Here is a 51,363-nt window from a genome sequence, read left to right as displayed (position 1 = left end):
ATCACATCGAATACGTCTCGAGCCCATGAATGTATACAGAAGGCGCTTGATAACGGGAATGTCCGACTGGATACCCATGAAGTACAACCTATTCTCGATGCTTACGGTTTAAAATACTTTACCGACTTGGATCGCCCATACCAGTGATGATGCGGTCAATATTGCAGAAAAAATTGGCTATCCTGTGGCATTAAAGCTCCGCTCCCCTGATATTTCCACATAAATCAGAGGTTCAGGGAGTGATGCTTTATTTACGTAATGCTGATGAAGTTAAGGCCGCAACACAAGCGATTATTGAACGTGTCAAACAAAACTTCCCGCAAGCCAGGATTCATGGATTATTAGTACAAAGCATGGCTAATCGGGCTGGCACACAAGAGCTGAGAATTGCTATTGAGCAAGACGAGATATTTGGTCCCTTAATCATGCTAGGCGAGGGAGATATTGATTGGGTGCATGAAACACAGGCGGCTGTCGCTCTTCCTCCCCTTAATATGGCATTAGCCCGTTATCTGGTTATTCAGGCAATTAAGAGTGGCAAAATAAAATCTGGCGGTTCACTTTTGCCGCTGGATATTCTTGCCCTCAGCCAGTTATTGGTCAGAGTATCCAATCTTCTGATCGATTGCCCTCAAATTACTCGTATGAATATCCATCCACTGCTTGCATCAGGTAATGAATTCACGCTATTGGATGTGACAATGGAGTTGATGACAGTAACAGGCGATCCCCACAATAGACTGGCTATCCGGCCTTATCCTAATGAACTGGAAGAAAACTATCTACATCAAAGATGATCTTGAATGTTTGCTACGACCAATCCTGCCGGAAGATGAACCTTTGCTGAAAGCATTTATCGGTCAAGTAACAAAGGAAGATCTTTATTATCGCTATTTCAGTGAAATTAACGAGTTTACTCATGATGATCTTGCAAACATGACCCAAATTGATTACGACCGAGAAATGGCATTCGTAGCGATCCGACATCCAGCAACAACACCTGAAATTATTGGTGTCGCTCGTGCTATGGCTGATCCCGATAATATCGAAGCTGAATTTGCGATATTAGTCCGATCAGATCTGAAGGGGATTACGTTAGGTTATCAACTTATGACTAAACTGATTAACTATACAAGAGAACATGGTATTCAGGCACTAACGGCTATCACTATGCCTGAAAACCGTAATATGATCCAACTTGCGAAAAAACTTGGGTTTACCATTGATATACAGTTAGAAGACGGTATTGTTAATCTTATGTTGAAACTCTAGCAAAAAATAAATTCAATGTGCATCTCGTGATGAGTGATAAAAAATGCTCACTCCGTGATAGATCGCACAGTCTTAAAGCAATCAACTCAAGAGAGTTAATTCATACTCACAATGAACCAAACTAATGGTATCATCGCCAGATCATTTTGATTCATACACCTTATGATGGTATTAACTCCATCTAGACTAAGAGAAAAACGCACTGTGATGTTGTCCAAATTTAAACAAGCAAAACACCAACAACACCTTGCACAATTGCCTAAGCTACCGCAATCAGTTGCTGACATTGAGACACTTTATGAATCTAAAGTATTTCGCAGCACCGTATTGGAACGTATAGAAAATGCCCAAAAGCATATCTATATCGCCGCCTTATATTTAGAAAATGATGATGCAGGGCGGGATATTCTGACTGCATTATATGAAGCCAAACAAAAACGCCCTGAGCTGGATATAAAGATCCTAGTCGATTGGCATCGTGCCCAACGTGGTCGTATTGGTGTAGAAGCTGCGGCAACAAATGCAGATTGGTACTGCTCCATGGCTGAAAGCTACCCTGATGTCAACATTTCCATCCTGGGTGTTCCAGTGAATACTCGTGAAGCACTGGGAGTTTTACATCTGAAAGGCTTTATCTTTGATGATACGGTTATTTACAGCGGAGCCAGTATTAATGATGTCTATTTGCACCGCAATGAAAAATATCGTTACGATCGTTATCATTTACTGCATAACGCGAAACTTGCTGTGGTCATGAAGCAATTTATCGATGATAGTATTATTAGTGCAGAAGCCGTAAAAAATTTAGCCTGCCACAATCGTCCTCGTAGCCTTCAAATTAAAAATTTGATCCGCCAATTTCGTGCTTCATTGAGGAATGCCGAATATCACGTTGAAAATCAAGCATCCAATGAAGAATTGGCAGTAACTCCCCTTGTGGGATTGGGCAAAAAAAATCTGCTGAACAAAACAATTTGTCATCTCATGTCTTGCACTGAAAACAAGCTGGTTATTTGTACACCTTATTTCAATTTACCAGCAGTATTAGTACGTGCAATATCTCGGCTACTCCGCCAAGGAAAGCAAATTGAGATCATCATTGGAGATAAAACAGCTAATGATTTTTATATTCCACCAGAAGAGCCATTTAAAATTATTGGGGCATTGCCTTATCTGTATGAAATTAACTTACGTCGATTCACTAGTCGGCTGCAAAAGTTTATCGATAGCCAACAATTAACTATTCGGTTATGGAAAGATCAAGATAACACTTATCACTTAAAAGGGATCTGGGTTGATAATAAATGGCAATTAATTACGGGTAATAACCTTAATCCTCGCGCATGGGGATTAGATCTGGAAAATGCCATTCTTATTCACGATCCCCACCAAGAGATGAACAAGCAACGTACAATGGAATTGGATTGCATCCGTACTCATACAAAAATTATCCACAGTTATCAGGAAATAGAAAGTATTCAACTCTATCCTGTTAAGGTACGCAAACTGATACGACGCTTGCGCCGTATTCGGGTGGATCGATTAATCAGTAGAATACTGTAGAATAGATAAATAATTATTGTTTTTTTGAATCCCCTCTCGCTATTGCCAGAGGGGATTTTTGTATTTTATTTATCAAACGGCTATGATTTAGAAAAATAAATTATGGCGTGAATTGCGATGAAAAAAAACATCACCACTCTGATACGAAATATATTAATGATTTTTCCTATCCTATTGAATACTTCTTGTTCCAATATACGTCTGGCAAATGACAACTGGACAGGAAAAGATAAAGTACAACATTTTTTATTTTCTGCAATTGTAGCTGCCGCGGGCAATACTTATGGTGATCGTCAACATTGGGGGCATCGTGAAAGTGCACAATTTAGTGTATTACTATCCGTTAGTATTGGTGCAATAAAAGAGCTTTATGATAGCCGCCCATCAGGAACAGGCTGGAGTTGGCATGATATTGCTTATGATATAGCTGGAGCGATAGCAGGTTATAGTTTATATCAATCCGTGAAGTAATTTTTAATCTTCTATTTCTAAAGCACCCAAACGCAAAAAAGCCATCCGGTAACGGATGGCTTCTCTGACTGATTGAATGTCTGGCAGTGTCCTACTCTCACATGGGGAGACCCCACACTACCATCGGCGCTACGGCGTTTCACTGCTGAGTTCGGCATGGGATCAGGTGGGACCACCGCGCTGTTGCCGCCAGACAAATTCTGTTTTCAATCCCGAACAAGCCTGCTTTCTCTGAAACTTCTCTCTCTCAAACCCCAAAACACCTTCGGTGTTGTCAGGTTAAGCCGCACGGGTCATTAGTACCGGTTAGCTCAACGTCTCGCAACGCTTACACACCCGGCCTATCTACGTCCTCGTCTCGAACGTTCCTTCAGTGTCCTCTAGGGACAAGGGAAGACTCATCTTAAGGCAAGTTTCCCGCTTAGATGCTTTCAGCGGTTATCTCTTCCGCACTTAGCTACCGGGCAGTGCCATTGGCATGACAACCCGAACACCAGTGGTGCGTCCACTCCGGTCCTCTCGTACTAGGAGCAGCCCCTTGCAATCTTCCAACGCCCACGGCAGATAGGGACCGAACTGTCTCACGACGTTCTAAACCCAGCTCGCGTACCACTTTAAATGGCGAACAGCCATACCCTTGGGACCTACTTCAGCCCCAGGATGTGATGAGCCGACATCGAGGTGCCAAACACCGCCGTCGATATGAACTCTTGGGCGGTATCAGCCTGTTATCCCCGGAGTACCTTTTATCCGTTGAGCGATGGCCCTTCCATACAGAACCACCGGATCACTATGACCTGCTTTCGCACCTGCTCGAGCCGTCACTCTCGCAGTCAAGCTAGCTTATGCCATTGCACTAACCTCACGATGTCCGACCGTGATTAGCTAACCTTCGTGCTCCTCCGTTACGCTTTGGGAGGAGACCGCCCCAGTCAAACTACCCACCAGACACTGTCCGCAACCCGGATAACGGGCCGACGTTAGAACATCAAACATTCAAGGGTGGTATTTCAAGGATGGCTCCATGCAGACTGGCGTCCACATTTCACAGCCTCCCACCTATCCTACACATCAAGGCTCAAGGTTCAGTGTCAAGCTATAGTAAAGGTTCACGGGGTCTTTCCGTCTTGCCGCGGGTACACTGCATCTTCACAGCGAGTTCAATTTCACTGAGTCTCGGGTGGAGACAGCCTGGCCATCATTACGCCATTCGTGCAGGTCGGAACTTACCCGACAAGGAATTTCGCTACCTTAGGACCGTTATAGTTACGGCCGCCGTTTACTGGGGCTTCGATCAAGAGCGTCGCCTTGCGGCTAACCCCATCAATTAACCTTCCAGCACCGGGCAGGCGTCACACCGTATACGTCCACTTTCGTGTTTGCACAGTGCTGTGTTTTTATTAAACAGTTGCAGCCAGCTGGTATCTGCGACTGGCCTCGGCTCCGAAAGCGTGTTTCTTCACCTAACGCCAGCGTGCCTTCTCCCGAAGTTACGGCACCATTTTGCCTAGTTCCTTCACCCGAGTTCTCTCAAGCGCCTGAGTATTCTCTACCTGACCACCTGTGTCGGTTTGGGGTACGATTGACCATAATCTGACGCTTAGGGGCTTTTCCTGGAAGCGGGGCATCAGCAACTTCAGCACCGTAATGCCTCGTCATCGTGCCTCAGTGTCCTGGATAACCGGATTTGCCAAGTTATCCCACCTACACACTTAAACCGGGACGACCGTCGCCCGGCTTGCCTAGCCTTCTCCGTCCCCCCATCGCAATTATGGCCAGTACAGGAATATTAACCTGTTTCCCATCGACTACGCTTTTCAGCCTCGCCTTAGGGGTCGACTCACCCTGCCCCGATTAACGTTGGACAGGAACCCTTGGTCTTCCGGCGAGCGGGTTTTTCACCCGCTTTATCGTTACTTATGTCAGCATTCGCACTTCTGATACCTCCAGCAAACCTCACAGTTCACCTTCACCGGCTTACAGAACGCTCCCCTACCCAACAACACATTCGTGTCGCTGCCGCAGCTTCGGTGCATGGTTTAGCCCCGTTACATCTTCCGCGCAGGCCGACTCGACCAGTGAGCTATTACGCTTTCTTTAAATGATGGCTGCTTCTAAGCCAACATCCTGGCTGTCTGAGCCTTCCCACTTCGTTTCCCACTTAACCATGACTTCGGGACCTTAGCTGGCGGTCTGGGTTGTTTCCCTCTTCACGACGGACGTTAGCACCCGCCGTGTGTCTCCCGTGATAACATTCTTCGGTATTCGCAGTTTGCATCGGGTTGGTAAGTCGGGATGACCCCCTAGCCGAAACAGTGCTCTACCCCCGAAGATGACTTCACGAGGCGCTACCTAAATAGCTTTCGGGGAGAACCAGCTATCTCCCGGTTTGATTGGCCTTTCACCCCCAGCCACAAGTCATCCGCTAATTTTTCAACATTAGTCGGTTCGGTCCTCCAGTTAGTGTTACCCAACCTTCAACCTGCCCATGGCTAGATCACCGGGTTTCGGGTCTATACCCTGCAACTTAACGCCCAGTTAAGACTCGGTTTCCCTGCGGCTCCCCTATGCGGTTAACCTTGCTACAGAATATAAGTCGCTGACCCATTATACAAAAGGTACGCAGTCACCCTGATAAATCAAGGCTCCCACTGCTTGTACGTACACGGTTTCAGGTTCTCTTTCACTCCCCTCGCCGGGGTTCTTTTCGCCTTTCCCTCACGGTACTGGTTCACTATCGGTCAGTCAGGAGTATTTAGCCTTGGAGGATGGTCCCCCCATGTTCAGACAGGATACCACGTGTCCCGCCCTACTCGTTGAGCTCACAATACCAGTGTCTTCGGATACGGGGCTCTCACCCTTTACTGCCGGCCTTTCCAGACCGTTCTCCTGACACTCATATCGCTGATGGCTCTGGGCTCCTCCCCGTTCGCTCGCCGCTACTGGGGGAATCTCGGTTGATTTCTTTTCCTCGGGGTACTGAGATGTTTCAGTTCCCCCGGTTCGCCTCCTTACCCTATGGATTCAGGTAAGGATAGTGCAACGGATTGCACTGGGTTTCCCCATTCGGACATCGCCGGCTGATAGCGCTTCATATCAGCTCACCGGCGCTTTTCGCAGATTAGCACGTCCTTCATCGCCTCTGACTGCCTAGGCATCCACCGTGTACGCTTAGTCGCTTAACCTCACAACCCGAAGGTGTCTTCAGATTGGAGTTTTTGAGAGACTCATCAATGTTATCATTCAACAACATCGATTGTTTCAAATTTTCAGCTTGTTCCAGATTGTTAAAGAGCATAAATTTCACAACACACTGACTTCAATGTGTTCCGAAATAGTTTTTATTAAGAAGAGTCATGGTGGAGCTAAGCGGGATCGAACCGCTGACCTCCTGCGTGCAAGGCAGGCGCTCTCCCAGCTGAGCTATAGCCCCATTGAACCGGACAGAAAAGTTGGTAGGCCTGAGTGGACTTGAACCACCGACCTCACCCTTATCAGGGGTGCGCTCTAACCACCTGAGCTACAAGCCTATTCCGTTCCCGTCTCTTCTTCTATCAGACAATCTGTGTGAACACTCACATTTCACCATCTTCGGTTAAGGAGGTGATCCAACCGCAGGTTCCCCTACGGTTACCTTGTTACGACTTCACCCCAGTCATGAATCACAAAGTGGTCAGCGCCCTCCTACAGGTTAAGCTACCGACTTCTTTTGCAACCCACTCCCATGGTGTGACGGGCGGTGTGTACAAGGCCCGGGAACGTATTCACCGCAGCATTCTGATCTGCGATTACTAGCGATTCCGACTTCATGGAGTCGAGTTGCAGACTCCAATCCGGACTACGACAGACTTTATGAGGTCCGCTTGCTCTCGCGAGGTCGCTTCTCTTTGTATCCGCCATTGTAGCACGTGTGTAGCCCTACTCGTAAGGGCCATGATGACTTGACGTCATCCCCACCTTCCTCCGGTTTATCACCGGCAGTCTCCCTTGAGTTCCCACCATAACGTGCTGGCAACAAAGGATAAGGGTTGCGCTCGTTGCGGGACTTAACCCAACATTTCACAACACGAGCTGACGACAGCCATGCAGCACCTGTCTCAGCGTTCCCGAAGGCACGCCTCTATCTCTAAAGGCTTCGCTGGATGTCAAGAGTAGGTAAGGTTCTTCGCGTTGCATCGAATTAAACCACATGCTCCACCGCTTGTGCGGGCCCCCGTCAATTCATTTGAGTTTTAATCTTGCGACCGTACTCCCCAGGCGGTCGATTTAACGCGTTAGCTCCGGAAGCCACAGCTCAAGGCCACAACCTCCAAATCGACATCGTTTACAGCGTGGACTACCAGGGTATCTAATCCTGTTTGCTCCCCACGCTTTCGCACCTGAGCGTCAGTCTTCGTCCAGGGGGCCGCCTTCGCCACCGGTATTCCTCCACATCTCTACGCATTTCACCGCTACACGTGGAATTCTACCCCCCTCTACGAGACTCTAGTCAACCAGTCTTAGATGCCATTCCCAGGTTAAGCCCGGGGATTTCACATCTAACTTAATTGACCGCCTGCGTGCGCTTTACGCCCAGTAATTCCGATTAACGCTTGCACCCTCCGTATTACCGCGGCTGCTGGCACGGAGTTAGCCGGTGCTTCTTCTGCGGGTAACGTCAATCATAAAGCGTATTCGGCTCTATGCCTTCCTCCCCGCTGAAAGTACTTTACAACCCGAAGGCCTTCTTCATACACGCGGCATGGCTGCATCAGGCTTGCGCCCATTGTGCAATATTCCCCACTGCTGCCTCCCGTAGGAGTCTGGGCCGTGTCTCAGTCCCAGTGTGGCTGGTCATCCTCTCAGACCAGCTAGGGATCGTCGCCTAGGTGAGCCTTTACCCCACCTACTAGCTAATCCCATCTGGGTTCATCCGATGGCGTGAGGCCCGAAGGTCCCCCACTTTGCTCCTCAGAGGTTATGCGGTATTAGCCACCGTTTCCAGTGGTTATCCCCCTCCATCAGGCAGATCCCCAGACATTACTCACCCGTCCGCCGCTCGCCGGCAGGAAAGCACGCTTTCCCCCGCTGCCGCTCGACTTGCATGTGTTAGGCCTGCCGCCAGCGTTCAATCTGAGCCATGATCAAACTCTTCAATTAAAAGTTTGATGCTCAAAGAATCTTACTGTTAGTTCATCATGAATTAACTGTCAGGTCACTCTTTAAGACTTTAATCTTTTTTGCCTTTCGGCATATCGATAGTGTCTTGCGAGTGCCCACACAGATTGTCTGATTAATTTGTTAAAGAGCATTGACAACCGGAAGTGCCTTCCGGGTTGCGAGGCTGCGTATCTTACGCTTTTCGCCGCCAGAGTCAAGCGATTATTTTCGCTTTTCTCTCACCGTCCTGCGCGGCCTGTTTCAGCTCAGCGTCGGTCAGTGGTGGCGCATTATAGGGGGTTTTACGGCGCTGGCAATAGTTTTTTTTGAAATAATTATCGTTTGATGAATTACACAGCAAAATACCGCCTTATACCTATATATGCACAGATTTATCCACAAAGTGATATTTTGATAAAATTTATCGAGCATCACGCAAACGTTTTCGTTACAATCTGCGCAGGAAAAATCACCAAGTGTTTTTTCAGATTGTTTTGAAATGTTATTGCAGAAACCATTTTTTTCTCTCAATCAGTGGATTTTCCCAATAGCACATTCTTGTTTTATGAAATTCAAGGGATATCACACCAATGCAACAGCTTCGTCCAATCCGTCGTGCCCTGCTGAGTGTTTCTGACAAAGCGGGGATTGTTGAATTTGCCAAAGCTTTATCCAATCGCAGTGTCGAACTGCTTTCAACGGGAGGCACTGCTCGTCTGCTGGCCGAAGCAGGATTGAATGTCACCGAGGTTTCTGACTATACAGGCTTCCCCGAAATGATGGATGGGCGTGTCAAAACACTTCACCCTAAAATTCATGGCGGCATCTTGGGTCGACGTGGACAGGATGATGAAGTCATGGCACAACACCAGATTTCACAGATTGATATGGTGGTCGTTAACCTTTACCCCTTTGCTCAAACCGTAGCAAAACCAGATTGCTCTCTGGAAGACGCGGTAGAGAATATTGATATTGGCGGCCCAACAATGGTTCGCTCTGCTGCCAAAAACCACAAAGATGTGGCGATTGTTGTCAGTAGCCAGGATTACGACAAAATTATTGATGAGATGGATAACAACCAAAATTCGCTGACACATTCCACTCGCTTTAATTTAGCCATCAAGGCGTTTGAACATACCGCCGCTTATGACAGCATGATTGCCAATTATTTTGGCAAATTGGTTCCGCCATACTATGGCGAAACTGATCAGCCATCAGGACGTTTCCCCCGCACGCTGAATCTCAACTTCATTAAAAAGCAGGATATGCGTTATGGTGAAAACAGCCACCAAGATGCTGCTTTCTATATAGAAGACCAAATCACAGAAGCTTCAATTGCTACGGCAACCCAGTTACAAGGTAAGGCACTCTCTTATAATAATATCGCGGATACCGATGCCGCCCTGGAATGTGTAAAAAGCTTTTGCAAACCAGCCTGTGTCATTGTCAAACATGCCAATCCTTGTGGCGTTGCGATTGGATCTGATATCTATACCGCCTACGACCGCGCCTTTAAAACCGATCCTACTTCCGCATTCGGTGGCATTATTGCTTTTAACCGTGAGCTCGATACCAACACCGCTCAGGCCATTATTGAACGTCAATTTGTTGAAGTCATCATTGCGCCTTCTGTTAGTGAAGCAGCACTGTCAATTCTGGCGACAAAACAAAATGTCCGCGTTTTGGCGTGCGGCGAATGGCATTCTCCTGTTGCCAGCTTGGATTTCAAACGTGTTAACGGCGGTTTGCTGGTACAAGATCGCGATCTAGGTATGGTGACAAACGATGATCTGGTTGTTGTATCCCAACGTCAGCCAACGGAACAAGAGATGCAAGATGCCCTGTTCTGCTGGAAAGTCGCTAAGTTCGTCAAATCCAATGCGATTGTTTATGCCAAGGATAATATGACCGTTGGTATTGGAGCCGGACAAATGAGCCGTGTTTACTCTGCCAAAATCGCTGGTATTAAGGCAGCAGATGAAGGATTAAAAGTTCAGGGCTGTGCCATGGCTTCAGATGCATTTTTCCCATTCCGCGATGGTATTGATGCCGCAGCGGCTGTAGGTGTGAGCTGTATTATCCAACCCGGTGGCTCCATTCGTGATGATGAAGTGATTGCCGCTGCCAATGAACACGGTCTCGCCATGATTTTCACTGGCATGCGCCATTTTCGCCATTAACAGCTTATGTCTTATTAATAGGAAACCCAGATGAACATATTGGTTATTGGCAGTGGCGGAAGAGAACATGCATTAGCCTGGAAAACAGCGCAATCACCTCTGGCAAACAAGGTTTATGTCGCACCAGGTAATGCGGGCACCGCGTTGGAAGCTAACTTAGAAAATGTGAATATTGCCGCGACAGATATTGAAGGGTTGCTGGCATTTGCTCAAGATCATGATATTGGCCTGACCATTGTTGGTCCTGAAGCACCACTGGTTATCGGTGTCGTTGATGCTTTCCAACAGGCAGGGCTGACTATTTTCGGCCCGACAAAAGCGGCTGCTCAATTGGAGGGTTCCAAAGCCTTTACCAAAGATTTCCTTGCCCGTCATCATATACCTACAGCGGCCTACCAGAATTTCACAGAAATTGAACCCGCACTGGCTTATCTGGAAAAGGTAGGCGCTCCAATCGTTATCAAAGCTGATGGTTTGGCTGCCGGTAAAGGTGTAGTAGTTGCCACAACCCTGGAAGAAGCACAAAGCGCTGTCAAAGATATGCTGGCAGGTAATGCATTTGGTAATGCCGGGCATCGTATTGTCATTGAAGAATTCCTGGCAGGAGAAGAAGCCAGTTTTATTGTCATGGTGGATGGCAACAATGTAGTTCCTATGGCAACCAGTCAAGATCACAAGCGCGTAGGTGACGGTGATACAGGGCCGAACACCGGAGGAATGGGGGCTTACTCCCCCGCACCGGTAGTCACGGATGAGATCCACCAACGAGTGATGGAAAAAATCATTTACCCTACTGTGGAAGGAATGGCAGCTGAAGGCCATACCTATGTTGGTTTTCTTTATGCGGGATTGATGATTGATAAACAGGGTGAACCGAAAGTGATCGAATTTAACTGTCGATTTGGTGATCCCGAAACCCAACCTATCATGATGCGTCTACGTTCTGATTTGGTCGAACTGTGTCTTGCCGGAGCTAAAGGTCAGTTAGGTGAAAAAATCTCTGTATGGGACGATCGTCCTGCCTTAGGCGTCGTGCTGGCGGCGGGAGGTTATCCGGCCAGTTATACCAAAGGTGACGTTATCAGTGGGTTAGAGAAAAAATCAGATGTCAATGAATCTGATATCAATGAAAAAGTCTTCCACGCAGGGACAGCCTTTAAGGATGAAAATATTATCACCGCGGGCGGGCGTGTCTTATGTGTTACTGCCTTAGGTTACGATATTGCAGATGCCCAGAAAAAAGCTTATCTGAGAGCCGGACAAATTAACTGGGAAGGGTGCTTTTATCGTAAAGATATTGGCTACCGAGCTATTGCCCGTTTGAAGTAGACCAAGAAATAGCTCAACCTAAGCCGACGGAAGTACAGAATTACAGCTTATCTTTCGTCGGTTCCCAACGACAAAAATCATCATTGGCGACCAACAATAACTTTTTGCCTTCAGTCGAATCTAACCATGCAATAGTCAGTAAACCGGAGCTATTGCTTTGCCTTTCTTCGAGCCATTTTTGCGCGTGAGGCTCAAATTCAATGAATAATTGTTTTCCTGAACAGGTGGTAACTCGTCCATTCTGCCAATGCCCTTGTAACAACTTAACCTCATCTGCAATTAAAGCGTCGCTGATTTTTTCTATCTGCTTAGCATCAAATGTCAGACGAGCCACATCATCATCGGACAACGGTTCATTACGTTTTTGTAATTGCCGTAGTTTAAAAATGACAGAATTATCTTGGGAAATACGTAATGTCTCTGCAATTGGTGGATTATCAAACACATTGCGGCGGATTTGCCACAAACTGCCATGACGATATTCGTAGAAAGTAACAATGGTATCTTTATTATGGGGTGCTTTATTGTGGTAGGGGCTGTAAACACTCATGATAACCTGAGGTTTACTGTTTTGATCGTTTAAACGCCATAAACGAATAACGCCGCTGTCAGTTACAAAACCGCTGGCGCTGAAAAGAGGTGTTTTTGGCTGAATCGAACAGGCGCTGAGCAAAGAGATGAACCCTAATGCTAACAGCCCCTGTAGAATCAACAAAAGGGGTTTATTTCCCCCTCTTATTTTTTTTCGCAATTCGATTACTTAACTGCGTCTTTCAGTGCTTTACCAGCGGAGAAAGCAGGTACGTTTGCTGCTGCGATTTTAATTTCTTTACCAGTCTGTGGGTTACGACCAGTACGCTCTGCACGATGATTAACTTTGAAAGTACCAAAGCCTACCAGCTGCACTGCATCACCGTTTTTCAGAGATTCAGTGATTGCATTCAGAGTTGACTCCAGAGCAGCTTTAGCCTGAGTTTTGGTCAGGTCTGCGCCTGCTGCAATTGCATCAACTAATTCAGTCTTATTCATAGATTATCCTTACAGTGTGTTTATCGTTTGCAAAGCATCGAGTGCGACGGATATGCCGATTTGACAGCACCCCTGCATACACGCACCGATAGCCACTTCTTTTCGCCCCCCAATGTAGAACAGAGTGAGGGCAAATGTGAAGCCTTTAAATACGGCAAATCAAGCACTAAGTCACGTTTTATAAGTTATTGCGCCAAATTTATACCGATATTGCTAACCCCCGCTTCACGGAGATCAGCCTTTAATCCTTTAATCAATTCGATGTCCCGTTCTTCGCAATTTGCCAACAAACGGTAAATCTCCCATTGAATGTCCCATTCTTCCTCAATGGCTGGTAATACTTTTAACTCATCCTCAGTCAGTTCCCTACCGGCCTGCGTCATTTCCAGCATAGCAACAGTACGGATGGATGTTTCACTGACGGCTATTGCATGCTCTAACGTCGAGCCACTCAGACGAGAATGAATTACTTCACTCAATGCAATGCACGCATCAATCGCTGGATACACACCATAAATATCATAATCTTCTGATGATGGGATAATGGTTTCCAATTTTTCCAGCTGATTATCAAAATTCACTTTTACATCTTTAACGACCAAAATTTCCCACACAAGATCCAGAATGCGGCGATATTGTACAGGGTCTGCAAATCCGCTTTGGAGACAAAATGCCTGATAATTTGGATACATCCGCTCACATAGACTAGCCATAAAAGTCAAATGTTGCCAACTTTCGAGTTTCTCCAACCGCAGGTGGATCGGGTTTCTTAACATTGGTCGTTACTCATAATGCCTAATTTGCGTCGAAGTTTACCTGAAAATCAAGAATATCCACACTTTTCCGCCACAATTATAGATTTTTCTGTATTGTTTGCTCAAAAAACGGTCTATTTGAGGCAATCCCGTCCGCCCAACGGGTAGGTTCAGGCAGTTTATACCCCTTCATACACTGCTCAACCCAAAAGACCGCACTATCAATACTGATCCTATGTCCAAGGGAAATATAGAGCGGATTGCATCTTTTTTTACTTCTCAATACGACACCAATTTGTTCACCGTGATCCATCAATGGCTGACGGTCTCCCTGAACCTCGCCTACCAGCACATGTTCACCACACAAACGGCTTTTTGCCACCCCAATAGAGGGAACATCCACTAATACCCCAAAATGGCTGGCGATACCAAAACGCCGAGGATGGGCAATGCCCTGACCATCCACCATCACCAAATCAGGCCGCAAACTTAATTTTTGCCATGCAGCTATCAATGCAGGATATTCACGAAATGAGAGTAAACCGGGGATATAGGGAAGTACCGTATCAATTCTGGCAATTTGGTACTCGACCAATTCTAGTGAGGGATATTGCAATACCACAATGGCGGCACGCGTCACCGTACCGCTTTTTTCAAACCCAACATCAGCACCCGCAATGAACCTTGGCGTAAAAGACGCAGAAAAAGCATCATGGCGGATAACCAGCCGTGATTTTTCTATCTGTTCCTGACGTAATGCCTTTGTATCAATCATAAAATCATTGATGGTATTTTACTGAAAGTCTATGTACTGCTTCGACAAATGCGCCTGCGTGCTCTGGCGGAACATCCTGATGAATGCCATGCCCCAAATTGAAAACATGCCCACTGCCCACACCAAAATCTTGTAAAATTGTCGAAACTTCTTCTTCAATTCGTGCGGGTTGGGCATATAGCATGGATGGATCCATATTACCCTGCAAGGCGACCTTATCTCCAACGCGCCGACGTGCATCAGCAATATTCGTTGTCCAATCCAAACCCAGTGCATCACATCCTGTCGCCGCCATCGCCTCAAGCCACTGCCCTCCCCCTTTGGTGAACAGAGTAACAGGTACACGGCGTCCTTCATGTTCGCGGATCAAACCATCAACAATTTTATGCATATATTGCAGGGAAAACGCCAGATAATCGCGATGAGACAAAACCCCACCCCAAGTATCGAAAATCATGACAGATTGAGCGCCGGCTTTTATTTGCGCATTCAGATATAGAATAACGCTGTTTGCCAATTTATCCAGTAACATATGCAATGTAGCAGGCGCCGTATACATCATGGCTTTAATTTTGGTGAAAGCCTTGCTGCTTCCGCCTTCAACCATATATGTGGCCAATGTCCACGGGCTACCAGAAAAACCGATCAAAGGAACTTGCCCTGCCAATGCTTTACGGATAACCCGCACTGCATCCATAACATAGCCTAACTCCAGTTCGGGATCAGGCACAGGCAATTTTTCTACATCAGCATGATTCTGAATCGGAGAATGAAAACGTGGCCCTTCTCCCGTTTCAAAATACAGCCCTAATCCCATCGCATCAGGAATAGTCAAAATATCAGAAAACAGGATAGCTGCATCCAGTGGAAAGCGGCGTAAGGGCTGGAGAGTAACTTCACAAGCCAATTCGGTGTTTTTACATAACGAGATGAAATCTCCCGCCGCCTGACGCGTAGCTTTATATTCAGGTAAATATCGACCGGCCTGACGCATCATCCATACCGGTGTGATATCGACGGGCTGACGCAATAAGGCACGCAGATAGCGGTCGTTTTTCAACTCATTCATGGCAAGCTCCCTTGATTAATTTATGCACGACAAACAGACGAGAAAACTGGCGCAGTTTAACATGCCTGAATTTGAACTTCTGGCATAACCTCCAATAACGTGATGATTACTGATAACGGCATAACGCAACCGTATCTTCAATTAAACGGCGAGCAATCGTATCAGGGGGAGGAATCAAGGGAAGATTATCATAACGATACCAACCTGCACTGATAAGTTCGATGGGGTCAATATTGATTTCACCGCTCTCATAATCGGCCAGAAAACCCACCATCAATGAATTCGGGAAAGGCCACGGCTGAGAGGCGACATAGCGCAAGTTACGGATCTTAATCCCGCTCTCCTCCATCACTTCACGATGCACAGCCTCTTCCAGAGTTTCCCCCACTTCAACAAAACCGGCCAGCACTGTATGGACCCCATTGCGATGACGCTGATGTTGTGCCAGCAAGATATGGTCATCACGGCGAATACCGACAATGATGCTGGGTGCAATTTGTGGATAGTAATGTTCATGGCAATGGTTGCACAAACAGGCCCATTCACGCTGACTATGCTGCATCTCATGACCACAATAACCACAATAGTGATGTGACCGATAAAACTCAGCCAATTGCACCCCACGCCCGACCAACTGAAATAACTTAGCATCCCGATCAGCAAGTAAACGGGGAGAGGACATATCTGAAGCCATTTTCTGACGAACCAACCAAACCGTTTCCCCTAACCACTCACCGATGGGTTGTGCTATCTGACCTTGCAATGACCACTGATTGGCCGTACCTAAAGGTAACTCCCCTTGTGGTAGCCAAACCCGATTTTCAAGACTGACAATCCACCAGCCTTGTTCTCTACCTATCAGTTTTTGTTGCATAATATCTGTTCCATCATTGGTTATGTCATTATTCCCATGATACTTTGCCCAAAATCACTACAAACAAAGCATACGCCTTTTTATCTTATTTCGTCTTCAATCTTGTTATATTAACCCTGTTTCTGAATACCCTTCTTCAATTAGGAATCACAGTAATGTCAAAGAAAATCGCTGTATTTGATCTGGATGAAACACTGATTTGTGGGGATTCCGGCCGCCTTTGGACGGAATATCTATGGGAAAAAAGAATTATTACCGATCCTCGTTTTATCGAAGCAGATCAAAAAATGATATCTGATTACTGTGCGGGTAAGCTGGATATGCAGAAATATCTGGCTTTCAGTTTACAGGCACTCCAACAAATTCCTGCTGAACAAATAGATATCTGGTTGGCCGATTTTGTGGAAACCAAAATCAAACCCATTTTTTATCCTGCCGCCAAAAAACAATTGGCTATTTACCAACAGCAGAACATCCCAATCATTATTATTTCCGCTACCGTTTCTTTCATAGTTAAAAAAATCGCGGCTGCATTTGGCATCCAGACAGCAATGGGTATTGATATGGTAATGAAAGCGGGGTGCTATACTGGCGATATTCAGGGAATTGTAACCTTCCGTGAAGGCAAAGTTGCCCGCCTGCAACAATGGCTTGAAGAACAAAACTTATCCCCACAACATATCTCATTTTATACCGATTCCATAAATGACTTGCCAATGTGTTTATTTGCTGACGAAGTCTTTACTATTAACGCAGATAATAAATTGCAATCAGAAGCTGAAATACGCGGTTGGAAACAGTTGAAGTGGGTTTTATAAAATAATTTAGTGTGCTGTTCCCCAAAACGGGGGTTGTAGTTTTCACAATCCCCTTTATACTTTGGGGTGTTTTTTCTTGTCGGAGTGCCTAGCGTTCAACGTATATCACGATGGACACAGGCTGAGACCGTTAATTCGGGATCCGCAGAACCTGATCGGGCTAATACCCGCGAAGGGAACAAGAGTAATCACCCCGCTGCCAGTCATCGTACATCTATGCAAATACATGTACAGATACCAATCAGCACCAACCATTACTCCCTGCGAGCTCCAGACAAGCAATTTTCTCAACTTAAGTCTGCTCAACAATGAGACAGGCGATAACACAGTCAGGAATTTGCTATGTCTAAGTCCAACAATATCGTTATTTCGGATACTGTTATTCCAACGGCTGATATCTCGCCTAAAATCCAGCCAGCACGGCCCCGTAAGGCTCAAAGAGATGCGGCACAAACATTTATCCATTCCGTTCAAGGGATCACTTTTCCCAATTCAAATCGCATTTACCTTGAAGGCTCACGTCAAGATATTCAAGTACCTATGCGTGAGATCCAACTTTCTCCTACACTCATTGGTGGCACAAAAGAAAATCCCCAATTTGAGGAAAACGAACCCGTTCCCGTTTATGACACTTCTGGCGCTTACGGCGATCCGGCGGCCATACTGGATGTCGAGAAAGGCTTACCTAAACGCCGCCAACCGTGGATTGATGAACGCAATGATAGCGAGCCTGTTTCGGTTCTCAGCTCCGATTTCACGCAACAGCGCCTTACTGATGCCGGACTAGATCACCTGCGCTTTCATCATCGCCCGCATCCACTAAAAGCCAAATCGGGCAAACGGGTTACCCAGTTGCACTATGCACGCCAAGGGATCATCACACCAGAAATGGAATTTATCGCACTACGCGAAAATATGGGGCGTGAACGTATTCACAGTGAAATCTTGCACCAGCAACATGCAGGGCAAAATTTCGGTGCTAACTTACCGGAAAACATCACACCAGAATTTGTCCGCCAAGAAGTGGCTGCCGGCCGCGCGATTATTCCCGCCAACATTAATCATCCTGAATCTGAGCCGATGATTATTGGTCGTAATTTCTTAGTGAAAGTGAACGCCAATATCGGTAATTCCTCCGTCACATCATCCATTGAAGAAGAGGTGGAAAAACTGATTTGGTCTACCCGCTGGGGTGCAGATACAGTGATGGATCTCTCCACCGGACGCTACATCCACGAAACCCGCGAATGGATACTGCGCAATAGTCCGGTTCCCATTGGTACTGTCCCGATTTATCAGGCACTGGAAAAGGTTAACGGCATCGCAGAAAACCTGACATGGGAAATGTTCCGCGACACTTTACTGGAACAAGCCGAACAAGGCGTAGATTATTTTACTATTCATGCTGGTGTACTGCTGCGTTATGTACCAATGACCGCTAAGCGCCTGACAGGTATTGTTTCCCGTGGCGGCTCAATTATGGCGAAATGGTGCCTTTCCCATCATAAAGAAAATTTCCTCTATACCCACTTCCGCGAAATTTGTGAAATTTGTGCAGCCTATGACGTCTCCCTCTCTTTGGGGGATGGATTGCGTCCTGGCTCAATTCAGGATGCCAATGACGAAGCCCAATTTTCAGAACTGTATACCCTCGGTGAGCTGACTAAAATCGCATGGGAATACGATGTTCAGGTCATGATTGAAGGGCCAGGGCATATCCCAATGCAACTTATCCGCCGTAATATGACGGAAGAGCTGGAGCATTGTCACGAAGCCCCATTTTATACATTAGGGCCACTGACGACTGATATCGCCCCTGGTTATGACCATTTCACCTCTGGCATCGGCGCCGCCATGATTGGCTGGTTTGGCTGTGCCATGCTGTGTTATGTCACTCCCAAAGAGCACCTCGGTCTGCCCAACAAGGAAGATGTCAAACAAGGCCTGATTACTTACAAAATCGCGGCACATGCGGCTGATCTCGCCAAAGGCCATCCGGGTGCACAAATCCGTGACAATGCCATGTCGAAAGCGCGCTTTGAATTCCGTTGGGAAGATCAATTCAATCTGGCGCTTGATCCTGACACCGCTCGCGCTTATCACGATGAAACCTTACCACAGGAATCCGGCAAAGTTGCCCACTTCTGTTCCATGTGTGGACCAAAGTTCTGTTCAATGAAAATCACACAAGACGTGCGAGATTATGCAGCAAAACTAGAACAGAAAGCAGGTATGGAACAGATGTCAGAAGAATTCCGTTCCCGTGGCAGCGAACTCTATCACAGTGCGGAGGAGGTGGTGCATGAAAAATCAGCCTGATATTCCAACACTCCCACAAACCCCTTTTGCTCCAACAGTGCATAGGTTGGGACTCTATCCGGTTGTGGATTCCCTAATGTGGATTGAGCGATTACTGGAAGCCGGTGTCAGAACCCTGCAATTGCGCATCAAAGACCTGTCTGAAGAACAAGCAGAGAAGGATATTCAATCCGCCATCGCGCTTGGTCGCCAATATAACGCCCGTTTGTTCATTAATGATTATTGGCGTCTGGCAATCAAGCATCAGGCCTATGGCGTTCATTTGGGGCAGGAAGACCTCGATATCGCCGATCTCAATGCCATCCAGCAAGCCGGATTGCGTCTGGGCATTTCTACTCACGATCAACAAGAACTGGCGCGGGCAAAATCCCTGCGCCCCTCTTATATCGCGTTAGGGCATATTTTCCCCACCACCACCAAAGAGATGCCCTCATCACCACAGGGCCTTGCAGCATTAAAACATCAGGTGGAGATCACACCGGAATATCCTACTATCGCCATTGGTGGCATTTCGCTGGAACGAATACCGGACGTGGTAGCAACAGGAGTCGGTGGTGTAGCACTGGTCAGTGCCATTACAAAAGCGAAAGATTGGCGACAGGCAACGGCAAGATTGCTTCATCTGGTTGAAGGACAAGATCGGGGGCTTTTATGTTAAACGATCAAGAATTTATGCGTTACAGCCGCCAATTATTGCTGGAAGACATTGGCTCCGAAGGGCAAGAGAAACTAAAAGCCAGCAAAGTATTGATTGTCGGCTTGGGTGGATTAGGATCACCGGCTGCGCTCTATCTCGCGGCAGCAGGAGTAGGACACCTTTATTTGGCAGATGATGACAAGTTGCATATCTCAAACCTGCAACGCCAGATTATCTATCGCACAGCAGATATTCCTGCCAACAAAGCCCAATTAGCAGCAAAACAACTAGCTGAACTAAACCCGCAAATCAATATCACTGCACTCACTGAGCGGCAAGGTCGTGAATCTTTGGTTAATGCTGTCAGTAAAGTCGATCTGGTTTTGGATTGCTGTGACAACATGGCAACTCGCCATGCCATCAATGCCACCTGTATTGCAGAAAATAAACCACTCATCAGCGGTAGTGCCGTTGGCTTTAGTGGGCAATTAATGGTATTGACTCCCCCTTACCAGCACGGTTGCTATGCCTGCCTCTATCCTAACCAAGAAGAACCTCACCGAAATTGCCGGACAGCCGGTATCTTAGGCCCTATCGTTGGAGTCATCGGCACTTTGCAATCCTTGGAAGCCATAAAAATGCTGGCTGGCCTTTCTTCTTCCTTAGACGGAAAACTCCGGCTGTTTGATGGTAAACAGCAAAGCTGGAGCACATTACAGCTTACTCGCTCATCGCAGTGCCCAATTTGTGGCGCGACCAGACATGCCGATAAAAAACGGTTAGGAAAAGAAGTCGCATGAACATTATTGTCAACGATCAACCAATGACACTGAATGCACCCATGACAGTGCAACAATTGCTGGAACATATAGAACGCACGCAATCAGGGACCGCTTTGGCTATCAATCAAACCATTATTCCGCGTTCAGAGTGGCAAACCCATCAGATTAATGACGGGGACACTATCTTGCTGTTTCAGGCCATTGCTGGTGGCTGATATTGCCGGAGGTTATTTTATGTTAAAAATTGCAGATACTACCTTCCAATCCCGCTTATTTACCGGAACAGGCAAGTTTGCCAATGCAGGACTCATGATCGATGCAATCCGCGCTTCTGGCAGCCAACTGGTAACAATGGCAATGAAACGCATCGATCTTCACGGCAATAATGACGATGGCATTCTTGCACCACTGCAACAATTGGGTATCAAACTGCTACCCAATACCTCTGGAGCTAAAACCGCGGAAGAAGCCATCTTCGCCGCTCGCCTCGCACGGGAAGCGTTGGCAACTCACTGGATTAAATTGGAGATCCACCCCGATGTAAAATACCTGTTGCCCGATCCCGTTGAGACATTAAAGGGGGCAGAACAGCTAGTCAAAGAGGGATTTATCGTTTTACCCTATTGTGGCGCGGATCCTGTCCTGTGCCGCCGATTGGAAGAAGTCGGCTGTGCTGCCGTTATGCCATTAGGTGCCCCTATTGGCTCAAATAAAGGGTTACTGACCCGCGATTTTCTACAAATCATCATCGAACAGGCCAACGTACCCGTTGTTGTGGATGCAGGGATCGGAGCACCGAGCCATGCACTGACTGCCATCGAAATGGGTGCGGATGCTGTGCTGGTTAATACCGCCATCGCTGTTGCCCGCAATCCCGTTAAGATGGCCCAGGCATTCAAAACCGCCATTGAAGCCGGTGAACTTTCACATCAAGCAGGCGTAGCAAGCCAGAAATCCCATGCTGAGGCTTCCAGCCCGCTGACCGATTTTCTGGGGGTACTATGACAAACAGAACATTTAGCCAGCGCTGGCAACAACTGGATTGGGATGACATCACCCTACGCATCAACAGTAAAACATCACCGGACATTGAACATGCACTAAACAGTACTCGCTTGACGTTGGATGACTTTATGGCCCTGCTCTCCCCTGCTGCACTACCTTATCTTGAGCTACTCGCCCAACGCGCACAACAACTCACTCGCCAACGTTTTGGTAATACCGTGGGATTTTTTATCCCGCTCTATCTTTCCAATCTGTGTGCCAACGACTGCACTTATTGTGGTTTCTCCATGAGCAATCACATTAAGCGCAAGACACTCAATGAACAGGAAATTGAAGCAGAATGCCTCGCACTAAAAAAACTGGGATTTGAGCATATTCTGCTGGTGACAGGGGAACACCAAAACAAAGTTGGCATGGATTATTTTCGGCGCTATCTTCCCTTGATCCGCCGTCATTTCAGCTCTGTCTCAATGGAGGTTCAGCCATTGGCGCAAGAGGAATATACTGAACTGAAAACATTGGGATTGGATGGCGTGATGGTCTATCAGGAAACCTACCATCAGCCCAGTTATCAACTGCATCATTTGAAAGGTAAAAAGCAGGATTTCCACTGGCGATTGGAAACACCGGAACGCCTTGGTCGAGCGGGAATAGACAAGATTGGGCTGGGAGCCTTGATTGGGCTATCCCACAATTGGCGAACAGATTGTTATATGGTGGCTGAGCACCTCTTCTTTCTGCAAAAACAGTTCTGGAAAAGCCGTTATTCCATCTCTTTTCCACGCTTGCGCCCCTGTGCAGGCGGTATAGAACCCGCTTCTTTAATGAATGAAGCCGAACTGGTGCAACTGATTTGCGCTTTCCGCCTGCTGGCACCCGATGTCGAGCTTTCCCTTTCCACCCGTGAATCGCCCTTTTTCCGTGATCACGTTGTCCCTCTCGCGATCAACAATATCAGTGCAGGTTCAAAAACCCAGCCAGGCGGTTACGCCGATGAACACCACGAGCTGGAACAATTCGCCCCCCACGACAATCGTTCTGTTTTTCAGGTCGCCGAAGCCTTGGTCAAATCAGGTTTACAACCCGTCTGGAAAGATTGGGATAATTACTTAGGCCGATGATTTGCTAGAAAACCATTAATGTGCAGTAAAATGCACATTATGGTCATTAATGAAACGGGTGGTCAGAAATACGTTCCCTTGTTACCACGCTGCAACCCGCTCTCTCTTAATAGAGATCTAACTTAAATCATGCAGGTGCTTTTTCAACGATGACGTTAGGCTAAAGTCTGAAAACCTCACCTGCAATCCTTCACGTTCTGGTGAGCAACACATCGCCCCGACAAAAATCCGCTGATTGCTAACGGTAAAAGGAGACAATCTCAGTAACGGCCATGTCACACCATCGGTGGAATACTGCAACCTGATAGCACCACCATGGTAAGTCAGCCGTAACCAAAACTTCGCTGGATTACCAGGGAAAATTCCCATGGCCCAATCAGAACATCCATTTGTCAATACACTGCCGATGGTTGCCTGCCCATCAGAATGTTCAATCCCCGCTTTTAGCCAATGTTGCTCATCCACCAATAACATAACACCAGCCTGATCATATAATTGTTCAAACTGGCCTTCGATACAAAACTGGAAGGTAAAACCTTCTTCAAGTTTAAAATCATCAAGATAGCCACCAAACACATGACCACTATGACGCTGAAAACCATACCATGTATCACGCCAGAAATCGGTTTTATTGTCTGTCGTGACATGAAGTTCATTATCCTGATACCGCCATAAAGCAGGTTCATTCAACCAATGACATTGCTGCAAATTCATCAATATTTACCCTGTTATTTCTTGGTGGGATTAACCAAACCATATCCCGCTAACAATGAAAGGGAAAGCACAGCAATACAGGCAAAAGCACCATGTAATGTTACCTGATGTGCCAAACCGCCAATAATTGCCGGCCCAAGCAAAATCCCTGAATATCCCATCGTAGAAACGGCAGATACTGCCAACGCATCAGGCATCACTTTCTGTTGGCCCGAAGCAGTGAAAAACATCGGCGCCAAATTGGATAGTCCCGCTCCAATCATCAGGAAAGAAATTCCCAACTGAATCGTGCTGGTTGCCAGATAGATCAGGACAAAACCTGACGTCGCCAAAATCGCACTGCCTAAAAATACGCGCCGATATCCACATGTTGCAATGATCTTATCACCCAAAAATCGCCCCGCAGTCATGGTAATGGCAAATAGCGTATAACCAAAACCCGCCTGATGACTACTTATGTTATGCACACTACTTAATAAGATCCCGCTCCAATCCAGCATGGAGCCTTCCATCAAGTAAACCACAAAACAGAGAGAGCCAATCAGGATAACAATGCCACGCGGCAAGGCAAAAAATGGCGTATCCTCCGTTTCGGTGTTATCCAGCATTCCATTCCATGTTGGCAACAATAACAGGATAACAATTACCCCTACGGCAATGGTGACCTGAAATGGTGAGATCCCCAAAAACAACAATAGGCTGACAGTACCGGCTCCCGCAATTCCCCCTAAGCTGAATAATGCGTGAAAACCCGACATAATCGGTTGATGTACTCTTTTCTCAATATTGACCGCATGGATATTGATCACCACATCTGTCGCCCCAATTCCCATACCAAATACAAACAAAGCACAAGCCAATGTCAGCGGGGCTGAGAACACGCTTAGCCCCGGTAATATCAAAACAGCTAACAAGGCAAAAAAGGCAAAAACCTTCCGGCAGCCAAAGCGAGTTGCCAACATTCCCGCTATTGGCATCATAATGAAAGAACCAATACCAAACACCAGTATCAGAAGCCCCATTGAACCATCATCCAGACCCAGTCGTTCCTTCACCAATGGGATCAGCGGCGCCCAACTCGCAATACTGAATCCCGCAATAAAAAACGAAATTCGCGTTGCTATGATAGGCTGCTTTATTGAAGAGACTGCATATTCTTCAGACAATTTGACTCCTCCAAACTATATCCTTCAAACCATACCCTTTAAAACAATACCTTTTAAAACAATACCTTTTAAACAACGCTTTCCACCGTTCTGGCGGAAAGCGCCAAATAGTGGTCCTCAATAAAAAATCACTTTATATTTATTCCTGAAAACTGGAGAATATCCGTTAGCTTCTCAATGACACGGGAAGCCTGCTCATACTGCTCTGCTACCGACAATGCATGGGGCCAGGCATATATCCACGGAATACCGGCCTGCTTTGCCGCCGCAATCCCCAAATCAGTATCTTCAATCACCAACGTTTGCTGAACATCCATCTTCTTCAATTTCAGCATAGCCAAATAAGGATCAGGGAAGGGTTTAGTTCTTTCCACATCATCGCCAGAAATTAAGGCAGGTGGTTCATGTAGATCCAACAAACCAAGATTGGCCAAACACACATTACGCGGCGCAGTGGAAACAAACCCAAAGTTAGTGCCATCTTGTTGTAAGGCGGCAATCAAATCATTAATTCCCGGACGCAAGTAATGTACAGACAATTTCTCTTGATAACGCGAAATAATTTTTTCGGTAATATCTTGTTGCATCGATGGAGAAACACCAACCTTATCTAAGGTTTCCGCCAAACTTAACCCAATTAGTTGCTGCGGTTGGATATTACTTATTTGAATAGGTGCCTGTTCTCCTAATTCATTACCTAACTCATTACCTAATACATCAAGCAATACATCAAAATGCAGTTGTTCACTATCGACAATAACTCCGTCGATATCAAAAATAACATTGCATCTATTCATCGAAGTCGTCCTTCAAAATAATCCATTATTTTAGGTCAGAAATACGAATTAATACCTTGCAGTTTGGTGTACTGAGAGGAATTTGCGTTTTCGATGCAATATCACAGCCGACAGTAAGAAAAGCCTGTTGGTAATCTTTGAAATCAAAAATCTGACTGATAAAACGCTTAACAGGGATTACACCATCACGGATCATGGCATAGGCACGTTCAAAACTATTATTCAGGGAATCAATGGAACCTATTACTGAAAGACTTTTATCTGCAATTCTCATAATGTCCAAATTGGCATGTTTATCTTTCAGGGCAACATTTAATAATTTTCCACCCGGTGCCAGATGATCAAAAATATATTCAGTCAACTGCCCCGTTGTATCCACACATAAATCAATCAGGGCTGACGTATCACCATATTCCTGCATTAATGCTTCATTAAAGTCAGAATACAACTGGCATTCCGGTGGCAAATTATTTCTTGCAAACTGAATTCGGTTCTCATTCTTTTCGACCATAAATGCTTTTACGCCCCGCTCATGCAACGCCCAAATGTACAGCATCCCCATCGGGCCAGCACCTGCCACTGCCGCACGAATATTAGTGTGAGTGATCCCCAGCTTATCCACGCCGGTTATTGTGCAGCTTAGTGGTTCAGTCAGTGAGGCTTCCTCCATACTGACATGATCATCCAGCTTGATAAGCAAATTTTCTTTTGCCAAATATTGCTCTGCGAACGCGCCATCATAGGAAACCCCGGCTTCTGTGCCCAGTTTTCTCTCACAATGGTTAGGACTACCTGTCTGACACATCCGGCAATGCCCACAAAAGTAAGTTGGGTTAACAACAACACGATCACCCACCTGAAATTGAGTAACACCGCTGCCAATTTGGGATACCACGCCTGTGGTTTCATGCCCCAAAGTGGTTCCTGGGATGGCAACAGGGTAAGCACCAGTAATAATTCCCACATCCGTGCCACAAATACCACACACTGCAATGTCAACAACAACATCATCGGGTTCAATACAAGACAAAGGCTCAACTTGCTGGACTTCAACATCCCAAGTTTGATGATATTTAAGTACTAACATGATACAGCCTCCTTATGTACCTGTGTGATAGTCGTTAATTCTGAGAAAGTCAGCTCCAGTTTATGGAGAATTTCTGCCAAATGTTCCTGTGTGCAAATCAATGGTGGACGAACTTTGATTGCCCTTCCTTTGCCATAACGGGAGCCACGCAAGATCAAATGATGGCGGTTAGCAGTAGCAATCACCTGCGCTGCAAAATCTGGGTTTGGTGTGTCAAAGCCATACATATACCCCACACCTCTCACTCCCGTAATCTCTGGATATCGCTCCTGTAATTTCAACAAACCATCACGCAGATAATCTTCATTTTGTTGCACATTTTCCAAAACATGATCATCTTCAATAATATCGATAATTTCGTTGAGGGCGACCAAAGAGAGCGGATTAGCACCAGAGGTACTGGAATGTTCGAATGATTCCAGGATATCCAATGAATGACGCATCAATACACCACCCGTTGGAATACCGATACCCCCTGCTCCTTTGGCGAAAACGATGATATCTGGCTCCAGTTCTTTGGCATAACCCGTCGATGCGAAGAACGTACCTGTGCGACCAAAACCTGTTTGTACTTCATCCGCGATAATGATGATGCCATGCTGACGACAGATTTCTCTGAGCTTCCGGTAGAAAGCCACAGGGAAAACCATGTTGCCACCATTCCCCTGAATCGGTTCAATAATCAGACATGCAATATTGTCATTAGAGCCTAATTGAATAAACTGTTCTAAATCGACAAATTGTTCTTCACTCGGCTGTGATTGCCCTGCCAAGACACTGGCTGGCGTAGGAATTTTTATTGAACCATCAATACTTATATGGAAGTCTTTAATTCTGAATGCATTGCCAGAAATTTGAGCTGTCGCAAGAGATTGCCCATGATGAGCAAGGAAGAGTGAAATAACGCCTGAGCGTCCCGTTGATTTTTGCGCTATGCGAATAGCACATTCAACTGCCCCCGATCCAGAAACATCTCGCAGCCAGATGCGATCGACTCCTTCAGGTGTATATTTAATTAATTTACTTAAAATATATTGTGACATTTCACGTGTATAAGCCGAGCTCAAATGTGTACATCTGTCAATCTGTTGTTTGAGTTTTTCTGCAATCCGATGATTTGTATAGCCGAGCGGCAAATTAAAAGTTCCCGATGCCGCATCAATATATTTTTCACCATCAATGATCAAATAAGGGCCATGACCGATAAAACGAGAAAGCATGCTTTCAAGATGGTTTCTATTTTCCATAATGACTCACCACTATTAGTTACATTAAACGACTAGTTATATAAAACAACGAAAAACCATACCTACTGTGATGAGACTAGATTAAGCACATCCAAATTTTATTTCGATCACGAAAATACCATAAAAAATATTAAGCAAATTTAAAATTTAATTTAAACTTGAAAAATCATATATTTATTCATTAATATCTATTAATTATATTAAATACAAAACAAATCACATTTAGAAATTAATAACTAAACTCCCAATCCCATCATTTGCATTAATTTCTGGGCTTGTTGAATAGCCTCTTGTCGATGAGTAATTCCCATTTTTTGGTATAAATTACGTATATGGGTTTTTATCGTGGTCGCTGCCACATCCAGTTCCGTAGCAATTTGATCGTTACTGTAACCAGAATAAATTAACCCCAGCACCTGCCATTCACGCTGAGTTAGTGGACTATTACGGATAAGCTCAGGCACATCAGGATGAGTGAGCAATTGTTCTACAAACGTTTCGTCAAAATGGGCAAATTTATGCCGGTGCTGTCGATTGATTTCTCGGAGAATACGCTGAGCTCTATGCTGTTCCATTTCAGGCAAGATATTCAGTTGGATAAGCTGGCGCAGTTGCAATGCCATCAACTCACCTTCAATAACAAAATGGCTGATGAACCCTGTGCAGTTAGCCAAATTCAAGGCTTCTATCAAAACATCCTGAGCCTCAGCCTTGCGTCCAAGCTGCCAATAAAGCAAATTACACAACAGAAGATTACGATTCAAATCGCTGACCAGTGCCAATTTTCTGGCATATTCATTCAGTTTCACCAGAATAGATTCAGCTTCCTCATGCTGATCCAGTAAGATTTTAGCCCGTGCAATATTGCGCCATTGATTTTGATTGAAATGGTTACAAAAGCTCTCTGGTCGTTCTGCCTGTACCAACCATTGAGTCAAGGAATTGCTATCTTCCAAAGTCTGCCAAATAATGACACGCAACTCGTCAGTATTCGTTCGCCAATCGCGGTGATACTGCCCATTACTCAGTAAATTTTCGCAGCGAGTCAAGTAACGGCGAGCGTTATCAATATCACCCCTTACCAAAGAACATTTCGCCAGTTGGGTAAGACATTGTAATTGCTGCTGTGGCTGGTAATTGTCCAACACTTCCAACCCTTGACGCGCTGCCTCTTCTGAGTCATCAATACGGGCCCAACACCACAAAAGTTGTGAACGTATCCTCAATAGAAACTCATGCATCGGCAACTGCTCCAGATGCTGTTCACGGATTAAATCAAAAGCATGGGACTGGGTATCATAAGCCGCCTGCAAATAACCTTGTGCCAGTAAAATTTCACTTTGTTGCAATAACGCCCATAAAGCATAGTGATAAACATGACAAAGGCGGGCAAGCTGCTCCGTTTGCTTCATTAATGCCAATGCACTGACCAACTGACCATTGCAATGCAATACTTCCCCTTTTACTGACATCGCTACAATACGGCCATATTGATTACTTGGAAGTAAGTTAGCCAACGCTTTTTCGGCCAAAACATCAGCATCGACGGGTCGCCCATCATTCAACGCCACTTGCGCTCTCAGGGCATCAAACTCTGCCAGTAATTCCGGCTCAATGGCTATTTGCTTCTGCTTTAGTGATTGCTCTGCCTGATTCAATAATGCATTTACCTCATAGTAGCGATGCTGACTTTGTGCCAGCCACGCTTGCAACAGTACCAGGCGAGGACTTTCCAGTAACTGTTCATACGGCAGTGCATTCATACACTCTCCCAATAGGGAAAGTTTACTGTGGTTAAATAACTCCCAGGCATGTTGCAACAAAATATCCCGTAACAAGATAGTATCTCCCGCTGCCAGGGCGTGATGAATAGCCTCCCCGGGATATCCCTGCATCAGCCATCCTCGCACGGCTGCTCGATGTAACTCGGGCAATTTTGCTGCCATTTCCCATTGACAACGTTGACGCAAAAATGAAGCAAACAAAGGATGAAAACAGAACCACTCACCAGAATCATCCATTCGCTGAATAAACAACCCCTGTCGTTCAATATCTTCCAGACGTTGCTGACCGTTTTCCTCTCCCGTTAGGCAAGTAATCAGTCCATCATTCATGGAGCGCAGAATAGAACTATGCAACAAGAAATTCCGCGTCTTCTGATCCACTCGGTTTAAAACTTCATCTACAAGGTAATCAGCAAGATGGCTGGCATTAATCCCCGAAAGGCGCTTTGCTGAACTTTCAGTCGTATTACCGGATTGACGGGCAGAAAGGGCAATCAGTTGCAAGGCCGTTGCCCACCCAGCAACGTCATTACATAACTGTTCGCAGTGTTCAGGCGCCAATGGATTGGCTAACCGCTTAGCAAAAAATTGCTGGGTTTCCTGATAATCAAAAGCCAACTGCTGGCTATCAATCTCCAATAACTGTTCACGCACGCGTAAGTTGGCAATTCCCAACGATGGCAAATGGCGTGATAGCACCACTAATGTTAAATTTTCTGGTTGGTGGCGGAGAAAAAAGCGCATTGCTTCATGAATAATCCCATTCACTATCAGATGATAATCATCAATCACCAAAAAAATCGGTTGCTGCCATTCGCTAAGTTCAATAAATAATTGCGCAAACAGTGCAGATAAGCTGGCATATTGATGTTTCTGGGCCAGTACCTCACTTTTCACACAGTGTCCCTGCGTTGCCTGCTGAACGGCTGCAATCAGATAGCTAGCGAAACGTTCTGGCTGGTTATCACTATCATCGAGAGAATACCATCCCAGATGCTCCTGTCCGGCAGCCCATTGTGACATCAAGGTCGTTTTGCCATACCCTGCGGGACTGGTTATCAATACCAATCGATAATCCTGAATTTCATTGAACTTTTCCAACAGGCGCTCCCGCATAACCATATTATTGAGTCGAAGGGGGCGACTGAGTTTCGATGGGATAAGCATTAAATTTCTCCCCTCACACGCAATGAATAAAAGCAACGAATAAAACTGATACCTGAATTCTGTTTGACACTATTAAGTCACTTACACATTAACATTCCTTTACGACCAACAAATGTAGAGAAACGCCCATCTTTTGCAAACAAGTTGATTAATTTCATTGTGTTAAATTGCACCTTGTCACATTCTTTGGTTGCAACCTTGCTATTTCTCTATGAAATTGCGAAAAAGCTCGAAAGAAATAGCTACGCCCTTGCGCTCCTCCCCCGCGAATATTTTCACAGGATGATGTTTCCCAAGCCACTAACCTTCAGCATATCCCCGTAAATAATTCTCCAAACTTTCCTCAGTTAGTGACAGGATGCAACGCCATGCAATTATCTACATTAAAATCATCTACATTAGATAAAAATCTGAAACTCGATAAAGCCTTATTTCAAGCCGCACTGACACGCCAATGGCAATCTTTCGGTCTCAGTTCAGCCCAGGAAATGACTCCACATCAGTGGTGGCAGGCCATTAGTGCAGCGGTATCTGAATTACTCCCCCTAGCCACTCAGCAAAACCATGCCAATCCATCCTCTGACAGCCAACGCCACGTGAACTATATCTCGATGGAATTTCTGATAGGCCGACTGACAGCCAACAACTTGTTGAATCTTGGTTGGTATAACGATATTCAATCCTATCTGGCAGAAGATGGCATCATGTTGAGTGACGTACTGGAAGAAGAAACCGATCCCGCATTGGGCAATGGTGGGTTAGGGAGGCTAGCAGCCTGTTTTCTCGACTCAATGGCGACGATCAATCAACCTGCTACAGGGTATGGTCTCAATTATCAATATGGTCTTTTCCGCCAATCCTTTAAAAAGGGGCAACAAATTGAAACACCTGATAATTGGGAACGCGAGTCCTATCCGTGGTTTCGCCATAACACACAATTAAAAGTCAACGTCAGTTTTGGTGGCGAAATCGTGACAACTGCCGATGGCCATGAAAATTGGGCTCCCGCGTTTACTCTGATTGGTGAAGCATGGGATTTACCCGTGATTGGGTATAACAATGGTGTAACCCAACCACTTCGCCTATGGCAAGCAACATACGATAACCCCTTTGATTTGTCACTTTTCAATGATGGGGAGTTCCTGCACGCTGAACAACAAGGCATTGAAGCCGCCAGCCTGACTAAAGTTCTCTACCCGAATGATAATCATCAGGCAGGTAAACGACTACGCCTGATGCAACAATATTTTCAATGTGCTTGTGCCGTGGCAGATATTCTGCGCCGCCACCAACAAGCAGAGCGCAAAATAGAAGCGCTAGCACAATACGAAGTTATCCAGCTTAACGATACTCACCCAACTATCGCAATCCCTGAAATGATGCGTCTTCTGCTTGATGAATACCAGTTAAGTTGGGAAACCGCATGGGAAATCACAGGAAAAACTTTCGCCTATACCAACCATACCTTGCTGCCAGAGGGCCTAGAACGTTGGGATGAACAATTGATGAGTGAGCTTTTGCCACGCCATCACCGCATCATCCAGGAAATCAACCGACGTTTTAAAAAAACTGTGGAACAAATCTGGCCTGATAACCAACAAATCTGGGAAAAATTGGCAGTTATCCATGACAATCAGGTCAGAATGGCTAACCTGTGTGTTGTCGCCTGCTTTGCCATCAACGGAGTCGCTGCCCTACATTCATCCTTGATAGTGACAGATCTGTTCCCTGAGTATCACCAACTATGGCCAACTAAATTCCACAACGTGACTAATGGTGTAACTCCGCGTCGTTGGTTAAAACAATGTAACCCTGCACTCTCTTCGTTAATTGACCAAACATTAGGTCATGAGTGGGTGAATAATCTCGCTGCTTTGAAACAACTCGAACCTTATGCCGACGATTCTGCCTTCCGTGACACTTATCGAGCCGTTAAGCAAGACAATAAAATTCGCCTGTCCAACTATGTCAATAAAGTAATGGGACTGAAAATTGATCCCCATGCTATTTTCGATATACAGATAAAACGTCTGCATGAATACAAACGTCAACATCTGAACCTGCTCCATATCTTGTCACTTTATCGGCAGATTCAGGAAAATCCGGCCTTAGATATCCATCCCCGTGTTTTCCTGTTCGGTGCCAAAGCAGCTCCCGGCTACTATCTGGCGAAAAACATCATCTCGGCCATCAATCATGCCGCCGAAAAGATCAATCATGATCCGCTTGTCCGTGATCGCATCAAAATTGCTTTTATCCCCGATTACAATGTTTCCGCTGCGGAACTGATGATCCCAGCGGCCGATGTGTCAGAACAAATCTCTACAGCGGGCAAAGAAGCCTCTGGTACAGGCAATATGAAATTGGCCTTAAACGGCGCACTAACCATTGGGACACTAGACGGCGCGAATGTCGAAATTGCCGAACAAGTTGGAAACGACCATATCTTTATTTTCGGCAAGACCGTAGAAGAGGCCAAAGCTTTACTAAACAGTGACTACAATCCACAAGATGTACTTCAACAGAATCAGCATCTGAAAGATATCCTTGGTTCCCTTGCTAATGGTGAATTCAGCCACGGAGATACGCACGCATTTGATCTTATGATACATAGCCTGACTGACGGTGGTGACCCTTATTTAGTGCTGGCTGATTTTGCCTCTTATTGCCATGCCCACAAACAAATTGACACTCGATATCGCGATGCCCAAGGCTGGACGCGCAGTACTGTACTCAATACCGCCCGAATGGGTAACTTTAGTTCTGACCGTGCTATTCAGGATTATCAACAACGTATCTGGCAAACCAAATAAGGGTTTAGTATGGAAAACAACTGCCTCAATGAATTGGCAACTGAGGCCGGCATTGTCAGCGAATATATTAATGCCTATGGAAAACCCCAGGCGATCCCCGCTGAAATCAGGCATCGAATATTGGAAGCCATGAGTACAGATATACCGGTCGGGAGGCCGGTTTCTCATTTACACGCTTCCCCCTTACCTAATGTTAAGGTGGTTATTCAGGAACAAAGGATAACCCTGCCTCTGGAGGATATAGATAATTACCAGTGGCAGATACATACTGAACAAGGGCAGATATTCCAGGGTTACTGCCAACATCAGCTCATGTTGCCTGCAAATCTCCCCCTGGGATACCACACGCTGAACCTGATATCGGAGACGAAACCAGAAACTGACTCTCAGCAATACTCTATACAACTTATTGTTGCCCCTGAACGTTGTTATGAACCCGATGCCATAACACGTGGAGAAAAACTTTGGGGTGCTTGCGTCCAGCTTTACACCCTGCGATCAGAAAATAACTGGGGAATTGGTGATTTTGGCGATCTGAAATATATGCTGCAAGAACTGGCACAGCGTGGTGGTGCCTTTGTTGGCCTGAATCCTCTTCATACCATATATCCTGCAATGCCTGAAAATGCCAGCCCTTACAGTCCATCTTCCCGCCACTGGCTCAATATCATCTATATTGCCGTGCACCAGATAGAAGACTTTAGTTATAGCGTCGAAGCACAAGAGTGGTGGCATTCAGCGGAAACACAATCCAAACTCCAGCAAGCCCGCCAAGAAGAATGGGTTGATTACACCACAGTAATGTCTCTAAAAATGGCTGCATTGCGTCTGACTTATCCGCAATTTAAGCGCCGTTCTGACGATGACCCCCAACAGATCGCTTTCCAACAGTTTGTAATCAAAGGAGGCAAAAACCTTTATTATCAAGCTGTGTATGATGTTCTACACTATAAGCTATATGGGGAAAATAATGTTTATTGGGGCTGGCCTGTATGGCCGGAAGAATACCATGAACCAGAGAGTGATGCGGTTAAGGCATTCTGTCATGCACATCCACAGGAGATAGAGTTTTTCCTTTGGCTGCAATGGCTGGCTGATACCCAGCTTGCCGAGTGCTTCACTACCAGCCAAACTCATCACATGCCGATTGGCATTTACCGCGATCTTGCCGTCGGTGTCGCCCAAGGAGGTTCAGAAACCTGGTGTAACCGAAGCATCTATTGCACTAAGGCATCTGTCGGAGCACCCCCCGATATTCTGGGGCCACGGGGGCAAAACTGGGGGCTTCCGCCAATGAATCCCCATGTATTAAAAGCCCAAGCCTATCAACCTTTCATTGAATTACTGCGTAGCAATATGCGTCATTGCGGCGCATTGCGTATCGATCATGTGATGTCATTGCTCAGGCTCTGGTGGATACCACAAGGAGAAACTGCCGATAAAGGCGTTTATGTCCATTATCCAGTTGACGATCTGCTGGCAATATTGGCATTAGAAAGCCAACGCAATCATTGCCTGGTGATAGGCGAAGATTTGGGGATTGTACCGGAAGAAATTGTCGATAAGTTACGGGACAGAGGTGTTTATTCCTATAAGGTATTTTATTTCGAACGCAATGAGCAGGGTGAATACCGTTCTCCCGATGAATATCCCGTGCAGGCAATGGCAACCATTACTACCCATGACTTACCTACTTTGCGCGGATTCTGGCAAAATGAAGATCTCACCTTAGGTGAAGCCATCGGTTTATACCCTGATAAAGCTCTTCTTGCTGATTTATATTCAGAACGCAAACGCTGCAAGCAAGCGCTATTAACCAGTTTAAATCGTCACGGCTATTTACCAGAAGAATTGCCCAAGACAGATACCTTCTCCCCATTTCAGGGAGCGGTATCACTGGCACAAATAGAATATCCGATGTCACACGCTATAAATCAAAGCATACACCGCTATATAGCCCATAGCGCCTGTGCCTTATTAGGATTACAACCTGAAGATTGGCTGGATATGGAACGCCCCGTTAATATTCCTGGCACAACAGAGGAATATCCCAACTGGCGACGAAAACTTACTTCTACGTTGGAAACTATATTTGCAGATGCCCATATCAACCATCTGTTACAAACAATTGGAGAATGCCGAAAACAGGGTTAATAACTGACTGAACTAACAGCTATTTACCCAAATTACATCCCAGCGGCAATAAAACAAATCCCCAATCATATAGCTAAATATGATTGGGGAGAGGATCAGCCTTTCACGCCTCCCGATGTTAATCCACCTACTAACCAACGTTGGGCAAGTAAGAAAACCGCCGTGATAGGAATAGCAGACAGCACAGCCGCAGCGGCAAAATCTCCCCAGAGATAGTTCTGTGGATGAAGATATTGCTGCATTCCCACTGCCAGTGTGTAATTATCCACATCACGTAATAGCAGAGATGCAACTGGTACTTCGGTAATCACACCAATAAACGACAAAATAAATACTACAGCCAATATAGGCACAGACAGTGGCAACAGTATCAAACGGAAAATTTGCCACGATGTCGCGCCATCCAACATAGCTGCTTCTTCCAAAGAACGATCTATCGTTTCGAAATAACCTTTTATCGTCCATACATGCAAAGCAATTCCGCCTAGGTAGGCAAAAATCACACCACCGTGGGTATTGAGACCAAGGAAAGGAATATATTCTCCTAACCGATCAAACAAGGCATATAGTGCCACCAAAGAAAGTACCGCCGGAAACATTTGAAAAATTAACATCGCTTTAAGTAAGGTGCTTTTTCCACGAAAACGCATTCGAGCAAAGGCATAAGCACACGTCGTTGATAATGCCACAATGCCAGTGGCCGTAATCAAGGCAACCTTTACAGAGTTCCAAAGCCATTGCATAACCGGAAATGGGGGAAGCATGACGTGTCCATCAGCAGATTCCACCCTATAACCAAGTGCCAGCTTCCAGTGTTCCCATGAAACGGTGTCTGGAATCAGGTTACCCGTAGCAAAATTACCCGGACGCAAAGAAATAGCAATGACCATCAGCAGAGGAAACAAAATCATGGCAATAAAAGCCAGCATTAATACATGTGTTCCCCATACCCGCCATCGTTGCGATTTGGGTTGTACCATCGCCATCTTCTTTCCTCCTTAATCAAATTTCATGCGGGCAGTTTTCAAATTGATGATGGCTAATGCCCCCACCAATAAGAAGATCAATGTTGCAATTGCTGCGGCCAGACCAAAATCCTGTCCACCACCCCCTTCAAATGCGATACGGTAGGTATAATTTACCAAAAGATCGGTATAACCCGCTGGGGTCGATGTACCAATATGATCAGGTTTACCAGTGGTTAGCAATTGAATCAGGACAAAGTTATTAAAATTAAAAGCAAAGCTGGCAATCATCAACGGCGTCAATGGCTTAATCAATAATGGAAAAGTAATTTTGGTAAAATTCCGCCATGGCCCTGCACCATCAAGTGCTGATGCCTCATAAAGGTCATCAGGAATAGATTTCAGTAATCCCATGCAAAGAATCATCATATAGGGATAACCCAACCACGTATTTACAATAATCAACATGGTTCGAGCTAGTGTCGGATCTGTAAACCAATCCGGTTTAATACCAAACAACCCATTTAGCACCAGATTAATTTCACCAAAACTTTGGTTAAATAATCCTTTGAAAATCAGAATGGAAATAAACGAAGGAACAGCATAAGGTAAAATAAGCAGTACACGGTAAATCGCTCGTCCTTTAAGCGCCTCCCACTGTACAATACAAGCGAGAACCATTCCTAGGGTAACCGTCAATGCCACTGTCACTAGGGAGAAAACTACTGTCCAGACAAAAATGGACAGAAAAGGTTTTTGGATACCCTCATCCTGTATCACCCGTAGAAAATTTTTCCAACCAATAGAAACCGTAAACCCAGGACTTAACGTTTCCTTAGTCCATTCTCCTTCAGCATTAATGGATTGGTAGAACCCTGTATCCATATTCGGTTGGTATCGTATACCAGTTTGTCTATCGGTCAGTGTAATCCCATCTTCATCAAGGGAATAAAGCGGATTTATAGCAGAGAACTGACGTAAGGAACTCATTCTCAGTTTACTGCCATCAGGAAGAACGACTACCAATTGGCTCAATGCCTGCCGATACTGAGTAATAGTGCGCAATGTCGCAGCATTGCCTTCAAGTTTTTTCTCCTGTTCATGGAGAGACAGAATAATTTCTTCCGTTCCCGCCAGCGAAAAAGGCTCTGATGCCAATAAATGAGTGCTATCAGGAGCGCTCAAAGCCAAGACCCACTGTTCAGATACCGGATAGAGTTTGAAATTAAATGGTTCCCCTGTCTGATAGTGACGACTCATTAATACCACTTGAGCGCGTTCAAACGTTAATTGGTTGGTACTGCTATAATTTGTAAAAGCAATAGCAATCGTGCAGATAAGTGGAAACAGTATAAATATCCCTATTCCAGCAATTCCAGGGTAGGTATAGCGCCAAACAGATGCTTTCCTGTTGGAAAAAACATAGATACCGCTTCCCAGTAATACCAGTGTCACCATAGCAAACAGGTACTCTCCCTGTGCATACATCAGCACAACCAGATAACCTGTAAAAAGTAGGCAAATACCTACAGCAAACCATTTCAGGGCAGGATGCTGCCACCATACTGTTTTTTCTAATGTCGCTGACATCTTGCACTTCCTGTTACCAACAATTGTGATTATCCAACACCATCACAATAAGAGCTAAGGCTCCTTAAACTCAGGAGCCTGTCATTCGTTTATTTTGTCATTCTCGCTTCAGCATCATTAAGGGCAGCATCTATTGTCTGACGCCCACTGACCGTGTTAAGAACAGCGCTACGCATTGCGTACCAAAAACTACTCATTTGGGAAATATTCGGCATAATTTCTCCATTTTGAGCATTTGCCATCGTGGCAGCAATACGTGGATCTTTCGTCAAGATCTCCTGATAGGATTTCAAAGCCACCGCTCCCAGCGGTTTATCTTTGTCCATCGTTGCCAGCCCTTCATTGGTAAGCAGGTAATTTTCCAAAAATTCTTTCGCTAACTCTTTATTAGGACTGGCCGCATTAATTCCCGCAGTTAAAATGCCAACAAAAGGTTTAGAGGGTTTTCCTTTAAAGGTTGGTAATAGGGTAACGCCATAATTGATCTTACTTTTATCGACATTCGCCCATGACCAAGGACCATTAATCGTCATTGCTGCTTTGCCCTTATTAAAGGCAGCTTCGGCGATGGAGTAATCGATATCTGCATTGAGATGTTTATTTTTGACTAAATCAACCAGAAATTTCAGTCCCGCTTTAGAACCCGCATTATTCACTCCGCTGTCTTTAACATTATAAGTACCGTTCTCTGCCTTGAAGGCATATCCACCATCAGCAGCAATCAGTGGCCAAGTGAAATACGGTTCTTGCAAATTGAACATGATTGCGTTTTTATTTTGCTTTTTCAGCGCATTATCCAAGGCAGGGATTTCTTCCCATGTTTTAGGGGGAGATTTAATCAAGTCTTTATTGTAGATAAGAGAAAGGGCTTCAACTGCGACAGGGTATCCTACTAATTTACCATCGTAACGAACGGCATCCCACGTAAAGGGAAATAGCTTATCAATAAACGATTTATCAGGAGTAATTTCAGCAACTAACCCTGATTGGGCATAACCACCAAAGCGATCATGTGCCCAGAAAATAATATCCGGCCCATCTCCACTGGCTGCAATTTGGGTATATTTTTCTTCCAGTTTGGCTGGATGCTCGACAGTGACAGGAATTCCCGTTTCTTTTGCAAATTTTTCACCAACCTGTGCCAGTCCGTTATAACCTTTATCACCATTGATCCAAATGACCAACTTTCCTTCTTCCGGTTTCGCAAAAACCGAAGCAGACAATACACATGTTGTTAAAACGGAAAGCATCAGGGTACGAGTCCCCACTTTTAAAATTTTCTTGGTCATCATTCCGCCTTTTTCATTTGTTAGTTCAAGATAATTATCTTTGTTACATCGCGATAAAATGGCACCAGTGTGCAATCAATGTAAAAAAGACTCATCCTCCCCTGTTCTACGCCTCATACTGTATGAGTGTGAACTCGCTTACAAAAACAATTAAAATCAGAACGTTAACATCAATATAGCGTCCTTTTTTGCGATTTAAATCACATCTTACCTGACAATTTTCTTCTTTCTTTCTCAATCACATTAATCTCGTCCTCCTGGCTCCTCCACCATCAAAAATTCTGGGATGGAGGATTGTCGCGCCTGTTATTTTATACACAATCCAGCCATCAGTTTTTCACTAAGTTTCTCGTGGCGACAAATAGGAAACGAAGACGAATCGGAAACGAACAAAAAAACTGAGATGGCAAATCCGAGGGAGGGAACAAATGTCTAGCATCACATTCCGCAATGTATCTAAATCATATGGTGAAACTGTCATCTCCAAAGATCTTAATCTTGATATTCAGGAAGGAGAATTCGTCGTATTTGTCGGTCCGTCAGGATGTGGGAAATCGACGCTACTAAGGATGATCGCGGGATTGGAAGACATTACATCCGGTGATTTGCTGATAGACGGAAAACGAATGAATGATGTTCCACCAGCCAAGCGCAGTATCGGCATGGTTTTTCAATCTTATGCACTATATCCCCATCTCTCTGTTGCAGACAATATGTCGTTCGGCATGAAGCTGGCTGGAGTCAAAAAAAGCGATATCCACAAACGAGTGCAACAAGTTGCAGAAACCCTCCAGCTTGCCCATCTACTGGAACGCCGTCCTAAGGCACTGTCCGGTGGCCAACGCCAGCGAGTCGCCATTGGCAGAACACTCGTTGCTGAACCCAATATCTTTCTGCTGGATGAACCGCTTTCCAATCTGGATGCGGCTCTGCGTGTACAGATGAGAATTGAAATTTCACGTCTACACAAACGACTACAACGTACAATGGTCTATGTCACTCATGACCAAACCGAAGCCATGACTCTGGCAGATAAAATTGTGGTTCTGGATGGGGGCAATATTGCTCAGGTTGGTAAGCCACTTGAAATCTATCACTATCCTGCCAATCGCTTTGTTGCAGGTTTCATTGGTTCACCGAAAATGAATTTCCTGCCAGTCAAAGTCTCAGCAATTGCTGTTGATCAGGTACAGATCATCCTGCCTAACGGTCAGCCAGTTTGGTTGCCAGTTGAAAGCAAAGGGCTAACGGTCGGTAGTAATGTATCTTTGGGAATTCGCCCCGAACATCTTTTGCCTAATGATGTAGCCGATGTTACGTTAGAGGGGACAGTACAGATCGTTGAACAACTGGGGAACGAAACCCAGATTCACATCCGCATACCTGCCATTCATCAAAATTTGGTTTACCGCCAACCTGATATTGTTCTCGTTAAAGAAGGTGCAGATTTCTCTATCGGACTAGCTCCTCACCGATGTCATCTTTTCCGTGAAGATGGAACTGCATGTCAGCGTTTACATAAAGAACCCGGAATCTAGATCCGCGGCCATAAAAAATAACAGGAGAATCATTATGCGTATATTGTCTCTCTCATTGGCTATGCTAACTACTGGTTTATTATCCACGCAAGCTATTGCTGTTGACTTCCACGGCTATGCCCGTTCAGGCATTGGCTGGACTGGTAATGGTGGTGAGCAGAAATGTGCCAAAGTCACTGGAGCACCGAGTAAATACCGTCTCGGCAACGAATGTGAAACCTATGCTGAACTTAAGTTAGGGCAAGAGTTATGGAAAGAAGGTAATAAACGTTTCTATTTTGATACCAATTTAGCCTATTCCGTCAGTCAGCAAAAAGACTGGGAAGATACCAAACCTGGTTTTCGTGAAGTCAATGTGCAAGCAACCAATCTCATTGATTGGTTGCCTGGTTCAACACTGTGGGCCGGTAAACGTTTCTACCAGCGTCACGATGTACATATGATCGACTTCTATTATTGGGATATTTCTGGTCCAGGTGCAGGATTGGAAAATATTGACCTTGGTTTTGGCAAACTTTCCTTCGCTGTAACCCGTAATACAGAAGAAGGCGGTTCATATGGATGGATTGATGATAAATCCGATAAAAAAGGTCAATCAACCTCAAATGACATTTTTGATATACGGTTAGCCAACTTACCTGTTAATGCTGGCGGTACACTGGAGCTTGGTATTGATTATGGGCGGGCAAATACACGTAAGGGATATCACCTTAATAAACAAGCACCTAAAGACGGCGTAATGCTGACTGCCGAACATACCCAAAGCCTGTTAGGTGGTTTCAACAAATTTGTCTTACAGTACGCAACTGACGCTATGACTTCCAGCGGTAATGGGCGTGCCGAAGGTGCTAATGTGAATAATGACGGTCATATGCTGCGCGTTCTGAATCATGGTGCCATTAGTATCACCAAGAAATGGGATCTCATGTATGCCGCCATGTATCAAAACATTGACCTCGACAATAACAATGGCAACACATGGTACACCGTAGGTGTCCGCCCAATGTATAAGTGGACACCGATAATGAGTACCTTAATGGAAGTGGGTTATGACCATGTGAAGTCACAACGCACCAAAGCAAACAATGATCAGTTCAAAATCACGCTGGCCCAACAGTGGCAAGCAGGTGACAGCATGTGGTCACGCCCTGCTATCCGTTTATTCACCACTTACTCCAAATGGAATGAAAAATGGGGCTATGACAATGGCATTGCCTACCATGATACACCCGTACATCAATTCAGTCGTGGGAACAGCGATGAGTTTACATTTGGTGCCCAATTTGAGGCTTGGTGGTAATGAAAAAGCAATTACTCTCACTTTGCCTCAGTGCCCTATTCTGCAACATGATTCCGGCAGTGAGTTATGCCGCGTCAGATATCGCACTGTCTGATACAGCAACATCCGGTATCGCAATAACCAATAGGGCAAAACCTGGCATAGAAACAACCAGTGCTGCGCCAACTTTGCCTTTGTCAACCTTGCAGAAATTACAGTGGCAACCCATCAATACTCATGACACACAGACTATTATTCTTGAGAGCACATCACAGCAGCTTAATGATGATCATGTTCAAGGTGCGGTAGCCACATTTGCTTTACCGGCCAATCAAGGCTCATTGGCAATCACCCTGAACAGTCTGATAAAAGATAAGCAGGTATACTCACCAAATGTTTTAGTCTTTGATGAACAACTCCATCCTGCGGCCTTTTATCCAAGCCACTATTTCCGCTATCAACAACCAGGTATTATGTCCACCGATCGGCTTGAAGGAGTGTTAAAGCTGACACCAGCATTGGGACAACAGAGAATCTATTTACTGATTTATACCACTCGTTCTGATTTACAAGCTTCGACACAAATGGTCGATCCTGCTAAGGCTTATGCTAAAGGTGTCGGTAATTCTGTGCCGGATATTCCAGATCCGATCGCTCACCACACAGAAACAGGTACATTAACGTTAAAAGTGCAATCAGAAAGCAATGCAGGTAATATCCTGATAGGCCAGGTATTTTCTTCACCTACACCTAAACCAGTCACCATCGGTTCTACACAAGTATCTACATCTCCGTTAAGAACAACCCCGACTGATGCACCGCAATCTGCTGCCCCAGTAGTTAAACCTGTACTGAACGATACCGAACGGTATTTCAATGACGCTATCAAAAGAGCTATTAACAATGGTGATGTTGATAAGGCATTGAAACTGTTAGATGAAGCAGAACGACTTGGTTCCCCAACTGCACGGGAAACTTTTATCAAGATGATAAAAAACAAAAAATAAATTGATTCATCAAATAATTATAGAGATATATCTAACTTAAGAGCCTAAGGGAATAGGCTCTTAACATGATAAAAATTCATCATTCTTCTCAGATAAGTTTTCATTACATATCCATACTATTGCTACCATTATATTTACTTAAAATAATTCTTTCTTATTCAGATAGTTTATTATTTTTTCCTTCAATAACTTAATAAACCCAGCAAATAAACATTAGTAATAATAAAACACTTATAGAAACCAATAAAATAACAGTTTCTTTTATGGCAATATTAAACATCCATGCAAAGAACTTGATAATACACTTTATGAAACCGTAAAAAACTCCAATATTACCCCCAGGAAATCCATCACTTTTATCCTCAGTAAAAAATCATCACATTTGGAATGTTCTCTTATTATTTATCAACTAAATGATGTTACATCCTATATTCAATTATTAAGCGATCCTAAAGGCGTTAAATAGGGTTATTAGCAATCATTTTTGCCATTTTTTCAATCGGATCTGTGCGCAATATATATAACCGTTTTAAAGAAAAGGGATTATCTCCCAACTTAACTTTTCCTTTTACCGTAGTAACAGCCAAATGAAATCCAGCTTGCTTAGCCGCTTTCATTGCCTTTAAATTATATCTACCAAAAGGATAAGAGAGATAAAGCACATGGGGATTTAATTGTGATAATGCCCGTCTGGAACGCCTGAAATCATACAGGATATTGTGATATGATCGACTTAATAGTATGGGCTGTTGATTCTTGCTAAAACGATGCAAGAAATGGGTATGAGACTGAAAATCAAATACATCTTGTATGGCATATAATTCTGGGAGGCTCAAGAATTGCAGGGTATCAGGATCCCATTTTTGCGGATGACGTTTAACTCTGGATGAAATAATAAAGAGTGTCGCTTTCTGACCATTCTCTTTTAAAATTGGATAGGCATAACGATAAACGGATTTCAACCCATCATCAAAGGTTAAGCCAACCACTTTTGCTGGCAAGTTAATGGAACCATTTAAGTAGCCTTCTAATTCATATAATGAAATTGTGGTATAACCTGCTCGCTTCAAATAAGCCATCTGCTCACGAAAGGCAGCCAGGGATGTTGTTGTTGAGGTATGTAAAAAACGTTTAGTATCTTTAAGAACATGATGATAAGTTAACAAAGGAATGCCATTGTCCAATTCAGCATCCCGATCACTAATGTAGCCTAATCGATCACCCAAATTAATTTCGTACCAAGTATGGTGGAAAACATCTTGTAATTTGTCTAAAACCGGATAGCGGAGATTTTCCCTCAAAATTGCAATTGGTTGGCTATCCGTATCAGGCGTGCTATAGACTTGAGCCACCTTAGTTATCATCAAATTTTGGGCGGCTTTTTTGTGAAGAGGATTGGTGCTAAAGGGATCACTGGGGAACGCAGTTTTCTGAATTTCCTTTAGATTTCCTTTGGCTATATACCCTATCCCATTTCCGAAATGAAACGCATAGTTACCGCTTTCTTCCCCTTCTTCTTCAGCAACTTTAAGGACTTGTTCTTTCTTGAATAAACCAACCTTAATGATATGCTCACCTACCCAAGAATAGATTTCACTCTCTTTAGTCACTTCCATGTAATGATAATGTGGAAAATAGTGGTATTGCGATAAAACCGGATTAGAAAAAAATATCAAAAATACTAAGAAACCCATTGTAATAACATAAATAATTCGTCTCATTTTAATTTTCCATCCAATAAAAAATGCCCTCTACCAGGAGAGGGCATTTCACGATTAACTATCTATATAGAGTATCCTACGCATCACGATTACTCGTTATCGCTGCTGCTACCAAAACCTGCATTCAACAATTCAGCAAGGTTTGCAGTGGCTTCGTCAACGCTAAATTGTGGCGCTTCAACCACTTCGTTTTCTTGACGACGGCGGATACGATCCTGATGGTAAGCATAACCTGTACCCGCAGGGATCAGACGACCAACGATGACGTTCTCTTTCAGGCCACGCAGTTCATCACGTTTACCTGCAACAGCTGCCTCAGTCAGAACGCGGGTTGTTTCCTGGAACGACGCCGCAGAGATGAAGGATTCTGTTGCCAATGATGCTTTGGTGATACCCAACAGGTCACGCTGGAAGATAGCTGGTACTTTGCCATCCTGCTCCAGTTTGCGGTTCGAAACCTTAACGCGTGCGTATTCAACCTGCTCACCTTCAAGGAATTCGGAACTACCCGCATTCGCAATAGTTGCTTTACGCAGCATCTGACGAACGATAACTTCAATGTGTTTATCGTTAATCTTAACGCCTTGCAAACGGTAAACTTCCTGTACTTCGTTAGTGATGTAACGAGCAACCGCGTGAACACCACGCAGGCGCAGAATGTCATGTGGAGATTCTGGACCATCGGAGATCACGTCACCACGTTCAACAACTTCACCTTCGAACACGTTGAGCTGACGCCATTTAGGGATCATCTCTTCGTAAGGTTCACCACCATCCAGTGGAGTAATTACCAGACGGCGCTTGCCTTTGGTTTCTTTACCGAAGGAAACAATACCGCTGATTTCTGCCAGGATAGCAGGCTCTTTCGGACGACGAGCTTCGAACAGGTCCGCAACGCGTGGCAGACCACCGGTGATATCTTTAGTACCGCCAGACTCCTGAGGAATACGCGCCAATGTATCACCCGCAGAGATGGACATACCATCTTCCAACTGAACGATCGCTTTACCCGGCAGGAAGTACTGAGCAGGCATATCTGTACCTGGGATCAGAACGTCGTTACCCTGGGCGTCTACGATTTTCAGTGCTGGACGCAGGTCTTTACCGCTACCGGTACGCTCTGCACTATCCAGAACCACCAGTGAAGACAGGCCGGTCAGCTCATCCGTCTGACGGGTAATGGTTTGACCATCAACCATGTCGTAGAACTGGATAATACCGGATACTTCACTCACGATTGGCATGGTGTGTGGGTCCCAGTTCGCAACGGTTTCACCGCCAGTTACTGTCTCACCATCACCTTTCGTCAATACCGAGCCGTAAGGTACTTTATAGCTCTCTTTGGTACGACCGAAATCGTCGATCAGACGCAATTCGGTATTACGAGAGGTAATCACCAATTTGCTTGCTGAGTTCGTAACGAATTTCGCGTTGATCAGCTTCAGATGACCTTTGTTACGCACCTGAATACTAGATTCTGCTGCCGCACGAGATGCCGCACCACCGATGTGGAACGTACGCATCGTCAACTGTGTACCTGGTTCACCGATTGACTGTGCTGCGATAACACCGATCGCTTCACCTTTGTTGATCAGATGACCACGAGCAAGGTCACGGCCGTAACAGTTCGCACAAACACCGAAGTCAGTTTCACAACTAACGACGGAACGTACTTTCACGCTGTCAACGGAGTTCTCTTCTAACAGATCACACCATTTTTCGTTCAGCAATGTGTTACGTGGAACCAAAATGTCCGCTGTACCTGGTTTCAGTATGTCTTCTGCCGCTACACGTCCCAATACACGTTCACGCAGTGGCTCTTTAACATCACCACCTTCGATAACCGGAGTCATCAGGATACCATCGAGAGTACCACAGTCATCTTCAGTTACTACCAAGTCTTGAGCAACATCAACCAGACGACGGGTCAGGTAACCGGAGTTCGCCGTTTTCAATGCGGTATCCGCAAGACCTTTACGAGCACCGTGGGTTGAGATGAAGTACTGGAGTACGTTCAAACCTTCACGGAAGTTCGCAGTAATTGGGGTTTCGATGATGGAGCCATCTGGCGTTGCCATCAGACCACGCATACCCGCCAACTGGCGGATCTGAGCCGCAGAACCACGCGCACCGGAGTCGGCCATCATAAAGATATTGTTGAAAGAAACCTGCTGTTCTTCTTCACCGTCACGGTTAATAACCGTTTCAGTAGACAAGTTTTCCATCATCGCTTTAGCAACACGTTCGTTTGCCGCAGCCCATATATCGATAACCTTGTTATAACGTTCGCCGGCAGTTACCAGACCTGACTGGAACTGTTCCTGAATTTCGGCCACTTCTGCTTCTGCTTCCGCGATGATGCCTTCTTTCTTCTCAGGAATAACCATGTCGTCAATACCTACGGATACTCCGGAACGAGCAGCGTAAGCAAAACCGGTATACATGGTCTGGTCAGCCAAAATAACGGTTGGTTTCAAACCCAGTATGCGGTAACAGGTATTCAGCATCTTAGAGATAGCTTTTTTACCCAGTGGCTGGTTAATCAATGAGTATGGCAAGCCACGCGGTACAATCATCCACAGGATGGCACGACCGATGGTGGTATCAACCAAGCCTGTGTTGATAGTCACGTTGCCTTCGCCATCTCTCACTTCTTCTGTGATACGAACTTTGACACGGGCATGCAGAGAAGCCAGACCAGCACGATAAACGCGCTCTGCTTCTTTAGGACCGGTCAGAACCATGCCTTCGCCTTTCGCGTTAACACAGTCACGGGTCATGTAGTACAGACCCAATACAACGTCCTGAGATGGAACGATGATTGGTTCACCGCTCGCTGGAGACAGGATGTTGTTGGTAGACATCATCAACGCACGCGCTTCCAACTGAGCTTCCAGTGTCAACGGTACGTGAACAGCCATCTGGTCACCGTCGAAGTCGGCGTTATATGCCGCACACACTAGTGGGTGCAACTGAATAGCTTTACCTTCGATCAGAACTGGTTCAAATGCCTGAATACCCAAACGGTGGAGAGTTGGTGCACGGTTCAGCAGAACTGGGTGCTCACGGATGACTTCATCCAGGATATCCCATACAACCGCTTCTTCACGCTCAACCATTTTCTTGGCGGCTTTGATAGTCGTCGCCAGGCCACGCAGTTCCAGTTTGCCGTAAATAAATGGCTTGAACAGTTCCAGTGCCATCTTCTTAGGAAGACCACACTGATGCAGACGCAGGTATGGACCTACGGTAATTACAGAACGGCCTGAGTAGTCAACACGTTTACCCAGCAAGTTCTGACGGAAACGACCCTGTTTACCCTTGATCATGTCTGCCAGGGATTTCAGAGGGCGCTTGTTAGAACCGGTAATCGCACGACCGCGACGGCCGTTGTCCAGCAGCGCATCAACTGCTTCCTGCAACATACGTTTTTCGTTACGTACGATGATATCTGGCGCAGCCAGATCCAACAGACGCTTCAAACGGTTGTTACGGTTAATAACGCGACGATACAGATCGTTCAGGTCTGAAGTTGCGAAACGGCCACCATCCAGTGGAACCAATGGACGCAAATCCGGTGGCAGAACTGGTAGAACGGTCAGAACCATCCACTCTGGTTTGTTGCCAGACTGAATGAACGCTTCCAGCAGTTTAATACGCTTGGTCAACTTCTTACGCTTGGTTTCAGAGTTGGTTTCGTTCAGCTCTTCGCGCAAGGTTTCACATTCGTTTTCCAGATCGATGCTTTTCAGCAAAGCCTGGATTGCTTCTGCACCCATTTTTGCGTCAAATTCATCACCGAACTCTTCCAGTGCATCCAGATACTGTTCTTCAGTCAGGATTTGCGCACGCTCAAGACTGGTCATACCCCCTTCAACAACCACATAGGATTCGAAGTACAGTACGCGTTCAATATCGCGCAGAGGCATATCCAGCAATAAACCGATGCGGGATGGCAGAGATTTCAGGAACCAAATGTGAGCGGTTGGAGATGCCAGCTCAATGTGACCCATACGATCACGACGAACTTTAGTCTGGGTTACTTCAACGCCACATTTCTCACAAATCACACCACGGTGTTTCAATCGCTTGTATTTACCACACAAGCATTCGTAATCTTTTACTGGCCCGAAAATACGCGCACAGAAAAGACCGTCACGCTCAGGCTTGAACGTACGGTAGTTAATAGTTTCCGGCTTTTTTACTTCCCCGAATGACCACGAACGGATCATATCTGGAGAGGCCAGAGCAATTTTGATCGCATCAAACTCTTCGGTCTTGGTTTGCGCTTTCAGAAACTTCAATAAGTCTTTCACGAAATGGCTCCTGTCGGAGTTAGACCTGTTAGGTGAGTGGCCCATGCCACTCCCCTCTATAACCAGTATAACCACTGGGACCAGTGCAACCACTGGCTGGTAAACCGCCCGACATTCTTATATCGGGCAGTACCAGCGGGAAAACGATTTATTCGTCTTCCAGCTCGATGTTGATACCCAACGAACGGATTTCTTTCAGCAATACGTTGAAAGATTCCGGCATGCCTGGTTCCATCTGGTGGTTACCATCCACGATGTTTTTATACATCTTGGTTCGACCGTTAACATCGTCAGATTTAACGGTGAGCATTTCTTGCAGGGTGTACGCCGCACCATATGCTTCCAATGCCCACACTTCCATCTCACCGAAGCGCTGTCCACCGAACTGTGCCTTACCACCCAACGGCTGCTGAGTCACCAGGCTGTAAGAGCCGGTAGAACGGGCGTGCATCTTGTCATCAACCAAGTGGTTCAATTTCAGCATGTACATGTAGCCAACGGTTACCTGACGCTCGAATTGTTCACCTGTACGGCCGTCGAACAGAGTGATCTGACCGGAAGTCGGCAAGCCACCCAGTTTCAACAACTCTTTGATTTCGGTCTCTTTTGCACCGTCAAAGACAGGTGTTGCGATCGGCATACCTTTTCTCAAGTTTTCTGCCAGGCGCATCACTTCTTCATCGGTGAAGGTGCTCAAGTCAACTTTTTGACGGGTATCATCACCCAGATCATAAGCTTTCTGGATAAATTCACGCAGTTTGGCAACTTCTTGCTGCTGTTTCAGCATCGCATTGATCTTGTCACCAATGCCTTTCGCCGCCATGCCCAAGTGAGTTTCCAGAATCTGACCGATGTTCATACGTGATGGTACGCCCAGCGGGTTCAGTACGATGTCTACTGGTGTACCGTTTTCATCGTAAGGCATGTCTTCAATCGGGTTGATCTTGGAGATAACACCTTTGTTACCGTGACGACCTGCCATCTTGTCACCAGGCTGGATCTGACGTTTCACAGCCAGATACACTTTGACAATTTTCAGCACGCCTGGTGCCAGATCGTCGCCCTGAGTGATCTTACGGCGTTTAGCATCCAGTTTTTTCTCGAACTCTATTTTCAGTTCGTCATACTGTTCTGCCAACTGCTCCAGCTGATTTTGTTTTTCTTCATCAGCCAGTCCCAGCTCCAACCAACGCCCACGAGGAAGTTTGCTGAGTTTTTCCGCTTCAATGCCACCGGCAACCAGTACAGAGTGAATACGAGCAAACAGGCCAGCTTCGAAAATTTGCAGTTCTTCTGTCAGGTCTTTTTTAGCCTCACGCAACTGCATCTCTTCGATTTCCAACGCACGCTTGTCTTTCTCTACGCCATCACGGGTAAAGACTTGTACGTCGATAACAGTACCAGAAACACCGTTTGGTACGCGCAGTGAAGAGTCTTTCACATCAGACGCTTTCTCACCGAAGATCGCACGCAACAGTTTTTCTTCTGGAGTCAGCTGAGTTTCACCTTTCGGTGTCACTTTACCAACCAGAATGTCGCCACCTTTCACTTCCGCACCGATATAAACGATACCGGATTCGTCCAGTTTAGA

The 51,363-nt window shown here is 45.5% G+C and carries 34 protein-coding genes, 2 tRNA genes, 3 rRNA genes, 1 pseudogene and 1 riboswitch (1 of these 41 running past the window's edge); of the genes and pseudogenes, 17 read left to right on the top strand and 23 right to left on the bottom strand.

Going from position 1 to position 51,363, the window contains the following annotated elements; translation table 11 throughout:
- The 3 genes and pseudogenes from BDE27_RS18535 to BDE27_RS18525 all read left to right on the top strand — a co-directional run.
- Positions 1-1,272 (top strand): annotated as a pseudogene (locus tag BDE27_RS18535) (GNAT family N-acetyltransferase); the annotation flags it as partial.
- A 204-nt stretch (positions 1,273-1,476) separates the two neighbouring features.
- Positions 1,477-2,835, top strand: a complete 1,359-nt coding sequence (pssA, locus tag BDE27_RS18530; RefSeq protein ID WP_099131075.1) for a CDP-diacylglycerol--serine O-phosphatidyltransferase — start codon at positions 1,477-1,479, stop codon at positions 2,833-2,835.
- Between the two features lie 156 nt (positions 2,836-2,991).
- The gene (locus BDE27_RS18525) at positions 2,992-3,306 is read left to right on the top strand and encodes a YfiM family lipoprotein (RefSeq protein ID WP_244208841.1); all 315 of its coding nucleotides are present in this window, start codon (positions 2,992-2,994) and stop codon (positions 3,304-3,306) included.
- Positions 3,307-3,384: 78 nt separating this feature from the next.
- On the opposite strand, the gene rrf is transcribed toward BDE27_RS18525, so the two are convergent.
- The 5 genes from rrf to BDE27_RS18500 form a co-directional block, all read right to left on the bottom strand.
- Positions 3,385-3,500: ribosomal RNA gene (rrf, locus tag BDE27_RS18520) — 5S ribosomal RNA — on the bottom strand.
- Positions 3,501-3,581: 81 nt separating this feature from the next.
- Positions 3,582-6,491 (bottom strand): 23S ribosomal RNA (locus tag BDE27_RS18515).
- A gap of 172 nt (positions 6,492-6,663) precedes the next feature.
- Positions 6,664-6,739, bottom strand: a tRNA-Ala gene (locus BDE27_RS18510).
- Between the two features lie 20 nt (positions 6,740-6,759).
- Positions 6,760-6,836, bottom strand: a tRNA-Ile gene (locus tag BDE27_RS18505).
- A 66-nt stretch (positions 6,837-6,902) separates the two neighbouring features.
- Positions 6,903-8,445 (bottom strand): 16S ribosomal RNA (locus tag BDE27_RS18500).
- The 16S, 23S and 5S rRNA genes sit together here with 2 tRNA genes alongside, the layout of an rRNA operon.
- A gap of 590 nt (positions 8,446-9,035) precedes the next feature.
- Between BDE27_RS18500 and purH the strand changes: the two genes are divergently transcribed.
- Together purH and purD are read left to right on the top strand one after the other, a co-directional pair.
- Entirely contained in the window at positions 9,036-10,625 is a 1,590-nt protein-coding gene (gene purH / locus BDE27_RS18495; RefSeq protein ID WP_099130885.1) for a bifunctional phosphoribosylaminoimidazolecarboxamide formyltransferase/IMP cyclohydrolase, read from the top strand.
- A gap of 30 nt (positions 10,626-10,655) precedes the next feature.
- Entirely contained in the window at positions 10,656-11,954 is a 1,299-nt protein-coding gene (gene purD, locus BDE27_RS18490; protein ID WP_099130886.1) for a phosphoribosylamine--glycine ligase, read from the top strand.
- A 40-nt stretch (positions 11,955-11,994) separates the two neighbouring features.
- Here purD and BDE27_RS18485 read toward each other — a convergent pair whose 3' ends face one another.
- The 6 genes from BDE27_RS18485 to nudC all read right to left on the bottom strand — a co-directional run bounded on the left by BDE27_RS18485 (position 11,995) and on the right by nudC (position 16,456).
- The gene (locus BDE27_RS18485) at positions 11,995-12,663 is read right to left on the bottom strand and encodes a DUF1481 domain-containing protein (protein ID WP_244208840.1); all 669 of its coding nucleotides are present in this window, start codon (positions 12,661-12,663) and stop codon (positions 11,995-11,997) included.
- Between the two features lie 47 nt (positions 12,664-12,710).
- Entirely contained in the window at positions 12,711-12,983 is a 273-nt protein-coding gene (gene hupA / locus BDE27_RS18480) for a nucleoid-associated protein HU-alpha (RefSeq protein ID WP_010848914.1), read from the bottom strand.
- A 185-nt stretch (positions 12,984-13,168) separates the two neighbouring features.
- Positions 13,169-13,759, bottom strand: coding sequence for a YjaG family protein (locus tag BDE27_RS18475; RefSeq protein WP_099130887.1), 591 nt, complete (start codon positions 13,757-13,759; stop codon positions 13,169-13,171).
- A gap of 76 nt (positions 13,760-13,835) precedes the next feature.
- Entirely contained in the window at positions 13,836-14,513 is a 678-nt protein-coding gene (gene nfi, locus BDE27_RS18470) for a deoxyribonuclease V (RefSeq protein WP_099130888.1), read from the bottom strand.
- 4 nt (positions 14,514-14,517) lie between these two features.
- Positions 14,518-15,582, bottom strand: a complete 1,065-nt coding sequence (gene hemE, locus BDE27_RS18465; protein ID WP_099130889.1) for a uroporphyrinogen decarboxylase — start codon at positions 15,580-15,582, stop codon at positions 14,518-14,520.
- A 106-nt stretch (positions 15,583-15,688) separates the two neighbouring features.
- A complete protein-coding gene (nudC, locus tag BDE27_RS18460) occupies positions 15,689-16,456 on the bottom strand; it encodes an NAD(+) diphosphatase (protein WP_099130890.1) in 768 nt (255 codons plus the stop codon).
- A 155-nt stretch (positions 16,457-16,611) separates the two neighbouring features.
- Here nudC and BDE27_RS18455 point away from each other — a divergent pair, with 155 nt between their 5' ends.
- The 7 genes from BDE27_RS18455 (at position 16,612) to thiH (ending at position 23,138) form a co-directional block, all read left to right on the top strand.
- The gene (locus BDE27_RS18455) at positions 16,612-17,274 is read left to right on the top strand and encodes an HAD family hydrolase (protein ID WP_099130891.1); all 663 of its coding nucleotides are present in this window, start codon (positions 16,612-16,614) and stop codon (positions 17,272-17,274) included.
- 70 nt (positions 17,275-17,344) lie between these two features.
- Positions 17,345-17,469, top strand: a riboswitch (TPP riboswitch).
- A gap of 147 nt (positions 17,470-17,616) precedes the next feature.
- The gene (gene thiC, locus BDE27_RS18450; protein WP_099130892.1) at positions 17,617-19,593 is read left to right on the top strand and encodes a phosphomethylpyrimidine synthase ThiC; all 1,977 of its coding nucleotides are present in this window, start codon (positions 17,617-17,619) and stop codon (positions 19,591-19,593) included.
- The gene (thiE, locus tag BDE27_RS18445; RefSeq protein WP_099130893.1) at positions 19,577-20,251 is read left to right on the top strand and encodes a thiamine phosphate synthase; all 675 of its coding nucleotides are present in this window, start codon (positions 19,577-19,579) and stop codon (positions 20,249-20,251) included. Before thiC ends, thiE begins: the two co-directional genes overlap by 17 nt.
- The gene (locus BDE27_RS18440; protein ID WP_099130894.1) at positions 20,245-21,030 is read left to right on the top strand and encodes a HesA/MoeB/ThiF family protein; all 786 of its coding nucleotides are present in this window, start codon (positions 20,245-20,247) and stop codon (positions 21,028-21,030) included. The genes thiE and BDE27_RS18440 overlap by 7 nt, the downstream gene beginning before the upstream one ends.
- A complete protein-coding gene (thiS, locus tag BDE27_RS18435) occupies positions 21,027-21,227 on the top strand; it encodes a sulfur carrier protein ThiS (protein WP_099130895.1) in 201 nt (66 codons plus the stop codon). Before BDE27_RS18440 ends, thiS begins: the two co-directional genes overlap by 4 nt.
- A 19-nt stretch (positions 21,228-21,246) precedes the next feature.
- Positions 21,247-22,017, top strand: coding sequence for a thiazole synthase (locus BDE27_RS18430; protein WP_099130969.1), 771 nt, complete (start codon positions 21,247-21,249; stop codon positions 22,015-22,017).
- Positions 22,014-23,138, top strand: coding sequence for a 2-iminoacetate synthase ThiH (gene thiH, locus BDE27_RS18425; RefSeq protein ID WP_099130896.1), 1,125 nt, complete (start codon positions 22,014-22,016; stop codon positions 23,136-23,138). The genes BDE27_RS18430 and thiH overlap by 4 nt, the downstream gene beginning before the upstream one ends.
- 117 nt (positions 23,139-23,255) lie before the next feature.
- Here the strand turns inward: thiH and BDE27_RS18420 are convergent, their stop codons facing one another.
- The 6 genes from BDE27_RS18420 to malT form a co-directional block, all read right to left on the bottom strand.
- Complete coding sequence (locus BDE27_RS18420; RefSeq protein ID WP_099130897.1) at positions 23,256-23,852, bottom strand: DUF1349 domain-containing protein; 597 nt, start codon at positions 23,850-23,852, stop codon at positions 23,256-23,258.
- A 14-nt stretch (positions 23,853-23,866) separates the two neighbouring features.
- Positions 23,867-25,018: an MFS transporter gene (locus tag BDE27_RS18415; protein ID WP_099130898.1), complete on the bottom strand. Its 1,152-nt coding sequence runs from the start codon at positions 25,016-25,018 to the stop codon at positions 23,867-23,869.
- 128 nt (positions 25,019-25,146) lie between these two features.
- The gene (locus tag BDE27_RS18410; RefSeq protein ID WP_099130899.1) at positions 25,147-25,815 is read right to left on the bottom strand and encodes an HAD family hydrolase; all 669 of its coding nucleotides are present in this window, start codon (positions 25,813-25,815) and stop codon (positions 25,147-25,149) included.
- A 25-nt stretch (positions 25,816-25,840) separates the two neighbouring features.
- Positions 25,841-26,902, bottom strand: coding sequence for a zinc-dependent alcohol dehydrogenase (locus BDE27_RS18405; RefSeq protein WP_099130900.1), 1,062 nt, complete (start codon positions 26,900-26,902; stop codon positions 25,841-25,843).
- Positions 26,896-28,149, bottom strand: a complete 1,254-nt coding sequence (locus BDE27_RS18400) for a class-III pyridoxal-phosphate-dependent aminotransferase (protein WP_099130901.1) — start codon at positions 28,147-28,149, stop codon at positions 26,896-26,898. The genes BDE27_RS18405 and BDE27_RS18400 overlap by 7 nt, the downstream gene beginning before the upstream one ends.
- A gap of 236 nt (positions 28,150-28,385) precedes the next feature.
- Positions 28,386-31,100 (bottom strand): HTH-type transcriptional regulator MalT, encoded by a 2,715-nt coding sequence (malT, locus tag BDE27_RS18395; RefSeq protein WP_099130902.1) that lies wholly within the window; start codon positions 31,098-31,100, stop codon positions 28,386-28,388.
- A gap of 368 nt (positions 31,101-31,468) precedes the next feature.
- Here malT and malP point away from each other — a divergent pair, with 368 nt between their 5' ends.
- On the top strand, positions 31,469-33,913 hold the full coding sequence (malP, locus tag BDE27_RS18390) for a maltodextrin phosphorylase (protein WP_099130903.1): 2,445 nt from the start codon (positions 31,469-31,471) through the stop codon (positions 33,911-33,913).
- A 9-nt stretch (positions 33,914-33,922) separates the two neighbouring features.
- Positions 33,923-36,067: a 4-alpha-glucanotransferase gene (malQ, locus tag BDE27_RS18385; protein WP_099130904.1), complete on the top strand. Its 2,145-nt coding sequence runs from the start codon at positions 33,923-33,925 to the stop codon at positions 36,065-36,067.
- A gap of 95 nt (positions 36,068-36,162) precedes the next feature.
- On the opposite strand, the gene malG is transcribed toward malQ, so the two are convergent.
- From malG to malE, 3 genes are all read right to left on the bottom strand, one after another.
- Complete coding sequence (gene malG, locus BDE27_RS18380; RefSeq protein ID WP_099130905.1) at positions 36,163-37,053, bottom strand: maltose ABC transporter permease MalG; 891 nt, start codon at positions 37,051-37,053, stop codon at positions 36,163-36,165.
- 12 nt (positions 37,054-37,065) lie between these two features.
- Positions 37,066-38,622 carry a maltose ABC transporter permease MalF gene (malF, locus tag BDE27_RS18375; RefSeq protein WP_099130906.1) on the bottom strand — a complete coding sequence of 519 codons (1,557 nt, stop codon included), beginning with the start codon at positions 38,620-38,622 and terminating at the stop codon, positions 37,066-37,068.
- Positions 38,623-38,711: 89 nt separating this feature from the next.
- The gene (gene malE, locus BDE27_RS18370; protein WP_099130970.1) at positions 38,712-39,911 is read right to left on the bottom strand and encodes a maltose/maltodextrin ABC transporter substrate-binding protein MalE; all 1,200 of its coding nucleotides are present in this window, start codon (positions 39,909-39,911) and stop codon (positions 38,712-38,714) included.
- A 428-nt stretch (positions 39,912-40,339) separates the two neighbouring features.
- On the opposite strand from malE, the gene malK reads away from it, so the two are divergent.
- Genes malK through malM form a run of 3 tightly spaced genes read left to right on the top strand, consistent with a single transcriptional unit; the run spans position 40,340 to position 43,735 of the window.
- Positions 40,340-41,449, top strand: coding sequence for a maltose/maltodextrin ABC transporter ATP-binding protein MalK (gene malK, locus BDE27_RS18365; protein ID WP_099130907.1), 1,110 nt, complete (start codon positions 40,340-40,342; stop codon positions 41,447-41,449).
- Between the two features lie 34 nt (positions 41,450-41,483).
- Positions 41,484-42,749, top strand: a complete 1,266-nt coding sequence (locus BDE27_RS18360) for a maltoporin (protein WP_099130908.1) — start codon at positions 41,484-41,486, stop codon at positions 42,747-42,749.
- The gene (gene malM / locus BDE27_RS18355; protein WP_099130909.1) at positions 42,749-43,735 is read left to right on the top strand and encodes a maltose operon protein MalM; all 987 of its coding nucleotides are present in this window, start codon (positions 42,749-42,751) and stop codon (positions 43,733-43,735) included. Before BDE27_RS18360 ends, malM begins: the two co-directional genes overlap by 1 nt.
- Positions 43,736-44,193: 458 nt before the next feature.
- On the opposite strand, the gene BDE27_RS18350 is transcribed toward malM, so the two are convergent.
- From BDE27_RS18350 to rpoB, 3 genes are all read right to left on the bottom strand, one after another.
- Positions 44,194-45,456, bottom strand: a complete 1,263-nt coding sequence (locus tag BDE27_RS18350) for a polysaccharide deacetylase family protein (RefSeq protein ID WP_099130910.1) — start codon at positions 45,454-45,456, stop codon at positions 44,194-44,196.
- Positions 45,457-45,545: 89 nt separating this feature from the next.
- Positions 45,546-49,772: a DNA-directed RNA polymerase subunit beta' gene (gene rpoC, locus BDE27_RS18345; protein ID WP_099130911.1), complete on the bottom strand. Its 4,227-nt coding sequence runs from the start codon at positions 49,770-49,772 to the stop codon at positions 45,546-45,548.
- Between the two features lie 148 nt (positions 49,773-49,920).
- Positions 49,921-51,363 carry the final stretch of a DNA-directed RNA polymerase subunit beta gene (rpoB, locus tag BDE27_RS18340; protein ID WP_099130912.1) on the bottom strand. 2,586 nt of this gene lie beyond the right edge of the window, so the window shows 1,443 of its 4,029 coding nt (coding positions 2,587-4,029); the start codon falls outside the window, past its right edge; it ends in the stop codon at positions 49,921-49,923.

Origin of the sequence: Xenorhabdus ehlersii (assembly GCF_003610465.1) — a bacterium.
GTDB classification, from domain to species: Bacteria; Pseudomonadota; Gammaproteobacteria; order Enterobacterales; family Enterobacteriaceae; genus Xenorhabdus; species Xenorhabdus ehlersii.
The sequence above is the reverse complement of the archived record's forward strand: the minus strand, read 5'-3'. Positions and strand labels throughout refer to the sequence as shown.

Excerpts from the sequence above, each read along its gene's own strand:
- hemE (WP_099130889.1), bottom strand. The coding sequence starts at position 15,582 with ATGAATGAGTTGAAAAACGACCGCTATCTGCGTGCCTTATTGCGTCAG.
- malP (WP_099130903.1), top strand. The coding sequence starts at position 31,469 with ATGCAATTATCTACATTAAAATCATCTACATTAGATAAAAATCTGAAA.
- purH (WP_099130885.1), top strand. The coding sequence starts at position 9,036 with ATGCAACAGCTTCGTCCAATCCGTCGTGCCCTGCTGAGTGTTTCTGAC.
- BDE27_RS18430 (WP_099130969.1), top strand. The coding sequence starts at position 21,247 with ATGTTAAAAATTGCAGATACTACCTTCCAATCCCGCTTATTTACCGGA.
- BDE27_RS18350 (WP_099130910.1), bottom strand. The coding sequence starts at position 45,456 with ATGAGACGAATTATTTATGTTATTACAATGGGTTTCTTAGTATTTTTG.
- thiH (WP_099130896.1), top strand. The coding sequence starts at position 22,014 with ATGACAAACAGAACATTTAGCCAGCGCTGGCAACAACTGGATTGGGAT.
- malM (WP_099130909.1), top strand. The coding sequence starts at position 42,749 with ATGAAAAAGCAATTACTCTCACTTTGCCTCAGTGCCCTATTCTGCAAC.
- nfi (WP_099130888.1), bottom strand. The coding sequence starts at position 14,513 with ATGATTGATACAAAGGCATTACGTCAGGAACAGATAGAAAAATCACGG.
- thiS (WP_099130895.1), top strand. The coding sequence starts at position 21,027 with ATGAACATTATTGTCAACGATCAACCAATGACACTGAATGCACCCATG.
- BDE27_RS18360 (WP_099130908.1), top strand. The coding sequence starts at position 41,484 with ATGCGTATATTGTCTCTCTCATTGGCTATGCTAACTACTGGTTTATTA.
- BDE27_RS18455 (WP_099130891.1), top strand. The coding sequence starts at position 16,612 with ATGTCAAAGAAAATCGCTGTATTTGATCTGGATGAAACACTGATTTGT.
- BDE27_RS18420 (WP_099130897.1), bottom strand. The coding sequence starts at position 23,852 with ATGAATTTGCAGCAATGTCATTGGTTGAATGAACCTGCTTTATGGCGG.
- BDE27_RS18405 (WP_099130900.1), bottom strand. The coding sequence starts at position 26,902 with ATGTTAGTACTTAAATATCATCAAACTTGGGATGTTGAAGTCCAGCAA.
- malQ (WP_099130904.1), top strand. The coding sequence starts at position 33,923 with ATGGAAAACAACTGCCTCAATGAATTGGCAACTGAGGCCGGCATTGTC.
- BDE27_RS18410 (WP_099130899.1), bottom strand. The coding sequence starts at position 25,815 with ATGAATAGATGCAATGTTATTTTTGATATCGACGGAGTTATTGTCGAT.
- malK (WP_099130907.1), top strand. The coding sequence starts at position 40,340 with ATGTCTAGCATCACATTCCGCAATGTATCTAAATCATATGGTGAAACT.
- thiC (WP_099130892.1), top strand. The coding sequence starts at position 17,617 with ATGTCTAAGTCCAACAATATCGTTATTTCGGATACTGTTATTCCAACG.
- thiE (WP_099130893.1), top strand. The coding sequence starts at position 19,577 with ATGAAAAATCAGCCTGATATTCCAACACTCCCACAAACCCCTTTTGCT.
- purD (WP_099130886.1), top strand. The coding sequence starts at position 10,656 with ATGAACATATTGGTTATTGGCAGTGGCGGAAGAGAACATGCATTAGCC.
- BDE27_RS18525 (WP_244208841.1), top strand. The coding sequence starts at position 2,992 with ATGATTTTTCCTATCCTATTGAATACTTCTTGTTCCAATATACGTCTG.
- BDE27_RS18400 (WP_099130901.1), bottom strand. The coding sequence starts at position 28,149 with ATGGAAAATAGAAACCATCTTGAAAGCATGCTTTCTCGTTTTATCGGT.
- malF (WP_099130906.1), bottom strand. The coding sequence starts at position 38,622 with ATGTCAGCGACATTAGAAAAAACAGTATGGTGGCAGCATCCTGCCCTG.
- malG (WP_099130905.1), bottom strand. The coding sequence starts at position 37,053 with ATGGCGATGGTACAACCCAAATCGCAACGATGGCGGGTATGGGGAACA.
- nudC (WP_099130890.1), bottom strand. The coding sequence starts at position 16,456 with ATGCAACAAAAACTGATAGGTAGAGAACAAGGCTGGTGGATTGTCAGT.
- malE (WP_099130970.1), bottom strand. The coding sequence starts at position 39,911 with ATGACCAAGAAAATTTTAAAAGTGGGGACTCGTACCCTGATGCTTTCC.
- BDE27_RS18475 (WP_099130887.1), bottom strand. The coding sequence starts at position 13,759 with ATGTTAAGAAACCCGATCCACCTGCGGTTGGAGAAACTCGAAAGTTGG.
- BDE27_RS18440 (WP_099130894.1), top strand. The coding sequence starts at position 20,245 with ATGTTAAACGATCAAGAATTTATGCGTTACAGCCGCCAATTATTGCTG.
- hupA (WP_010848914.1), bottom strand. The coding sequence starts at position 12,983 with ATGAATAAGACTGAATTAGTTGATGCAATTGCAGCAGGCGCAGACCTG.
- malT (WP_099130902.1), bottom strand. The coding sequence starts at position 31,100 with ATGCTTATCCCATCGAAACTCAGTCGCCCCCTTCGACTCAATAATATG.